Source organism: Pseudomonas sp. H1_G08 (assembly GCF_054681355.1).
Genome location: NZ_CP162822.1, coordinates 1 through 57,671 on the forward strand (window position 1 = coordinate 1; position 57,671 = coordinate 57,671).

General features: G+C 60.3%; 48 protein-coding genes (1 of these 48 running past the window's edge). 26 read left to right on the forward strand and 22 right to left on the reverse strand.

The features are described from left to right. Nucleotides 1–199: 199 nt before the first annotated feature. The 4 genes from AB4N85_RS00005 to AB4N85_RS00020 all read left to right on the forward strand — a co-directional run bounded on the left by AB4N85_RS00005 (nucleotide 200) and on the right by AB4N85_RS00020 (nucleotide 4,362). A complete protein-coding gene (locus tag AB4N85_RS00005; RefSeq protein ID WP_016771583.1) occupies nucleotides 200–1,231 on the forward strand; it encodes an amino acid ABC transporter substrate-binding protein in 1,032 nt (343 codons plus the stop codon). 66 nt (nucleotides 1,232–1,297) lie between these two features. Continuing rightward, nucleotides 1,298–2,479: an amino acid ABC transporter permease gene (locus tag AB4N85_RS00010; RefSeq protein WP_071174462.1), complete on the forward strand. Its 1,182-nt coding sequence runs from the start codon at nucleotides 1,298–1,300 to the stop codon at nucleotides 2,477–2,479. A gap of 10 nt (nucleotides 2,480–2,489) precedes the next feature. Then, a complete protein-coding gene (locus tag AB4N85_RS00015) occupies nucleotides 2,490–3,584 on the forward strand; it encodes an amino acid ABC transporter permease (RefSeq protein WP_016771582.1) in 1,095 nt (364 codons plus the stop codon). Nucleotides 3,585–3,597: 13 nt separating this feature from the next. Continuing rightward, the gene (locus tag AB4N85_RS00020; protein WP_016771581.1) at nucleotides 3,598–4,362 is read left to right on the forward strand and encodes an amino acid ABC transporter ATP-binding protein; all 765 of its coding nucleotides are present in this window, start codon (nucleotides 3,598–3,600) and stop codon (nucleotides 4,360–4,362) included. Nucleotides 4,363–4,419: 57 nt separating this feature from the next. Here the strand turns inward: AB4N85_RS00020 and AB4N85_RS00025 are convergent, their stop codons facing one another. Both AB4N85_RS00025 and AB4N85_RS00030 read right to left on the reverse strand, forming a co-directional pair. Continuing rightward, on the reverse strand, nucleotides 4,420–4,908 hold the full coding sequence (locus AB4N85_RS00025) for a type II toxin-antitoxin system MqsA family antitoxin (protein WP_150636205.1): 489 nt from the start codon (nucleotides 4,906–4,908) through the stop codon (nucleotides 4,420–4,422). Beyond that, the gene (locus AB4N85_RS00030; protein ID WP_071174464.1) at nucleotides 4,905–5,216 is read right to left on the reverse strand and encodes a type II toxin-antitoxin system MqsR family toxin; all 312 of its coding nucleotides are present in this window, start codon (nucleotides 5,214–5,216) and stop codon (nucleotides 4,905–4,907) included. The genes AB4N85_RS00025 and AB4N85_RS00030 overlap by 4 nt, the downstream gene beginning before the upstream one ends. A gap of 166 nt (nucleotides 5,217–5,382) precedes the next feature. Between AB4N85_RS00030 and AB4N85_RS00035 the strand changes: the two genes are divergently transcribed. From AB4N85_RS00035 to AB4N85_RS00055, 5 genes are all read left to right on the forward strand, one after another. Further along, the gene (locus tag AB4N85_RS00035; protein WP_095180430.1) at nucleotides 5,383–6,042 is read left to right on the forward strand and encodes a FadR/GntR family transcriptional regulator; all 660 of its coding nucleotides are present in this window, start codon (nucleotides 5,383–5,385) and stop codon (nucleotides 6,040–6,042) included. Further along, complete coding sequence (locus AB4N85_RS00040; RefSeq protein ID WP_252868836.1) at nucleotides 6,032–7,336, forward strand: CynX/NimT family MFS transporter; 1,305 nt, start codon at nucleotides 6,032–6,034, stop codon at nucleotides 7,334–7,336. The genes AB4N85_RS00035 and AB4N85_RS00040 overlap by 11 nt, the downstream gene beginning before the upstream one ends. A gap of 190 nt (nucleotides 7,337–7,526) precedes the next feature. Then, complete coding sequence (locus AB4N85_RS00045; RefSeq protein WP_252868837.1) at nucleotides 7,527–7,997, forward strand: nuclear transport factor 2 family protein; 471 nt, start codon at nucleotides 7,527–7,529, stop codon at nucleotides 7,995–7,997. 40 nt (nucleotides 7,998–8,037) lie between these two features. Beyond that, nucleotides 8,038–8,340: a GIY-YIG nuclease family protein gene (locus tag AB4N85_RS00050; RefSeq protein WP_095180433.1), complete on the forward strand. Its 303-nt coding sequence runs from the start codon at nucleotides 8,038–8,040 to the stop codon at nucleotides 8,338–8,340. Nucleotides 8,341–8,424: 84 nt separating this feature from the next. Beyond that, nucleotides 8,425–9,360 (forward strand): glutathione S-transferase family protein, encoded by a 936-nt coding sequence (locus AB4N85_RS00055; protein ID WP_252868838.1) that lies wholly within the window; start codon nucleotides 8,425–8,427, stop codon nucleotides 9,358–9,360. Between the two features lie 116 nt (nucleotides 9,361–9,476). Here the strand turns inward: AB4N85_RS00055 and AB4N85_RS00060 are convergent, their stop codons facing one another. Together AB4N85_RS00060 and yejK are read right to left on the reverse strand one after the other, a co-directional pair. Further along, nucleotides 9,477–9,827: a glutaredoxin family protein gene (locus tag AB4N85_RS00060; RefSeq protein ID WP_056783081.1), complete on the reverse strand. Its 351-nt coding sequence runs from the start codon at nucleotides 9,825–9,827 to the stop codon at nucleotides 9,477–9,479. Next, complete coding sequence (yejK, locus tag AB4N85_RS00065; protein WP_039759184.1) at nucleotides 9,827–10,831, reverse strand: nucleoid-associated protein YejK; 1,005 nt, start codon at nucleotides 10,829–10,831, stop codon at nucleotides 9,827–9,829. The genes AB4N85_RS00060 and yejK overlap by 1 nt, the downstream gene beginning before the upstream one ends. 396 nt (nucleotides 10,832–11,227) lie before the next feature. On the opposite strand from yejK, the gene AB4N85_RS00070 reads away from it, so the two are divergent. Further along, nucleotides 11,228–11,509, forward strand: coding sequence for an HU family DNA-binding protein (locus AB4N85_RS00070; RefSeq protein WP_003221909.1), 282 nt, complete (start codon nucleotides 11,228–11,230; stop codon nucleotides 11,507–11,509). 194 nt (nucleotides 11,510–11,703) lie between these two features. On the opposite strand, the gene rlmF is transcribed toward AB4N85_RS00070, so the two are convergent. From rlmF to AB4N85_RS00100, 6 genes are all read right to left on the reverse strand, one after another. Then, on the reverse strand, nucleotides 11,704–12,723 hold the full coding sequence (gene rlmF, locus AB4N85_RS00075; RefSeq protein WP_016771571.1) for a 23S rRNA (adenine(1618)-N(6))-methyltransferase RlmF: 1,020 nt from the start codon (nucleotides 12,721–12,723) through the stop codon (nucleotides 11,704–11,706). Nucleotides 12,724–12,956: 233 nt separating this feature from the next. Next, nucleotides 12,957–15,803: a valine--tRNA ligase gene (locus tag AB4N85_RS00080; protein WP_041479508.1), complete on the reverse strand. Its 2,847-nt coding sequence runs from the start codon at nucleotides 15,801–15,803 to the stop codon at nucleotides 12,957–12,959. Nucleotides 15,804–15,922: 119 nt separating this feature from the next. Continuing rightward, the gene (locus AB4N85_RS00085) at nucleotides 15,923–16,918 is read right to left on the reverse strand and encodes an IS110 family RNA-guided transposase (RefSeq protein WP_252868495.1); all 996 of its coding nucleotides are present in this window, start codon (nucleotides 16,916–16,918) and stop codon (nucleotides 15,923–15,925) included. Nucleotides 16,919–17,279: 361 nt separating this feature from the next. Then, the gene (locus tag AB4N85_RS00090; protein WP_071174472.1) at nucleotides 17,280–17,666 is read right to left on the reverse strand and encodes a DNA polymerase III subunit chi; all 387 of its coding nucleotides are present in this window, start codon (nucleotides 17,664–17,666) and stop codon (nucleotides 17,280–17,282) included. Between the two features lie 8 nt (nucleotides 17,667–17,674). Further along, nucleotides 17,675–18,103 (reverse strand): DNA polymerase III subunit chi, encoded by a 429-nt coding sequence (locus AB4N85_RS00095; RefSeq protein WP_056783088.1) that lies wholly within the window; start codon nucleotides 18,101–18,103, stop codon nucleotides 17,675–17,677. Between the two features lie 60 nt (nucleotides 18,104–18,163). After that, the gene (locus AB4N85_RS00100; RefSeq protein WP_150636214.1) at nucleotides 18,164–19,654 is read right to left on the reverse strand and encodes a leucyl aminopeptidase; all 1,491 of its coding nucleotides are present in this window, start codon (nucleotides 19,652–19,654) and stop codon (nucleotides 18,164–18,166) included. A gap of 296 nt (nucleotides 19,655–19,950) precedes the next feature. On the opposite strand from AB4N85_RS00100, the gene lptF reads away from it, so the two are divergent. The 8 genes from lptF (at nucleotide 19,951) to pdxJ (ending at nucleotide 28,356) form a co-directional block, all read left to right on the forward strand. Beyond that, nucleotides 19,951–21,072: an LPS export ABC transporter permease LptF gene (lptF, locus tag AB4N85_RS00105; RefSeq protein ID WP_252868839.1), complete on the forward strand. Its 1,122-nt coding sequence runs from the start codon at nucleotides 19,951–19,953 to the stop codon at nucleotides 21,070–21,072. Further along, on the forward strand, nucleotides 21,065–22,126 hold the full coding sequence (gene lptG, locus AB4N85_RS00110) for an LPS export ABC transporter permease LptG (RefSeq protein ID WP_236168099.1): 1,062 nt from the start codon (nucleotides 21,065–21,067) through the stop codon (nucleotides 22,124–22,126). The genes lptF and lptG overlap by 8 nt, the downstream gene beginning before the upstream one ends. A gap of 173 nt (nucleotides 22,127–22,299) precedes the next feature. Further along, on the forward strand, nucleotides 22,300–24,096 hold the full coding sequence (lepA, locus tag AB4N85_RS00115; protein WP_016771564.1) for a translation elongation factor 4: 1,797 nt from the start codon (nucleotides 22,300–22,302) through the stop codon (nucleotides 24,094–24,096). A 9-nt stretch (nucleotides 24,097–24,105) separates the two neighbouring features. Then, entirely contained in the window at nucleotides 24,106–24,960 is an 855-nt protein-coding gene (lepB, locus tag AB4N85_RS00120) for a signal peptidase I (RefSeq protein ID WP_056783094.1), read from the forward strand. A gap of 169 nt (nucleotides 24,961–25,129) precedes the next feature. Further along, a complete protein-coding gene (gene rnc, locus AB4N85_RS00125; protein ID WP_024011703.1) occupies nucleotides 25,130–25,819 on the forward strand; it encodes a ribonuclease III in 690 nt (229 codons plus the stop codon). Further along, the gene (gene era, locus AB4N85_RS00130; protein WP_016771562.1) at nucleotides 25,812–26,714 is read left to right on the forward strand and encodes a GTPase Era; all 903 of its coding nucleotides are present in this window, start codon (nucleotides 25,812–25,814) and stop codon (nucleotides 26,712–26,714) included. Before rnc ends, era begins: the two co-directional genes overlap by 8 nt. A gap of 166 nt (nucleotides 26,715–26,880) precedes the next feature. Then, a complete protein-coding gene (gene recO, locus AB4N85_RS00135; RefSeq protein WP_056783095.1) occupies nucleotides 26,881–27,570 on the forward strand; it encodes a DNA repair protein RecO in 690 nt (229 codons plus the stop codon). Between the two features lie 39 nt (nucleotides 27,571–27,609). After that, complete coding sequence (pdxJ, locus tag AB4N85_RS00140) at nucleotides 27,610–28,356, forward strand: pyridoxine 5'-phosphate synthase (protein WP_095180437.1); 747 nt, start codon at nucleotides 27,610–27,612, stop codon at nucleotides 28,354–28,356. 70 nt (nucleotides 28,357–28,426) lie between these two features. Here pdxJ and AB4N85_RS00145 read toward each other — a convergent pair whose 3' ends face one another. Next, nucleotides 28,427–29,422: an IS110 family RNA-guided transposase gene (locus tag AB4N85_RS00145; RefSeq protein ID WP_252868495.1), complete on the reverse strand. Its 996-nt coding sequence runs from the start codon at nucleotides 29,420–29,422 to the stop codon at nucleotides 28,427–28,429. Nucleotides 29,423–29,721: 299 nt separating this feature from the next. Further along, on the reverse strand, nucleotides 29,722–31,182 hold the full coding sequence (gene mltF, locus AB4N85_RS00150) for a membrane-bound lytic murein transglycosylase MltF (RefSeq protein ID WP_081932530.1): 1,461 nt from the start codon (nucleotides 31,180–31,182) through the stop codon (nucleotides 29,722–29,724). Between the two features lie 285 nt (nucleotides 31,183–31,467). Here mltF and purL point away from each other — a divergent pair, with 285 nt between their 5' ends. From purL to AB4N85_RS00165, 3 genes are all read left to right on the forward strand, one after another. After that, nucleotides 31,468–35,364: a phosphoribosylformylglycinamidine synthase gene (purL, locus tag AB4N85_RS00155; protein ID WP_095180438.1), complete on the forward strand. Its 3,897-nt coding sequence runs from the start codon at nucleotides 31,468–31,470 to the stop codon at nucleotides 35,362–35,364. Between the two features lie 5 nt (nucleotides 35,365–35,369). Beyond that, a complete protein-coding gene (locus AB4N85_RS00160; RefSeq protein ID WP_252868840.1) occupies nucleotides 35,370–35,681 on the forward strand; it encodes a YqfO family protein in 312 nt (103 codons plus the stop codon). Nucleotides 35,682–36,609: 928 nt separating this feature from the next. Continuing rightward, the gene (locus AB4N85_RS00165) at nucleotides 36,610–36,969 is read left to right on the forward strand and encodes a DUF6124 family protein (RefSeq protein WP_041478212.1); all 360 of its coding nucleotides are present in this window, start codon (nucleotides 36,610–36,612) and stop codon (nucleotides 36,967–36,969) included. A gap of 57 nt (nucleotides 36,970–37,026) precedes the next feature. On the opposite strand, the gene AB4N85_RS00170 is transcribed toward AB4N85_RS00165, so the two are convergent. The 8 genes from AB4N85_RS00170 to AB4N85_RS00205 form a co-directional block, all read right to left on the reverse strand. Further along, on the reverse strand, nucleotides 37,027–42,750 hold the full coding sequence (locus AB4N85_RS00170) for a membrane-targeted effector domain-containing toxin (protein WP_460066512.1): 5,724 nt from the start codon (nucleotides 42,748–42,750) through the stop codon (nucleotides 37,027–37,029). 129 nt (nucleotides 42,751–42,879) lie between these two features. Continuing rightward, on the reverse strand, nucleotides 42,880–44,595 hold the full coding sequence (nagE, locus tag AB4N85_RS00175) for an N-acetylglucosamine-specific PTS transporter subunit IIBC (protein ID WP_460066515.1): 1,716 nt from the start codon (nucleotides 44,593–44,595) through the stop codon (nucleotides 42,880–42,882). Between the two features lie 23 nt (nucleotides 44,596–44,618). Further along, entirely contained in the window at nucleotides 44,619–47,132 is a 2,514-nt protein-coding gene (ptsP, locus tag AB4N85_RS00180; protein ID WP_460066517.1) for a phosphoenolpyruvate--protein phosphotransferase, read from the reverse strand. 152 nt (nucleotides 47,133–47,284) lie between these two features. Next, nucleotides 47,285–48,307, reverse strand: a complete 1,023-nt coding sequence (locus AB4N85_RS00185) for an SIS domain-containing protein (RefSeq protein WP_252868844.1) — start codon at nucleotides 48,305–48,307, stop codon at nucleotides 47,285–47,287. Continuing rightward, nucleotides 48,288–49,394, reverse strand: coding sequence for an N-acetylglucosamine-6-phosphate deacetylase (gene nagA, locus AB4N85_RS00190; protein WP_150636231.1), 1,107 nt, complete (start codon nucleotides 49,392–49,394; stop codon nucleotides 48,288–48,290). Before nagA ends, AB4N85_RS00185 begins: the two co-directional genes overlap by 20 nt. Nucleotides 49,395–49,434: 40 nt before the next feature. Continuing rightward, a complete protein-coding gene (locus AB4N85_RS00195; RefSeq protein WP_056783114.1) occupies nucleotides 49,435–50,166 on the reverse strand; it encodes a GntR family transcriptional regulator in 732 nt (243 codons plus the stop codon). Nucleotides 50,167–50,448: 282 nt separating this feature from the next. After that, a complete protein-coding gene (locus AB4N85_RS00200; protein WP_024011712.1) occupies nucleotides 50,449–50,964 on the reverse strand; it encodes a L,D-transpeptidase family protein in 516 nt (171 codons plus the stop codon). Between the two features lie 74 nt (nucleotides 50,965–51,038). Then, nucleotides 51,039–51,593 (reverse strand): NUDIX hydrolase, encoded by a 555-nt coding sequence (locus AB4N85_RS00205; RefSeq protein ID WP_056783116.1) that lies wholly within the window; start codon nucleotides 51,591–51,593, stop codon nucleotides 51,039–51,041. A gap of 147 nt (nucleotides 51,594–51,740) precedes the next feature. Here AB4N85_RS00205 and AB4N85_RS00210 point away from each other — a divergent pair, with 147 nt between their 5' ends. The 5 genes from AB4N85_RS00210 (at nucleotide 51,741) to purT (ending at nucleotide 55,019) form a co-directional block, all read left to right on the forward strand. Further along, nucleotides 51,741–52,340: a CoA pyrophosphatase gene (locus tag AB4N85_RS00210; RefSeq protein ID WP_122610740.1), complete on the forward strand. Its 600-nt coding sequence runs from the start codon at nucleotides 51,741–51,743 to the stop codon at nucleotides 52,338–52,340. A gap of 38 nt (nucleotides 52,341–52,378) precedes the next feature. Then, nucleotides 52,379–52,903, forward strand: a complete 525-nt coding sequence (locus AB4N85_RS00215) for a gamma carbonic anhydrase family protein (protein ID WP_016771546.1) — start codon at nucleotides 52,379–52,381, stop codon at nucleotides 52,901–52,903. Then, a complete protein-coding gene (locus AB4N85_RS00220) occupies nucleotides 52,900–53,115 on the forward strand; it encodes a DUF1289 domain-containing protein (protein ID WP_039759143.1) in 216 nt (71 codons plus the stop codon). The genes AB4N85_RS00215 and AB4N85_RS00220 overlap by 4 nt, the downstream gene beginning before the upstream one ends. Before the next feature lie 154 nt (nucleotides 53,116–53,269). Then, complete coding sequence (locus AB4N85_RS00225; RefSeq protein ID WP_110600213.1) at nucleotides 53,270–53,737, forward strand: VUT family protein; 468 nt, start codon at nucleotides 53,270–53,272, stop codon at nucleotides 53,735–53,737. A 100-nt stretch (nucleotides 53,738–53,837) separates the two neighbouring features. Continuing rightward, nucleotides 53,838–55,019, forward strand: a complete 1,182-nt coding sequence (purT, locus tag AB4N85_RS00230) for a formate-dependent phosphoribosylglycinamide formyltransferase (protein WP_024011715.1) — start codon at nucleotides 53,838–53,840, stop codon at nucleotides 55,017–55,019. Between the two features lie 97 nt (nucleotides 55,020–55,116). Here purT and AB4N85_RS00235 read toward each other — a convergent pair whose 3' ends face one another. Both AB4N85_RS00235 and AB4N85_RS00240 read right to left on the reverse strand, forming a co-directional pair. Continuing rightward, complete coding sequence (locus tag AB4N85_RS00235) at nucleotides 55,117–56,433, reverse strand: MFS transporter (RefSeq protein ID WP_041478199.1); 1,317 nt, start codon at nucleotides 56,431–56,433, stop codon at nucleotides 55,117–55,119. A gap of 283 nt (nucleotides 56,434–56,716) precedes the next feature. Beyond that, nucleotides 56,717–57,671, reverse strand: partial view of a CNNM domain-containing protein gene (locus AB4N85_RS00240; protein ID WP_252868845.1) — the 3' portion only. Its footprint extends 287 nt past the window's final position; the window shows 955 of its 1,242 coding nt (coding positions 288–1,242); its start codon lies off the right edge, out of view; its stop codon occupies nucleotides 56,717–56,719.

Consider the following 57,671-nt stretch of genomic DNA (forward strand, 5'->3'; position numbering starts at 1 on the left):
CGAACGTGAAAGGGCTACAGCCCGTTCGGCCGATTGGTGAGAAGTGAGTGATCCATGATGTGGATTTTCTCCTACTAGACTCATAGCGAAGGTCTTACGTCGGTTGACCCCAAAAAAAGCCAACACGGGTCAACAACGCCTCAAAAGGGTGCGACTGGACTCAAGCTCCGACACAACAAGAGCAAAACTGGAGGTTTGAATGAAGATGTTGAAATCCACTCTGGCGGTCGTGACTGCTGCAGCAGTACTCGGCGTCAGCGGGTTCGCTCAGGCGGGTGCAACCCTGGATGCGGTACAGAAAAAAGGTTTCGTGCAGTGTGGCGTGAGCGACGGTCTGCCGGGCTTCTCGGTACCGGATGCGACCGGCAAGATTCTCGGCATCGACGCCGACGTCTGCCGCGCTGTGGCCGCAGCCGTTTTCGGCGACGCCAACAAGGTCAAGTTCAGCCAGTTGAACGCCAAGGAGCGCTTCACCGCGCTGCAGTCCGGCGAGATCGACATCCTGTCGCGCAACACCACCATGACCAGCTCCCGTGACGCGGGCATGGGCCTGAAATTCCCGGGCTTCATCACCTACTACGACGGCATCGGCTTCCTGGTAAACAACAAGCTGGGCGTGAAAAGTGCCAAAGAGCTCGACGGCGCGACCATCTGCATCCAGGCCGGTACCACCACCGAACTGAACGTTTCCGACTACTTCCGTGGCAACGGTCTGAAATACACCCCGATCACCTTCGACACCTCCGATGAAAGCGCCAAGTCGCTGGAATCCGGTCGTTGCGACGTGCTGACCTCCGACAAGTCCCAGCTGTTCGCCCAGCGCAGCAAGCTGGCCTCGCCGAAGGACTACGTGGTTCTGCCGGAAACCATTTCCAAAGAACCATTGGGCCCGGTCGTACGTAACGGCGACGACGAGTGGCTGGCCATCGTGCGTTGGGTCGGCTACGCGCTGCTCAATGCCGAAGAAGCCGGCATCACTTCGAAGAACGTCGAAGCTGAAGCCAAGTCCACCAAGAACCCGGACGTGGCCCGTATGCTCGGTGCTGACGGCGAATACGGCAAAGACCTGAAGCTGCCGAAAGACTGGGTTGTGCAGATCGTCAAGCAGGTCGGCAACTACGGCGAAATCTTCGAGAAAAACCTCGGCAAGAGCACTCCGCTGGAAATCGACCGTGGCCTGAACGCCCTGTGGAACAACGGCGGCATTCAGTACGCACCACCAGTGCGCTAATGGTTCTATCGCCCGGCGGGCCAACCGCCGGGTGATGTTCTTGTTCCATTTCTTCCGGGGCACTTCATGCAAAATTCAATCGGCGCACCAAAGCAGAGGCTCAGCCTCAGCGATCCACGAGTGCGTGCGTGGCTATTCCAGATCATCACCGTTGTGGCGGTGGTCTCGCTTGGCTGGTACCTGTTCGACAACACGCAAACCAACCTTCAGCACCGGGGTATCACTTCCGGTTTCAGCTTTCTGGAGCGTAGTGCCGGGTTCGGCATCGCTCAAACCCTGATCGACTACACCGAAGCGGACAGTTATGCGCGGGTGTTTGTCATCGGCCTGCTCAACACCCTGTTGGTGACATTTATCGGCGTGATCCTGGCGACGATTCTCGGTTTCATCGTCGGTGTAGCGCGGCTGTCGCAGAACTGGATCATTGCCAAACTGGCGACGGTGTATGTGGAAGTATTCCGCAACATTCCGCCGCTGCTGCAGATCCTGTTCTGGTACTTCGCGGTGTTCCTGACCATGCCGGGGCCGCGCAACAGCCACAACTTCGGCGACACCTTTTTCGTCAGCAGCCGTGGCCTGAACATGCCGGCCGCACTCGCCGCTGACGGCTTCTGGGCATTCGTGATCAGCATCGTGCTGGCGATCGTCGGCATCGTGCTGATGTGCCGCTGGGCCAACAAGCGTTTCGAAGAAACCGGCGTACCGTTCCACAAGTTCTGGACCGGCCTGGCAATTGCGCTGGTGATCCCGACCTTGTGCGCGCTGATCTTCGGCGCTCCGTTGCACTGGGAAATGCCCGAGCTCAAGGGCTTCAACTTTGTCGGTGGCTGGGTGTTGATCCCGGAACTGCTGGCGTTGACCCTGGCGCTCACCGTGTATACCGCAGCGTTTATCGCCGAAATCGTGCGTTCAGGGATCAAGTCGGTCAGCCACGGCCAGACCGAAGCAGCGCGTTCCCTCGGCCTGCGCAACGGCCCGACCCTGCGCAAGGTGATCATCCCGCAAGCCCTGCGCGTGATCATTCCGCCGCTGACCAGCCAATACCTCAACCTGGCGAAAAACTCCTCGCTGGCCGCCGGCATCGGTTACCCGGAAATGGTTTCGCTGTTCGCCGGCACCGTGCTCAACCAGACCGGGCAGGCCATCGAAGTGATTGCCATCACCATGAGCGTGTACCTGGCGATCAGTATCAGCATTTCCCTGCTGATGAACTGGTACAACAAGCGCATTGCGCTGATCGAGCGGTAAGGAAAAGCGCATGAGTACTCATACTTTCAAACCCGACATGCCTCCACCGAACAGCAGCATCGGCGTGGTGGCGTGGATGCGCGCGAACATGTTCTCCAGCTGGCTCAACACCCTGCTGACGCTGTTTGCGTTCTACCTGATCTACCTGGTCGTGCCACCGATCCTCAGTTGGGCGATTGTCGATGCCAACTGGGTCGGCACCACGCGCGCCGACTGCACCAAGGAAGGCGCGTGCTGGGTGTTCATTCAGCAGCGGTTCGGCCAGTTCATGTACGGCTACTACCCGACCGAACTGCGCTGGCGCGTCGACCTGACCGTGTGGCTGGCGGTCATTGGCGCGGCACCGCTGTTCATCTCGCGCGTGCCGCGTAAAGCGGTGTACGGCCTGAGCTTCCTGGTGCTGTACCCGATCATTGCCTTCACTTTGCTGCATGGCGGTTTCGGAATGACCACCGTGCCGACCAGCCAGTGGGGCGGCCTGATGCTGACCCTGGTGATCGCCACGGTCGGCATCGCCGGAGCATTGCCGCTGGGCATCGTGCTGGCGCTGGGACGGCGTTCGAACATGCCGGCGATTCGTGTGGTCTGCGTGACCTTCATCGAGTTCTGGCGCGGCGTGCCGTTGATCACGGTGCTGTTCATGTCCTCGGTAATGCTGCCGCTGTTCCTGCCTGAAGGCATGAACTTCGACAAGCTGTTGCGGGCGCTGATCGGCGTGATCCTGTTCCAGTCGGCCTACGTCGCCGAAGTGGTGCGCGGTGGTCTGCAGGCGATTCCCAAAGGGCAGTACGAAGCGGCTGCAGCGATGGGCCTCGGTTACTGGCGTTCGATGGGCCTGGTGATTCTGCCGCAAGCCCTGAAGCTGGTGATCCCGGGCATCGTCAACACGTTCATTGCGCTGTTCAAGGACACCAGCCTGGTGATCATCATCGGCCTGTTCGACCTGCTCAACAGCGTCAAGCAAGCCGCCGCCGACCCGAAATGGCTGGGCATGGCCACCGAAGGCTACGTGTTCGCCGCCCTGGTGTTCTGGATTTTCTGTTTTGGTATGTCGCGCTATTCCATGCATCTGGAACGCAAGCTCGACACTGGCCACAAGCGTTAGGAGTTCTCTGTAAATGAGCGAAGCAATCAAAAAGCCTGTGGGTCCGGAAGGCATCATCCAGATGCAGGGCGTGAACAAGTGGTACGGCCAGTTTCACGTACTCAAGGACATCAACCTCAACGTCAAACAGGGCGAACGCATCGTCCTGTGTGGTCCGTCGGGCTCCGGTAAATCCACGACGATCCGTTGCCTCAATCGTCTGGAAGAACACCAGCAGGGGCGCATCGTCGTCGATGGCGTGGAACTGACCAACGACCTCAAGCAGATCGAAGCGATCCGCCGCGAAGTCGGCATGGTGTTCCAGCACTTCAACCTGTTCCCGCACCTGACCATCCTGCAGAACTGCACGCTGGCGCCGATGTGGGTGCGCAAGATGCCCAAGCGCAAGGCCGAGGAAATCGCCATGCATTACCTGGAGCGCGTACGCATTCCGGAGCAGGCGCACAAATATCCGGGGCAGCTTTCCGGCGGTCAGCAACAGCGTGTGGCGATCGCCCGCGCCTTGTGCATGAAGCCGAAAATCATGCTGTTCGACGAGCCGACTTCAGCGCTTGACCCGGAGATGGTGAAAGAGGTTCTGGACACCATGATCGGTCTGGCCGAAGACGGCATGACCATGCTCTGCGTGACCCACGAAATGGGCTTCGCCCGCACCGTGGCCAACCGCGTGATCTTCATGGACAAGGGCGAAATCGTTGAGCAGGCCGCGCCGAACGACTTCTTCGACAATCCGCAGAATGATCGGACCAAGTTGTTCTTGAGTCAGATTTTGCATTGATGCCCGTCAGGCACTGAAACAAACCCGGACTCAGTTCCGGGTTTGTTTTATCTGGGCTCATCTGGCCAGAACAGGTTCCCGCTCCGGGTAACGAGTTTCCAGAAGTTGTTTGAGACCGTCGTCTGCGTGAAGTGCCTGAATTTCCTCTAGCAGATCGGGATGACGATCCAGAAGCCGCATCAATGTGAACAACGGCTGCGGCGGAGCCAGTTCGCCGCGTTCATATCGTGAAAACGCATTATGCCCACCTCCTGACAGCCACTTCACCGCACTTCTTTGAGTGAGATGGAGCTTTCGGCGAATACGCTTCATTTCGGTACCGATCAGCCGAAGTACGTCTTCGAGTAATTGATCGCCGGCATCTACGTAGCGCTCGGCACTGTCGGTACCACTGTCAAAAATGATTTCGCCACAGACCCTGCACTCCCAGCCGGCGAGAAGGTGTACGGGCCGCGAAAACTGTTTGTAATTGACGTCGAGACTGCGATCTTGAAAGTGGTGCATTGCGTGTTCGGTGCCGCAACTCAGGCATTGCCTCTTGCTCATGTGTTTTTCTCCTTGAAGGAGATCACTGGAGAACCACCGCTCGTGCAGTAGGTCACTTTGATGTAGATCTCCCGATTTCGAAACGATACGTGATAGACGTCGTGCCAGTTACGATGGTTGGAATAAGAGGTCATGGATTTGTAGAGCATCCGCCGCTCAAGCGTTGCCACAACCTGCATCATCACTTTCCAGGACATGCCCATGTCCCGGCCTGTCTCAAGTGCATAACGTGTAAAGGCTTCTTTGCCTCGTCTAATTACTTCGGCCTTCACGACTGCCAAGTCGTAATGGGGTGTGTTCTTTTCCATAAGAAGCCAAAACCCTGTCCCTGAAATTACCCTTAAAGGGTAATTTTGACCAATCGAAAATGCCGCTCCATGTGTCTCCGATTGACCCTAGGTGGTTGCCGTCCTACATGGGTCTGACTAACATGTCGGAAAATTCATCCTATGATTGGATGAAAAGGCGAGGCACATGTCAGATATTTCCCCTTTGATCAAGCGATCCCTGGTCGATCAGGCTTTGGATCAACTGCGTCAGCGCATCAACAGCGGTGCGTGGCAGGTCGGCGAGCGTCTGCCGACCGAACCTGAGCTGTGCGCCGAGCTGGGCATCAGCCGCAACACGGTGCGTGAGGCGATGCGTGTTCTGGCGTTCTCGGGATTGATCGAAATTCGCCAGGGTGACGGCAGTTATCTTCGGGCGGTGGTCGACCCGCTCGACACACTTAAAGCGCTATCCCGCTGTTCGCTGGAGCAGGCTCGGGAGACCCGACACATCCTTGAAGTCGAGGCCATCGGCCTGGCGGCGTTGCGTCGTACCGATGATGATCTGGCGGCGCTGCGTGAAGCGCTCGGCACCAGCGGCAGCCACTACCACGGCGATCTCGACACCTATATCGCCTGCGATCTGGTGTTCCATCGCCGACTGGTCGACGCCGCGCACAACCCGACCCTCAGCGAGTTGTATCGCTACTTTTCCAGCATCGTCGGCGCGCAATTGCGCCAGACCCTGAATATCTCCCCGCGCCGTCAGGAAGTGTTCGATCTGCACATCGACTTGCTCGATGCGGTCGAGCAACGCGACCCGGAACGGGCCAAAGCCTTGTCGAGGCAGTTGATCAATGAACCTTGAAACCGAGAAATCCATGTCCCGCAATGAGTTATCCACAGCGTCGAAACGCTCGCCCGAACTGAAGGAATTGCTGATCGATGCCGAGGCTGATGACGAGCAGGTCCAGCAAAGCCACCCATTGGTAAAACGCCCGTGGCTGTTGCTGCTTGGGTTGATTCTGGTGGCGCTGAACCTGCGCCCGGCGTTGTCGAGCATGGCGCCGTTGCTCAGCGAGGTCTCCAGCAGTCTCGGACTGTCTGCGGCGCAGGCGGGATTGCTGACCACGTTGCCGGTGCTGTGCCTGGGCCTGTTTGCGCCGCTGGCGCCGATTCTGGCGCGGCGTTTCGGTGCTGAGCGGGTGGTGTTGGGGATTCTGCTGACGCTGGCCGGCGGGATTATCCTGCGCAGTAATTTCGGCGAGATCGGCCTGTTTGCCGGCAGCGTGCTTGGGGGCGCCAGCATCGGCATCGTCGGCGTGCTGCTGCCGGGCATCGTCAAGCGCGACTTCGCCAAACACGCCGGGACCATGACCGGCGTCTACACCATGGCGCTGTGCCTGGGCGCAGCGATGGCGGCGGGTTCGACCGTGCCGCTGAGTGAACACTTCGGCAACAGCTGGGCGATGGGCCTGGGGTTCTGGGTGATTCCGGCATTGGTGGCCGCGGTATTCTGGCTGCCACAAGTCGGCTCCAAACATGGCGCACACAACGTCGCCTATCGCGTGCGCGGGTTGCTGCGTGATCCGCTGGCCTGGCAGGTGACCTTGTACATGGGCCTGCAATCGTCGCTGGCCTACATCGTATTTGGCTGGTTGCCGTCAATCCTCATCGGGCGCGGGCTGACACCGACTCAGGCCGGATTGGTGCTGTCCGGTTCGGTGATCATTCAACTGGCCAGTTCGCTGGCCGCGCCGTGGCTGGCGACCCGGGGCAAGGATCAGCGCCTGGCGATTGTCGTGGTCATGGCGCTGACCCTGGCCGGCCTGTTCGGCTGCCTGTACGCACCGATCGAAGGTCTGTGGGGCTGGGCGATTCTGCTCGGACTGGGGCAGGGCGGCACTTTCAGTCTCGCCCTGACCCTGATCGTGCTGCGCTCGCGTGATTCCCATGTCGCGGCGAACCTGTCGAGCATGTCCCAGGGTTTTGGCTACACGCTGGCGTCCATGGGGCCGTTTGCCGTGGGCGTGGTGCATGACTGGACCGGCGGCTGGAATGCTCTGGGCTGGATTTTCGGCATTATCGGCGCCGGTGCAATCCTCGCCGGGCTGGGTGCCGGGCGGGCGCTGTATGTGCAGGTGCAAAGCGAAAAGATCTGAATGCACTGGGTGCAAATGTGGGAGCGAGCCTGCTCGCGAAAGCGGTGTTTCGGTCAACATGGATGTTGAATGTTGAATTGCCTTCGCGAGCAGGGTCGCTCCCACAAAGGTTTTGCGTATTGCCGATAGTGTTTCTGCGCGCGGCAGATTATGGTGCTGGCAATCTGTACCTATTTCTTTGGAGATTGCCTTGAGCGAAGCCCATAGCGCCCTGATCACCCGCTTCTACCAAGCCTTTCAGCGCCTTGACGCAGAAGCCATGGCGGCCTGCTACACCGATGATGTGGTCTTCAGCGATCCGGCCTTCGGCGAGTTGCGCGGGCGCGATGCCGGCGACATGTGGCGCATGCTGACTACCCGCGCCAAGGATTTTTCCCTGACTTTTGACAATGTCCGCGCCGACGAGCGCACCGGCGGCGCACATTGGGTGGCGACCTACCTGTTCAGTCAGACCGGCAACGTCGTGGTCAACGACATCCAGGCGCGCTTCGTCTTCCGGGACGGCAAGATCTGTGAGCACCACGACCACTTCGATCTGTGGCGCTGGTCGCGGCAGGCGCTCGGTTTCAAAGGCCTGCTGCTGGGCTGGACGCCGCTGGTGCGCAACGCCGTACGTGCCCAGGCGCGCAAGGGACTGAAGGCATTTCAGGCCGTGCGCTGATAAGATCGCCGCCTGTTTTCCTACACGTTCAGATCCCGAAGTGACCAGCCTTAGCGAAAAATCCGTCGATGCTGCCGAACCAGTGAGTAAATCCTGGTTCGTCTACCTCGTGCGTGCCGCCAATGGCTCGTTGTATTGCGGAATCAGCGACGACCCCGTACGCCGTTTCGCCAAGCACCAGAGCGGCAAGGGCGCGCGGTTCTTTCTTTCCAGCCCCGCGATGGCCCTGGTCTACACGGAACTGTGCCGCGACAAAAGCGATGCTTTGCGCCAGGAACGGCTGATCAAGAAACTCAAGAAGAGCGCCAAGGAATGCCTGGTCGCGTCTTATCAATCTGACTGATTGGTTCCCATCAGGCAGATCGGTAGGCCTGTCAGGCAATGCGCGCTAAGCTGCGGATTCACTTTTCCAGCGGCGGAGCCGAGCATGTCCGAGTTGATTCTGCACCATTACCCGACCTCTCCATTTGCCGAGAAGGCGCGCCTGCTGCTGGGCTTCAAAGGCCTGTCCTGGCGTTCGGTGCATATTTCCCCGGTGATGCCCAAGCCTGATCTGACGGCATTGACCGGTGGCTACCGCAAGACCCCAGTGTTGCAGATCGGTGCTGACATCTATTGCGACACCGCACTGATCGCTCGACGCCTGGAGAAGGAAAAAGCCCTGCCGGCGTTCTTTCCCGAAGGCCAGGAAATGACCAGCGCCAGTTTCGCGGCGTGGGCCGATTCGGTGGTGTTCCAGCACGCGGTGAGCCTGGTGTTCCAGCCAGAATCGGTAGCCGTGCGTTTTGGCAAATTGCCGCCGGAAGCGATCAAGGCCTTCCTGGCCGACCGCGCCGGGTTGTTCAGCGGTGGCAGCGCCACGCGTCTGTCCGCCGAGCAGGCCAAACATCAGTGGCCGACGATCATGGCGCGTCTGGAGCAGCAGTTGCAGCGCGAGCAGGGCGACTTCCTCTTCGGCGAGCCATCGATTGCCGACTTCGCCCTGGCGCATCCGATGTGGTTCCTCAAGGCGACCCACGTCACGGCGCCGCTGGTGGATGAATATCCGGCGGTTGCGGCGTGGCTGGGTCGGGTGCTGGGGTTCGGCCATGGCGCAGCGAGCGAGATGTCCTCTGCCGAGGCATTGGAGGTCGCGCGTAACGCGACGCCAGCGGCATTGCCGGATGAGCGGTTCGTCGATCCGAACGGCTTCAAGACGGGACAGCAAGTGGCAATTGCCGCTGTCGATTACGGCGTTGATCCGGTGGCAGGCGAGTTGCTGTTTGCTGGCAGTGAAGAGCTGATCATTCGCCGTGAAGACGAACGTGGCGGCGTGGTGCATGTGCACTTTCCGCGTTTTGGTTTCCGTATCGAAGCGCGCTGATTTATCAAGCAGCTGCAAAACCTGTGGGAGCGAGCCTGCTCGCGAAGACGATGGATCATTCAACATGGTTGTTGGCTGATGCAGCGCTTTCGCGAGCAGGCTCGCTCCCACATTGGTTATTTCAGGGCTGCAAGGATTTCGTCCGGATCGAACCCGCGAATCAAGGTGCCGTTCACATCGATCAGCGGAATCCCGCGTCCACCCAGTGCCTCATACGCCTTGCGCGCATCGGCATCCTTCTCGATGTCGAACTCCTTGAACGGTATGCCCTTGCTGTCGAGAAAGCGTTTGGTCTGTTTGCAGTAGCCGCACCAGTCGGTGGCATAGAGCACGACATTGGCTTGCGCCCGGGTCTGCGGCGAGACCATTTGCGCGGGATTGAATACCCGCTCGATCTTGCCCCAGTTCTGATAGACCACGACCACCAGCAGCACCAGGGCGACCTTTTTCAGCACATTGCCGAGCATCAGTTACGCCGCTTCAACTGATCGGTCAGCGAAGTCGGCAGGCCTTTGATGATCAGGGTGCCGTTCTCTTCGTCGTACTCGATCTTCGAGCCCAGCAGGTGCGCTTCGAAGCTGATCGACAAACCTTCGGCGCGGCCGGTGAAACGACGGAATTGATTGAGGGTGCGCTTGTCTGCCGGAATCTCTGGCGACAGGCCATAGTCCTTGTTGCGGATGTGATCGTAGAAGGCTTTCGGGCGTTCTTCGTCGATCAGCTCCGACAGCTCCTCAAGACCCATCGGTTCGCCGAGCTTGGCCTGGCTGCTGGCATAGTCAACCAGGGTCTTGGTTTTCTCGCGGGCCGAGTCTTCCGGCAGGTCTTCGCTCTCGACAAAGTCACTGAAGGCCTTGAGCAGCGTGCGCGTCTCGCCGGGGCCGTCGACGCCTTCCTGGCAACCGATGAAGTCGCGGAAATACTCCGAGACCTTCTTGCCATTCTTGCCCTTGATGAACGAGATGTACTGCTTGGACTGCTTGTTGTTCTGCCACTCGGAAACGTTGATCCGCGCGGCCAGATGCAACTGGCCAAGGTCGAGATGGCGCGAGGGCGTCACGTCGAGCTCGTCGGTCACCGCCACGCCTTCGCTGTGGTGCAGCAGGGCGATCGCCAGGTAGTCAGTCATGCCTTGCTGATAGTGGGCGAACAGCACGTGGCCACCCACCGACAGGTTGGATTCTTCCATCAGTTTCTGCAGATGCTCGACCGCCACTTTACTGAACGCGGTGAAGTCACGGCCGCCTTCCATATACTCCTTCAGCCAACCGCTGAAGGGGAATGCGCCGGATTCCGGATGGAACAGGCCCCAGGCTTTGCCCTGTTTGGCGTTGTAGCTTTCGTTGAGGTCGGCGAGCATGTTTTCGATGGCTGCGGACTCGGCCAGTTCAGAGTCACGGGCGTGCAGAACTGCGGGCGTGCCGTCGGGTTTTTTGTCGATCAGGTGGACGATGCAATGACGGATCGGCATGGGCTTCTCGGCTGTTGGAAGGGAGGAGGGCAGGCTCCCCCGAAAAAGCGCTCAGTGTACCGCAACCACTGGTTTTGGCGCGGGTTGCAGGGCAAAACCGGGGCGCGCGCCCGGCCTTAAGCGGTTTTTTACCGATTTAGCGCAATAAAGCTGACCAAATGGGTAGCTAGAGGCGGATATTTCCTTGTCGCTGTGCTAGTTTTGCCCGGTCTTACGCGAAGTCACTGCGTTAAGCGTGCATTCAGCATTTGTCAGGTCGAACCAAACCCTGATTTCGGCATCTATAACCCGACTCGTCGTGGTTAATCGCCGAGGGTGCCAGATCCAGAAGATCGGGCTCGATGGCTGACACTGCACTCTGCAATCCATATGAATTTGATAGGGAAGGAACACTACATGGCTCTTACTAAAGACCAACTGATCGCCGACATCGCTGAAGCTATCGACGCGCCGAAAACCACCGCGCGTAACGCTCTGGACCAACTGGGCCAAATCGTTGCCGATCAGCTGGAAAACGGCGGCGAAATCACCTTGCCAGGTATCGGCAAGCTGAAAGTGACCGAGCGTCCTGCCCGCACCGGCCGTAACCCTTCGACTGGCGCTGCCATCGAAATCCCTGCAAAGAAAGTGATCAAGCTGGTTGTGGCCAAAGGCCTGACCGACGCTGTGAACAAGTAAGACGCAGCGATAAAAAAACCGTGCTTCGGAGTGATCCGGGGCACGGTTTTTTTGTGTCTGTGATTTAGCGACTGAATCGCAGTGCCAATGTGGGAGCGAGCCTGCTCGCGAAAGCGGTAGGTCAGTCGATATTGAAGCTGACTGACACGCCGCCTTCGCGAGCAGGCTCGCTCCCACAGGGGATCTGCTGTGTGTTAGCGAACCCAGCGCTCGCGTCGCCAGATCTGCTGCTCGGACTTGGTCTGGAAGGTCCAGGCAACAAAGCGGCTCTGCTTCTGGCCCTGCGACATCTCCACGACCTGGCTCTCCAGCACGCCAGCCTTCTTCAGTGCGGTCTCGATGGCCGGCAGGTTCGAGGCCTTCGATACCAGGGTGCTGAACCACAACACTTTGTGCTGGAAGTTCGCACTTTCGGCAATCAACTGCGTCACGAAGCGCGCTTCACCGCCTTCACACCACAGCTCCGCCGATTGCCCGCCGAAGTTCAGCACCGGCAGCTTGCGTTTCGGGTCGGCCTTGCCCAAGGCGCGCCACTTGCGCTCGCTGCCCTTGGTCGCTTCTTCCATCGAAGCGTGGAACGGCGGGTTGCACATGGTCAGGTCGAAACGCTCGCCCGGCTCCAGCAAGCCAATGAGGATGTGCTTGCGGTTTTCCTGCTGGCGCAGCTGGATCACTTTGCTCAGATCATTGGACTGCACGATGGCTCGCGCCGCCGCCACGGCTGTCGGGTCGATCTCCGAGCCGAGGAAGTGCCAGCGATATTCGCTGTTGCCGATCAGCGGATACACGCAGTTGGCGCCCATGCCGATATCCAGCACATTGACGATCGCGCCGCGCGGGACCTTGCCGTCGTTCATGCTCGCCAGCAGGTCAGCGAGAAAGTGCACATAGTCGGCACGCCCCGGAACCGGAGGGCAAAGATAGTCCGCCGGAATGTCCCAATGCTGGATGCCGTAGAACGCCTTGAGCAGCGCCCGATTGAACACACGTACCGCGTCGGGGCTGGCGAAGTCGATGCTTTCCTTGCCGTACGGGTTGGTGATCACGTACTTGGCCAGTTCCGGCGTGGTCTTGATCAGTGCCGGAAAGTCGTAACGACCCTGATGGCGATTGCGCGGATGCAGGCTGGCCTTCTCGCGCGGCTCGACGGCTTTGCTAGGGGACGCGGCGTCAGGCTTCTTGCGCGCAGGTTTGGGTGTGCGGGGGGCGGTCATGGGCGTGGTCGATTCGGGTATGGCTGAAAGTGGCGGGCATTGTCCCACATCTGAAGGCAACACCGTTCAAACTGTGGGAGCGAGCCTGCTCGCGAAGGCGGTTTCACATCCGGCAGATTTGTCGGCTGACACAGCGCTTTCGCGAGCAGGCTCGCTCCCACAGGGGACTCAAGGTTTTTCAGGAATAAAAAAGGGAGGCCACTTGGGCCTCCCTTTTTCAGTGCGGTTTGCCGTTACAGGCTGGCAATCCGCGCATGCTGCTCGGCCAGCTTGCCCAGGGCTTGTTCGGCCTCGGCCAGTTTGGCGCGTTCCTTCTCGATGACTTCGGCCGGGGCCTTGTCGACGAATCCTGCGTTGGAAAGCTTGCCGCCAACCCGCTGGACTTCGCCCTGCAGACGCAGGATTTCCTTGTCCAGACGCGCCAGTTCGGCGCCCTTGTCGATCAGACCGGCCATCGGCACCAGCACTTCCATCTCGCCCACCAGTGCGGTGGCGGACAACGGTGCTTCTTCGCCAGCGGCGAGTACGGTGATCGATTCCAGGCGCGCCAGCTTCTTCAGCAGCGCTTCGTTCTCGGTCAGGCGGCGCTGGTCGTCAGCGCTGACGTTCTTCAGGAAGATCGGCAGTGGCTTGCCCGGGCCGATGTTCATCTCGCCACGAATGTTGCGCGTGCCGAGCATCAGTTCCTTGAGCCATTCGATGTCGTTTTCCGCCGCCGGATCGATGCGCTCTTCGTTGGCCACCGGCCAAGGCTGCAGCATGATCGTCTTGCCCTGGATGCCGGCCAGCGGCGCGATGCGCTGCCAGATTTCTTCAGTGATGAAGGGCATGAACGGATGCGCCAGACGCAGCGCCACTTCCAGCACGCGTACCAGCGTCCGGCGAGTGCCGCGCTGACGTTCGACCGGCGCGTTCTCGTCCCACAGCACAGGCTTGGACAGCTCCAGATACCAGTCGCAGTATTGGTTCCAGATGAACTCGTACAGCGCTTGCGCGGCGAGGTCGAAACGGAACTGATCCAGTTGGCGGGTCACTTCGGCTTCGGTGCGTTGCAGCTGCGAGATGATCCAGCGATCGGCCAGCGACAGCTCGTAGGCTTCGCCGTTCTGGCCGCAATCTTCGCCCTTGTCCAGAACGTAACGCGCGGCGTTCCAGATCTTGTTGCAGAAGTTGCGATAGCCTTCGACGCGACCCATGTCGAACTTGATGTCGCGTCCGGTCGAGGCCAGCGAGCAGAAGGTGAAGCGCAGGGCGTCGGTGCCGTAGCTTTCGATGCCATTGGCGAATTCTTCGCGGGTGGCTTTCTCGATCTTCTTCGCCAGTTTCGGTTGCATCAGGCCCGAGGTGCGCTTCTGCACCAGGGTTTCCAAATCGATGCCGTCGATGATGTCCAGCGGGTCAAGGACGTTGCCCTTGGACTTGGACATCTTCTGGCCCTGGCCGTCGCGTACCAGACCGTGTACGTAAACGGTCTTGAACGGAACCTGCGGCGTGCCGTCTTCGTTCTTCATCAGGTGCATGGTCATCATGATCATCCGGGCAACCCAGAAGAAAATGATGTCGAAACCGGTGACCAGCACGTCGGTGGAGTGGAATTTCTTCAGGAACTCGGTCTGCTCAGGCCAGCCCAGGGTCGAGAAGGTCCACAGGCCGGAACTGAACCAGGTGTCGAGTACGTCGTTGTCCTGTTGCAGCGCAACGTCCGGGCCGAGGTTGTGCTTGGCACGCACTTCGGCTTCGTCGCGACCGACGTAGACCTTGCCCGACTCGTCGTACCAGGCCGGAATCCGGTGGCCCCACCAAAGCTGACGGCTGATGCACCAGTCCTGGATGTCGCGCATCCACGAGAAGTACATGTTTTCGTACTGCTTGGGCACGAACTGGATGCGACCGTCTTCAACGGCAGCAATCGCCGGCTCGGCCAGCGGCTTGGTCGATACGTACCACTGGTCGGTCAGCCACGGCTCGATGACCGTGCCGGAGCGATCGCCTTTCGGCGTTTTCAGATTGTGATCGTTGACACTCACCAGCAGGCCGGCGGCGTCGAACGCGGCAACGATTTGCTTGCGCGCTTCGAAACGTTCCAGGCCAGCGAACTCGGCCGGAATCTTGCCGTCGATGCTCTCGTTCAGCGTGCCGTCGAGGTTGAACACCTGAGCGGCAGGCAGCACGTTGGCGTTCTTGTCGAAGATGTTCAGCAGCGGCAGGTTGTGGCGCTTGCCGACTTCGTAGTCGTTGAAATCGTGGGCCGGGGTGATTTTCACGCAGCCGGTGCCGAATTCAGGGTCGCAATAATCGTCGGCGATGATCGGGATGCGCCGGCCAACCAGTGGCAGCTCGACGAATTTGCCGATCAGCGCTTTGTAGCGTTCGTCGTTCGGGTTAACCGCGACGGCGGAGTCACCGAGCATGGTTTCCGGACGGGTGGTGGCGACGATCAGGAAGTCATCGCCCTCGGCGGTTTTTACACCGTCGGCCAATGGGTATTTCAGGTTCCACAGGAAACCTTTCTCTTCGTGGTTTTCCACTTCGAGGTCGGAAATCGCCGTGTGCAGTTTGGTGTCCCAGTTGACCAGACGCTTGCCGCGATAGATCAGGCCGTCTTCATGCAGACGCACGAAGGCTTCCTTGACCGCTTCCGAGAGGCCGTCGTCCATGGTAAAGCGCTCGCGGCTCCAGTCGACGGACGAGCCGAGGCGACGGATCTGCCGGCTGATGTTGCCGCCGGACTGATCTTTCCATTCCCAGACTTTTTCGAGGAATTTTTCCCGGCCCAGATCGTGACGATTCTGGCCCTGGGCTTCGAGTTGGCGCTCCACCAGCATCTGCGTGGCGATACCGGCATGGTCGGTGCCCGGCTGCCACAGGGTGTCGCGACCCTGCATGCGGCGGAAACGGATCAACGCGTCCATGATCGCGTTGTTGAAGCCGTGACCCATGTGCAGGCTGCCGGTGACGTTCGGCGGCGGGATCATGATGGTGTAGGACTCGCCCGCGCCTTGCGGGGCGAAGTAGTTCTCGGACTCCCAGGTCTTGTACCAGGAAGTTTCAATGGCGTGCGGCTGGTAGGTCTTATCCATGCGCGGCGGGACCCTATTGGCATTTATTCAGGAAAAGCCGGGAAGTATAGCGGGGCATGGTGCCGAGGGCGAGCGGGGGAGGTCGGGCGGAGATCTAAATGTAGATACTCTGTTCACGGTCAAGCTTTTTGGGTGTGTTTATCGCTAAAAAGCTTGGCTGTACTGAAGTCTTCGCCTGCCCGCATGCAGGCCCATAGTCCGGTCAGGTATTTGCGCATGACTGCGACAATAGCCTGCATCTTCCTCTTTCCTCGAGCCACCAAGGCTTCGTAAAACGCTTTAACGTTCGGGTCGCAACGTATGGCAGTCAGCGCAGGCATGTACATCGCTGATCGCAAATAGGCATTGCCGCCCTTACTTATCCGGCCGGGTTTATCAATGCTGGTGCCTGATTGCGTGAGTCGGACATCGAGTCCGGCATGGCGGCTGACCTGCGCTGACTTGAGCGTTACCGGTAAGGTCGTCAGTTCAGCCAGCGCCGCAAATACTGAGATCTCACCCATGCCAGGGGCGGCGATCATGTGGGCGAACTGGGCGCTCAACGTTGGGCAGTTGTCGATCAATGCACGACCCGCTAGTCGGAAACGCTCGATTCGTTTGTCAAAGGCTTTGATGGCTTCTTCTTCGTCCTCAATCAGCATCAGAAGAGTTGTTTGAGTGGCTTTTAGTGCATGCAGCTCGTTTTTGGCGCGGGTGCGATGACCCGTCAAACGATTGATGTGGCGACCGATAGCGCGCAGCTCAAGCTGTATTGAAGTGGGCGGCGTCCACAACCTTGGGCTCATGCGTTCGCCGTACTCAGCTAATAACTGGGCATCGATTGCGTCCGTTTTGCTGTTTTTCAGCATCAGCTTTGCAAAGTTGTGAAAACTCTTCGGATTGATAACCGAGACTGGCAAACCCGCCGCAGCTAGCTCCATGGCCAAGTCCAGATAGTAGATTCCTGTGGCTTCCATCACCACAGACATAGGCTTGAGCTCAAGCAATTTGCCGACAGCAGCTTTGCGCCCCGCCGGTGTCTGGTCGATATTGCACTGACCTGCAAAGCGGCCGCCATTGCGCCAGCCCATCGCTGTAGTGCGAGATCCCACATCCAAGCCGACGTGCATGTTCATGCTTTCAACTCCAAGAGAACTGAGTTAAAAATGCTTCCTGGTTCCCCTGACCTCGAACTTCATGCCACTGCAACCTTGTAATGCGAAGTCCGACTCGTCGGCTTCTCGATACTCTTCGTGGTGGGCAATGAGGCGGGGGGACCTCTCTACATGCAAGGTCAGGAGCAAGTCCTGCCTTAAGGAGCGATCGGTCTCCCCCAGAAACACATCTTCGTATGTCGCACCAGCGAGCTTAGATCTCATTCATGCTGGTGTGTGGGGAACATACAAGGAGCTGCCGAAGGCTGCGATCTTTTGATCTTGTTTTTTGTGAAAGCAAAGTCAAAAGATCGCAGCCTTCGGCAGCTCCTACACCAGCGGCTTATTCGTACTGGCTGAGCAGCCGCTCCATCCGCGCATCCAGGCGACGTTTGATTTCGGTTTCGATGTGCGGAGCGAAGTCGTCGATCACGTCTTGCATGATCAATTGCGCGGCGGCGCGCAGTTCGCTGTCCAGGTGCAGCAAGGCGTCCGGGCCTTTATCGACCGGTGCGGCAGCCGGGGCAGCCGGCGGCGCTGGTGGCGGCTCGACGGCCGCCGGCTGATTGCCGACGGAGTCGAACAGCATCGGAATCTGTTCCTGTTCGCTGTCATCGACCGTATCGGTCAACAGCGGCGGTTGCAGGTTGTCATCGCCGAGCAACTGGCGGATCGATTCGAGATCGTCCAGCAGGTGTGCGGATTTCTGTTGCGGTTTCGGAGTGTCCATTGGAATGCTCAGAGTCGCTGTAAACGGTGGTCTTGCAGAGAATAGCCCTGTTCGCGGTAGAAACGGAAACTCTCCCGCGCCGCTGCGCGGATGGTCGGATCTTCCACCACCACTTCCGCCACGCGGGCGAATTTGCTGGCGAAGGCCGGGACTTTCAGATCGAGATTGACCAGCAGATCCTGGTGCTCACCGCAGTCTGCCCCGTGTCCCAGCACGATCAAACCGTCGGGCTCACTGTCGGCAGGGCCGTGAGGCACGAAACTTTCGCCCTTGAATGCCCACAGACGCGCATCGAGATCGTCACGTTGGGCCGCATCGCTGCAATGCAGGTAGATGCGATGGCCCATGCGCCAGGCTTTCTCGGTGAGCTTGCAGGCGAAATCCAGACGCGCTGAAGGATCGGCGCTGGGCAGGATATAGAAGTCGACTTTGGTCATTGCGGTTCCAGAGCGGCAAGCGGCGTCACCCGAAAGTGGCGCCGCCGCCCATCAGCGGTGTCAGGCTTTGGCGCGATCGAGCAGGTACTGGGTCAGCAGCGGAACCGGACGGCCAGTGGCGCCCTTGTCCTTGCCGCCGCTGGTCCATGCCGTGCCGGCGATGTCCAGGTGCGCCCAGTTGAGGTTCTTGGTGAAGCGCGACAGGAAGCAGGCGGCAGTGATGGTGCCGGCCTTCGGCCCGCCAATGTTGGCGATGTCGGCGAACGGGCTGTCCAGCTGCTCTTGATACTCGTCGAACAGCGGCAGTTGCCAGGCGCGGTCGTCGGCAGCCTTGCCGGCGCTGAGCAGTTGGTCGATCAGTTCGTCGTTGTTGCCCAGCAGGCCGGACGTGTGTGCGCCCAGGGCCACCACGCAAGCACCGGTCAGGGTGGCGATGTCGATCACCGCTTGTGGCTTGAAGCGCTCGGCGTAGGTCAGCGCATCGCACAGCACCAGACGGCCTTCGGCGTCGGTGTTGAGGATTTCCACGGTCTGGCCGCTCATGGTGGTGACGATGTCGCCCGGACGGGTCGCATTGCCGCTCGGCATGTTTTCGGCGCAGGCGAGGATGCACACCAGATTGATCGGCAGTTTCAGCTCAAGCACGGCGCGCAATGTGCCGAACACGGAGGCAGCGCCGCCCATGTCGTACTTCATCTCGTCCATGCCGGCGCCCGGCTTCAGGCTGATGCCGCCGGTGTCGAAGGTGATGCCCTTGCCGACCAGCGCGTATGGCTTCTCGGATTTCTTGCCACCGTTGTATTGCATGACGATCAGGCGCGGCGGCTGGGCGCTGCCCTGGCCCACGGCGTAGAACGAGCCCATGCCGAGGGATTTGATCTTCTTCTCGTCGAGGACTTCGACTTTCAGATCCTTGAACTCTTTGCCCAGATTCTTGGCCTGTTCGCCCATGAACGTCGGGTGGCAGATGTTCGGCGGCAGGTTGCCCAGATCGCGGGTGAAGGCCATGCCGTTGGCGATGGCGGTGGCGTGGTTCACGGCGCGCTGCACTTCGGCTTGCGCAGCCTTGATGGTCAGCAGGGTGATTTTCTTCAGCGCGCGCGGTTCGGCTTTCTGGCTCTTGAACTGGTCGAAGGTGTAGCCGCCGTCGACCAGGGTTTCCGCCAGCAGGCGGGTCTTGCCGTAGCTGTCGCGACCTTTGACGATGACTTCATCCAGCGCCAGCACGGCATCACCGCCGCCCAGGCCTTTGAGGGTGTTGAGGATGCCGGCAACGATTTTGCGGAACGGACGGTCGCCCAGTTCCTCGTCCTTGCCCACGCCGACCAGCAACACGCGCTCGGCTTTGAGATTCGGCAGGCTGTGCAGCAGCAAGCTTTGACCGACCTTGCCGGCCAGGTCGCCACGCTTGAGCACGGCGCTGATGGCACCACCGCTCGACTCGTCGACCAGTCTGGCGGCGACACCGAGTTTGCGGCCTTCGCCGACGGCAACCACTAGGGTGGCGGTTTTCAACGTTTCTGGGCTAACGCTTTTTACAACCAGTTCCATGTCCGGATCCCTGAATGAATGGTCAACACGCAGGCGTTCGACGCTGTCCGCAGTCGCCTGCTTATAGATAGAAGAGGCGCAGGCCAAAGCCTGCGACAAGGGCCGCAGTTTGAACCTCGCTCCCCGCGCCTGACAACCCTCAGCAAAGGATTACAGCGATGGATGAGTGTGCGCAGTGACAGGCGCACCCAATCACAGGATAATGCCGCATCTTTTTTCGACCGCTCTGCATGGCGGGCCGGTCGATGTGTTTGCTTGTTTGGCCGCCTTAGCCTGACAACCCTGGAGTGTCTGGTTTGATCGTCTTCCGTTATCTGTCCCGCGAAGTCCTGTTGACCCTTAGCGCCGTAAGTGCCGTGCTGCTGGTCATCATCATGAGCGGTCGCTTCATCAAATACCTGGCGCAGGCTGCGGCCGGTCAGCTCGATCCGGGCTCGCTGTTCCTGATCATGGGCTTTCGTCTGCCGGGTTTCCTGCAACTGATTCTGCCGCTGGGCCTGTTCCTCGGGATCCTGCTGGCCTACGGTCGCCTGTACCTTGAAAGCGAAATGACCGTGCTCTCGGCCACCGGCATGAGCCAGCAGAAGCTGTTTCGCATGACCCTGTTTCCGGCGACGCTGGTGGCACTGGTGGTCGCGTGGCTGAGCCTCGGCCTGGCTCCGCAGGGCGCCAACCAGTTCCAGCTGCTGCTGAACAAGCAGGACGCACTGACCGAGTTCGATACCCTCGAGCCGGGCCGCTTCCAGGCCCTGCGTGATGGCACTCGGGTGACCTACACCGAAACCCTGAGCGACGATCGCGTCAATCTCGGCAGCGTGTTCATCTCGCAGAAGAACCTCGGTGCCGATAAGAAGGACCGCGGGATTTCCGTACTGGTGGCCGAGTCGGGCCGTCAGGAAATCCGCCCCGATGGCAATCGCTATCTGATTCTCGACAACGGCTATCGCTATGACGGCAGCCCCGGGCAGGCCGATTACCGCGCCATTCATTACGAAACCTACGGCGTGCTGCTGCCCAAGCCGGACGTAAGCGAAGAAGTCACCGACCGTGACGCGATGCCGACCTCGTCCCTGTGGGGCAGCGACGACATTCGTTCGAAAACCGAACTGCAATGGCGTATGTCGCTGCCGTTGCTGGTGTTCATCGTGACCCTGATGGCGGTGCCGCTGTCGCGGGTGAATCCGCGCCAAGGGCGTTTTCTCAAGCTGCTGCCGTCGATTCTTCTTTATATGGCTTACCTGACCATCCTGATTGCCGCTCGCGGCGCCCTTGAAAAAGGCAAGATCCCGCCGGCCCTTGGCCTGTGGTGGGTGCACGCGATCTTCCTGGTGATCGGCCTCGGCCTGCTGTATTGGGAGCCGCTGCGCCTGAAACTGGCCAGCCGTCGCAGCGCCGCGCTGGAGGTGGCCCGTGGTTAAACTCGACCGCTACATCGGCAGCAGCGTGTTCATGGCGATCATCGCCGTGCTGGCGATCATCCTCGGCCTGGCGACGCTGTTTGCCTTCATCGATGAAATGGGCGACGTCAGCGACACCTACACCCTGGTCGACGTGCTCGGTTTTGTATTGCTGACCGCACCGCGCCGGCTGTATGAAATGTTGCCGATGGCCGCATTGATCGGCTGCCTCATCGGTCTCGGCAGTCTGGCCAGCAGCAGTGAGCTGACGGTCATGCGCGCTGCTGGCGTGTCGATCGGCCGCATTGTCTGGGCTGTGATGAAGCCGATGCTGGTGCTGATGCTCGCCGGCGTGCTGATTGGCGAATACGTCGCCCCGGCCACCGAAAGCATGGCCCAGGCCAATCGCTCGCTGGCCCAGGGCAGCGGCGACGCGCAAAGCGCCAAGCACGGTATGTGGCACCGTCAGGGTGAGGAATTCATCCACATCAACGCGGTTCAGCCGAACGGTCTGTTGTACGGCGTGACGCGCTATCACTTCGACAAGGAGCGCCATCTGCTCAGCTCCAGCTTCGCCAAGAAGGCCGAGTTCGACGGCACCAAGTGGCAGCTCACCGACGTTGCCACCACGCTCTTCCGCGAGCGCAGCACTGAGGTCGTCAATGCCCCGAGTGAGGAATGGGACGTGGCGTTGAGCCCGCAACTGCTCAGCACCGTGGTCATGGCGCCGGAATCGCTGTCGATCAGCGGTCTGTGGGGCTACATCCACTATCTGGCCGAGCAAGGCCTGAGCAACGGCCGTTACTGGCTGGCATTTTGGGTCAAGGTGTTGCAGCCGCTGGTGACCGCCGCGCTGGTGTTGATGGCGATCTCGTTCATCTTCGGCCCGCTGCGTTCGGTGACCCTCGGTCAGCGGGTTTTCACCGGCGTGCTGGTGGGCTTCACCTTCCGCATCGTCCAGGATCTGCTGGGGCCATCGAGTCTGGTGTTCGGTTTCTCGCCGCTGTTTGCGGTGCTGGTGCCGGCCGGCGTGTGTGCGCTGGCGGGTGTCTGGCTGCTCAGGCGAGCGGGCTGATGAACAAGCTTTCATTCAGCGCTTGAACCCTGAAAACGCCTCGGTCGCCAGACCGGGGCGTTTTTGCATGCGATCCGGGTGACAGGCGAACGTGACGCTTGCGCCGTGTATCAGGTACAATTCCCGGCTATTTTTCGGCGGGCCAAGCCTGCAGCCTTTTTGAGTGTTGATCCGTGAGTGATTTGAGTCATATCCGCAATTTCTCCATCATCGCCCACATTGACCATGGCAAGTCGACGCTGGCTGACCGTTTCATCCAGATGTGCGGCGGCCTGGCCGAGCGTGAAATGGAAGCCCAGGTACTGGATTCCATGGATCTTGAGCGTGAACGCGGGATCACCATCAAGGCCCACAGCGTTACCCTCTATTACAAAGCCAAAGACGGCATCACCTACCAGCTGAACTTCATTGACACCCCGGGCCACGTCGACTTCACCTATGAAGTCAGCCGTTCCCTGGCGGCGTGCGAAGGCGCCTTGCTGGTGGTCGATGCGGGGCAGGGCGTAGAAGCCCAGTCCGTGGCCAACTGCTACACCGCCATCGAGCAGGGCCTGGAGGTCATGCCGGTACTGAACAAGATCGACCTGCCACAGGCCGAGCCGGATCGCGTCAAGGACGAGATCGAGAAAATCATCGGCATCGACGCTACCGACGCCGTCACCTGCAGCGCCAAGACCGGCCTGGGTGTCGACGAAGTGCTCGAGCGTCTGGTGCACACCATTCCTGCGCCGACCGGCAACATCGAAGATCCGCTGCAAGCGTTGATCATCGACTCCTGGTTCGACAACTACCTGGGCGTTGTTTCCCTGGTACGCGTGCGCCACGGCCGTGTGAAGAAGGGCGACAAGATTCTGGTCAAGTCCACCGGCAAGGTGCACCTGGTCGACAGCGTCGGCGTGTTCAACCCTAAACACACCGCCACCGTTGATCTGAAGGCCGGCGAAGTGGGCTTCATCATCGCCAGCATCAAGGATATTCACGGTGCGCCGGTCGGTGACACCCTGACCTTGAGCTCCACGCCGGACGTGCCGGTGCTGCCGGGCTTCAAACGCATTCAGCCACAGGTTTACGCCGGTCTGTTCCCGGTCAGCTCCGACGACTTCGAGGATTTCCGCGAAGCGCTGCAGAAGCTGACTCTGAACGACTCCTCGTTGCAGTACACCCCGGAAAGCTCCGACGCCCTGGGCTTCGGCTTCCGTTGCGGCTTCCTCGGCATGCTGCACATGGAAATCATCCAGGAGCGCCTCGAGCGCGAATACGACCTGGACCTGATCACCACCGCGCCGACGGTAATTTTCGAGCTGGTGCTGAAAACCGGTGAAACGATTTACGTCGACAACCCGTCGAAGCTTCCGGATGTGTCGGCGATCGAGGACATGCGCGAGCCAATCGTGCGCGCCAATATCCTCGTGCCGCAGGAACACCTTGGCAACGTCATCACCCTGTGCATCGAGAAACGCGGTGTTCAGGTCGACATGCTGTTCCTCGGCAATCAGGTGCAAGTGACCTACGACCTGCCGATGAACGAAGTGGTCCTGGACTTCTTCGACCGTCTCAAATCCACCAGCCGCGGCTATGCTTCGCTGGACTACCATTTCGATCGTTACCAATCGGCTAATCTGGTGAAACTGGACGTGCTGATCAACGGCGACAAGGTCGATGCCCTGGCATTGATCGTGCACCGTGACAATTCGCACTTCAAAGGTCGCCAGTTGACCGAGAAGATGAAAGAACTGATTCCTCGTCAGATGTTCGACGTGGCGATCCAGGCCGCCATCGGTGGTCAGATCGTGGCCCGGACAACCGTCAAGGCACTCAGAAAGAACGTATTGGCCAAATGCTACGGCGGTGACGTCAGTCGTAAGAAGAAACTGCTCGAGAAGCAGAAGGCCGGTAAGAAACGCATGAAACAGGTCGGCAACGTGGAAATTCCACAGGAAGCCTTCCTCGCCGTGCTCAGGTTGGAATAATCAGGTCCTATGTCGCTAAATTTCCCGCTGTTGCTGGTCATCGCCGTGTTCGTCTGCGGCCTGTTGGCGTTGATTGATCTGCTGTTCCTGGCACCGCGTCGGCGGGCTGCCATTGCCTCTTATCAAGGCAGTGTCAGCCAACCCGAGCCTGTGGTGGTCGAGAAGCTGAACAAAGAGCCGCTGCTGGTTGAATACGGCAAGTCGTTCTTTCCGGTGCTGTTCATCGTCCTGGTGCTGCGTTCGTTCCTGGTGGAGCCGTTCCAGATTCCGTCCGGCTCGATGAAACCGACGCTGGACGTCGGCGACTTCATTCTGGTGAACAAGTTTTCCTACGGCATCCGTCTGCCGGTGATCGACAAGAAGATCATCGAAGTCGGTGACCCGCAGCGCGGCGATGTGATGGTGTTCCGCTACCCGAGCGACCCGAACGTCAACTACATCAAGCGTGTGGTGGGCCTGCCGGGTGACACGGTGCGTTACACCGCCGACAAGCGTCTGTTCGTCAACGGTGAGTCGATCGCCGAGAAGATGGCCGGCGCCGAAGCAGGTTCGCTGGGCAGCGCGGAGCTCTATCAGGAAAAACTCGGCGCAGCCGAGCACCTGATCCGCAAGGAAATGAGCCGTTACCGCGCCACTCCGGATCGTTCGTGGACGGTGCCTGCCGGGCACTACTTCATGATGGGCGACAACCGCGACAATTCGAACGACAGCCGCTACTGGGATGATCCGAACATTCCCAAGGATCTGCTGGGCATGGTTCCCGACAAGAATATTGTCGGCAAGGCCTTCGCGGTCTGGATGAGCTGGCCAGAGCCGAAACTCAGCCACCTGCCGAATTTCTCGCGGGTCGGCCTGATCAAGTAATCAAACACGGCGCTGTTGACCACAGCGCCGAATGCATTTCTGGAGCCGGCACAATCGGCTTCGCAATCGCCAGGATCTATTTTTTGAACACAGCGTTAATTGTCCCAGGCCTGCGCCGTACCCCGGCGATGGCAGTGGAAACCAGCCACGAACTCAGCGTGGGTAAACCGTGAGCGTTTCTCTAAGCCGTCTCGAGCGCCAGCTCGGCTACACCTTCAAGGACCAGGAGCTGATGCTGCTGGCCCTCACGCACCGCAGTTTTGCCGGGCGCAACAACGAGCGTCTGGAATTCCTCGGTGATGCCATCCTCAACTTTGTCGCTGGCGAGGCGCTGTTCGATCGCTTCCCGCTGGCCCGCGAAGGCCAGTTGTCGCGTTTGCGCGCACGGCTGGTAAAAGGTGAGACCCTGGCCGTACTGGCTCGCGGTTTCGACCTCGGTGATTATCTGCGCCTGGGTTCGGGTGAACTGAAGAGCGGTGGTTTCCGCCGTGAATCGATTCTCGCCGATGCCCTCGAAGCTCTGATCGGTGCGATCTACCTCGATGCCGGCATGGACGTCGCCCGCGAGCGCGTACTGGCGTGGCTAGCCGGCGAATTCGAAGGCCTGACGCTGGTCGACACCAACAAGGATCCGAAAACCCGCTTGCAGGAACACCTGCAATCGCGCGGTTGCGAACTGCCACGCTACGAAGTGGTGGATATCCAGGGCGAACCGCACTGCCGTACCTTCTTCGTCGAATGCGAAGTGGTCTTACTGAATGAAAAAAGCCGAGGTCAGGGTGTGAGCCGTCGTATTGCCGAACAGGTAGCGGCCGCCGCAGCACTGATTGCCCTGGGCGTGGAGAATGGCAATGACTGATACAAACGCAACTCGCTGTGGCTACGTTGCCATCGTCGGCCGTCCCAACGTCGGCAAGTCGACGCTGCTCAACCACATCCTCGGGCAGAAGCTCGCGATCACCTCGCGCAAGCCGCAGACTACCCGCCACAACATGCTCGGGATCAAGACCGAGGGCGACGTCCAGGCGATCTACGTCGACACTCCGGGCATGCACAAGGGTGGCGAAAAGGCCCTGAACCGTTACATGAACAAAACCGCTTCGGCGGCGTTGAAAGACGTCGACGTGGTGATCTTCGTTGTCGACCGCACCAAGTGGACCGACGAAGACCAGATGGTGCTCGAGCGTGTGCAATACGTGACCGGCCCGCTGATCGTCGCGCTGAACAAGACCGATCGCATCGAAGACAAAGCCGAGCTGATGCCGCACCTGAGCTGGTTGCAGGAACAGCTGCCAAACGCCCAGATCATTCCGATTTCCGCGCAGCACGGGCACAACCTCGAAGCGCTGGAAAAGGTCATCGCCGATCACCTGCCGGAGAATGATCACTTCTTCCCGGAAGACCAGATCACTGACCGCAGCAGCCGTTTCCTTGCCGCCGAACTGGTGCGCGAGAAAATCATGCGCCAGATGGGTGCCGAGCTGCCGTACCAGATCACCGTCGAAATCGAAGAATTCAAGCAGCAGGGCAAGACCCTGCACATCCACGCGCTGATTCTCGTCGAGCGTGACGGCCAGAAGAAAATCATCATTGGCGACAAGGGCGAGCGCATCAAGCGCATCGGCACCGAAGCGCGCAAGGACATGGAGCTGCTGTTCGACTCCAAGATCATGCTCAACCTGTGGGTCAAGGTGAAGGGCGGCTGGTCCGATGACGAGCGCGCGCTGCGTTCGCTGGGTTATGGCGATCTGTAAGTAGCGACCTCGAAAACACCGCTACTCACTGTGGGAGCGAGCCTGCTCGCGAAGAGGATGTAACACTCAGCATTGATGTTGACTGTCACTCCGCTTTCGCGAGCAGGCTCGCTCCCACAGTGGTTTTGGGTTGTATGTAAAACCGCGTTTCTTCATCGAGAACTCAATGTCGCAAAACCCGCCTCCCGCCCAACCCGCCTATGTCCTGCATTCGCGCGCCTATCGCGAAACCAGCGCACTGGTCGATTTCCTCACGCCGCAAGGTCGGCTGCGGGCGGTGTTGCGCAGTGCGCGGGGCAAGGCCGGGACGCTGGCGCGGCCGTTCGTGGCGCTGGAGGTCGAGTTCCGTGGCAAGGGCGAGCTGAAGAATGTCGGGCGCATGGAGAGTTCTGGTACCTCTGCGTGGCTCAACGGCGAGGCGCTGTTCAGCGGCCTCTATCTCAACGAACTGTTGATTCGGCTGTTGCCTGCCGAAGATCCGCATCCTGCAGTATTTGATCATTACGCCGCGACCTTGCTGGCGCTGGCCGAAGGTCGACCGCTGGAGCCATTGTTGCGCTCCTTCGAATGGCGATTGCTGGATGATCTCGGCTACGGCTTTTCCATGAACACCGATATGCACGGTGAGCCCGTCGCTGCTGACGGCCTCTACCGTTTGCAAGTGGACGCCGGACTCGAGCGGGTGTATCTGCTGCAACCCGGCCTGTTCAACGGTACCGAGCTGCTGGCCATGGCCGAAGCCGACTGGTCGGCGCCCGGTGCGCTGTCGGCGGCCAAGCGTCTGATGCGCCAGGCGCTGGCGGTGCATTTGGGCGGGCGTCCGCTTGTCAGTCGCGAGCTGTTTCGCAAGCCCTGATATGCTGTGCGCCGAACCTTTCAATTCAGGAGCGCATCCGTGACCAGCAGCAATCGCATTCTTCTCGGCGTGAACATCGACCACGTCGCCACCTTGCGTCAGGCCCGTGGCACGCGCTACCCGGATCCGGTCAAGGCGGCGCTGGATGCAGAAGAGGCGGGCGCCGATGGCATCACCGTGCACCTGCGTGAAGACCGTCGGCACATCCAGGAGCGCGACGTACTTCTGCTCAAGGATGTGCTGCAAACCCGCATGAACTTCGAAATGGGCGTCACCGAAGAAATGATGGCTTTCGCCGAGCGCATTCGCCCGGCGCACATTTGCCTGGTCCCGGAAACCCGTCAGGAACTGACCACCGAGGGTGGCCTGGATGTAGCGGGGCAGGAGGAGCGAATCAGGGCTGCGGTCGAGCGCTTGTCGAAAATCGGCAGCGAAGTGTCGCTGTTCATCGACGCCGACGAGCGCCAGATCGCCGCCTCCAAGCGCATCGGTGCACCGGCCATCGAGCTGCACACCGGGCGTTACGCCGATGCCGAAACCCCGACTGAAGTGGCAGAAGAGCTCAAGCGCGTCGCTGATGGCGTGGCGTTTGGACTGGCGCAGGGCCTGATCGTCAATGCCGGGCATGGCCTGCATTACCACAACGTCGAGGCCGTGGCGGCAATCAAAGGCATCAACGAACTGAACATCGGCCACGCGCTGGTGGCGCATGCGTTGTTCGTGGGCTTCAAGTCCGCCGTATCGGAAATGAAAGCGCTGATTCTGGCTGCTGCTCTCAAGGGCTAAGATCAAAAGATCGCAGCCTTCGGCAGCTCCTACAGGTGTACACATAACCCTGTAGATACTCTGTTCACGGTCAAGCTTTTTGGGTGTGTTTATCGCTAAAAAGCTTGGCTGTACTGAAGTCTTCGCCTGCCCGCATGCAGGCCCATAGTCCGGTCAGGTATTTGCGCATGACTGCGACAATAGCCTGCATCTTCCTCTTTCCTCGAGCCACCAAGGCTTCGTAAAACGCTTTAACGTTCGGGTCGCAACGTATGGCAGTCAGCGCAGGCATGTACATCGCTGATCGCAAATAGGCATTGCCGCCCTTACTTATCCGGCCGGGTTTATCAATGCTGGTGCCTGATTGCGTGAGTCGGACATCGAGTCCGGCATGGCGGCTGACCTGCGCTGACTTGAGCGTTACCGGTAAGGTCGTCAGTTCAGCCAGCGCCGCAAATACTGAGATCTCACCCATGCCAGGGGCGGCGATCATGTGGGCGAACTGGGCGCTCAACGTTGGGCAGTTGTCGATCAATGCACGACCCGCTAGTCGGAAACGCTCGATTCGTTTGTCAAAGGCTTTGATGGCTTCTTCTTCGTCCTCAATCAGCATCAGAAGAGTTGTTTGAGTGGCTTTTAGTGCATGCAGCTCGTTTTTGGCGCGGGTGCGATGACCCGTCAAACGATTGATGTGGCGACCGATAGCGCGCAGCTCAAGCTGTATTGAAGTGGGCGGCGTCCACAACCTTGGGCTCATGCGTTCGCCGTACTCAGCTAATAACTGGGCATCGATTGCGTCCGTTTTGCTGTTTTTCAGCATCAGCTTTGCAAAGTTGTGAAAACTCTTCGGATTGATAACCGAGACTGGCAAACCCGCCGCAGCTAGCTCCATGGCCAAGTCCAGATAGTAGATTCCTGTGGCTTCCATCACCACAGACATAGGCTTGAGCTCAAGCAATTTGCCGACAGCAGCTTTGCGCCCCGCCGGTGTCTGGTCGATATTGCACTGACCTGCAAAGCGGCCGCCATTGCGCCAGCCCATCGCTGTAGTGCGAGATCCCACATCCAAGCCGACGTGCATGTTCATGCTTTCAACTCCAAGAGAACTGAGTTAAAAATGCTTCCTGGTTCCCCTGACCTCGAACTTCATGCCACTGCAACCTTGTAATGCGAAGTCCGACTCGTCGGCTTCTCGATACTCTTCGTGGTGGGCAATGAGGCGGGGGGACCTCTCTACATGCAAGGTCAGGAGCAAGTCCTGCCTTAAGGAGCGATCGGTCTCCCCCAGAAACACATCTTCGTATGTCGCACCAGCGAGCTTAGATCTCATTCATGCTGGTGTGTGGGGAACATACAAGGAGCTGCCGAAGGCTGCGATCTTTTGCTTTAAAGAGGGGCGGGCTCTTGCGCCGGTTTCGACTTGTCGATCGCCGGCACATGCAGGTTGCCCTCGGCCACCTGATCGCCCTCAAGCTGCGGCTGGGTCACCCAAGTCAGGATGTCGTAGTAGCGACGGATGTTCGCCACGAAGTGCACCGGTTCGCCACCCCGGGCGTAACCGTAGCGGGTCTTGCTGTACCACTGCTTCTGCGAGAGGCGCGGCAGGATCTTTTTCACGTCCAGCCACTTGTCCGGATTCAAGCCTTCCTTCGCCGCCAGTTTGCGCGCGTCATCCAGATGACCGCTGCCGACGTTGTACGCCGCCAGGGCGAACCAGGTGCGATCCGGTTCCTGGATCGAATCGTCGAGCTGATCTTTCATATAAGCCAGGTACTTGGCACCGCCCATAATGCTCTGCTTGGGATCGAGGCGGTTCGACACGCCCATCGCCTGCGCGGTGTTCTGGGTCAGCATCATCAGACCGCGCACGCCGGTTTTCGAGGTCACCGTCGGCTGCCACAGGGATTCCTGATAGCCGATGGCGGCCAGCAGGCGCCAGTCGACTTTCTCTTTCTTCGCGTAGTTCTTGAAGTGCTGTTCGTATTTCGGCAGACGCTGCTGCAAGTGCTGGGCGAAGGTGGTGGCGCCCATGTAGCCAAGCACATCGACATGGCCGTAGTAGCGGTCTTTCAGGCGTTGCAGGGTGCCGTTCTTTTGCACCTTGTCCAGATACGCATTGATTTCATTGAGCAGGCTGTTGTCTTCGCCCGGGCCCACCGCCCAGCTCTGGCTGCGCGCGTCGCCGAGGTCGAAGGCCACGCGGATGTTGGTGAAGTACACCTGATTCATCGCCACTTCGTTGGAGTCGACCAGTGTCAGGTCAATCTGGCCTTCATCGACCATGCGCAGCAGATCGACCACTTCAACGGCGTCGGATTCTTCGTATTCGATGCCGGGATATTTCTGTTTCAGCGCGGCCAGTTGTTCGGCGTGGGTGCTGCCCTTGAGCACGGTGATCTTCTTGCCGACCAGATCCGCCGGATCGGTGGGGCGCGACTGGCCGTTGCGGTAGATGATCTGCGGGGTGACTTCGAGGTAGGAGTGGGAGAACCGCACCTGCTTCTTGCGTTCATCGCTGCTGACCAGACCGGCGGCCGCGAGTACCGGGCCGTTCGGCTTGCCGACCTGGTTGAACAGGTCATCGAGATTGTCGGCCGTCTCGATCTTCAGCTCGACGCCCAAATCGTCGGCGAAGCGCTTCACCAGCTCGTATTCGAAGCCGGTTTCACCGCTGCGATCCTGAAAGTAGGTGGCGGGGCTGTTGCGGGTAACCACGCGCAGCACACCATCCTCCTTTACGCGCTCGAGTGTGTTGGGTTTATCAACACAGCCACCGAGCATCAGGAAGAGTCCGGTTGCGATCAGCCATTTGGCGTATCGCGGACGCAAAGCCGTTGGGAAAAACATCTGCGCAGTATACGCAAACGGCCACGAGCGCCATATCTCGACAGCGTAGGACTAGTCTGCTAGCGATCACAAATCCGAGCGAAATCCCTTGAATACGGGCCTTCAGGGCATTTTGTTACAGTAAAAATAAGCCATGCTGAAACGCTCGATTTACCTGACCCCGAAGGCAGAAACACAGATTGCTACCCGAGTGCAACCGTGCGTAGCGTTTCGGGTGATGTTGAGGTCGGTTTAGGCTAGAATGCACGGCCTCAAAGCACACCCCTTCCCGAGGCTGTCCCGAAGATGTTGATCCTGCGCGGCGCTCCTGCCCTTTCTGCCTTTCGCCACAGCAAACTCCTTGAGCAACTGAGCCAGAAGGTTCCAGCTGTCAGTGGCCTGTATGCTGAATTCGCTCACTTCGCCGAAGTCACCGGCGTCCTGACCGGCGACGAACAGCAGGTGCTAGCGCGCCTTCTGAAGTACGGCCCAAGTGTTCCGGTTCAAGAGCCGACCGGTCGTCTGTTTCTGGTGTTGCCGCGTTTCGGCACCATCTCGCCGTGGTCGAGCAAGGCCAGCGACATCGCCCGCAACTGCGGCCTGAGCAAGATCCAGCGCCTGGAACGCGGTATCGCCTTCTATGTTGCAGGGCAGTTCAGCGAAGCCGAAGCCCAGCTGATTTCGGACGCGCTGCATGACCGCATGACCCAGATCGTGCTGGCCAACCTCGAGCAGGCTGCCGGTCTGTTCAGCCACGCCGAGCCGAAGCCGCTGACCGCCATCGACATCCTCGGTGGCGGCCGCGCCGCGCTGGAAAAGGCCAACACCGAGCTGGGCCTGGCCCTGGCCGAAGACGAGATCGACTATCTGGTCAACGCCTTCAACGGTCTGAAGCGCAACCCGCACGACATCGAACTGATGATGTTTGCCCAGGCCAACTCCGAGCACTGCCGCCACAAGATCTTCAACGCCAGTTGGGACATTGACGGCCAGAGCCAGGAAAAAAGCCTGTTCGGCATGATCAAGAACACCTATCAGATGCACAGCGAAGGCGTGCTGTCCGCTTACAAGGACAACGCTTCGGTGATCGTCGGCAACGTTGCCGGCCGCTTCTTCCCGAACCCTGAAACCCGCCAGTACGGCGCGGTGCAGGAGCCGGTGCACATCCTGATGAAGGTTGAAACCCATAACCACCCGACCGCGATTGCGCCATTCCCGGGCGCATCCACCGGTTCCGGTGGCGAGATCCGTGACGAAGGTGCAACCGGTCGTGGCGCCAAGCCCAAGGCCGGCCTCACCGGTTTTACCGTCTCCAACCTGCAGATCCCAGGCTTCGAACAGCCGTGGGAAGTGCCGTACGGCAAGCCTGAGCGCATCGTCACCGCGCTGGACATCATGATCGAAGGCCCGCTCGGCGGCGCTGCGTTCAACAACGAATTCGGCCGTCCGGCCCTGACCGGCTACTTCCGTACCTTCGAGCAGTCGATCACCACCCCGCACGGCGACGAAGTGCGCGGTTACCACAAGCCGATCATGCTGGCTGGCGGCATGGGCAACATCCGTGAAGAGCACGTCAAGAAAGGCGAGATCGTGGTCGGCTCCAAGCTGATCGTGCTCGGCGGCCCGGCAATGCTGATCGGCCTGGGCGGCGGCGCGGCTTCCTCCATGGCCACCGGCACCAGCTCGGCAGACCTGGATTTCGCTTCGGTACAGCGTGAAAACCCTGAAATGGAGCGTCGTTGCCAGGAAGTCATCGACCGTTGCTGGCAGTTGGGCGACAAGAACCCGATCAGCTTCATTCACGACGTTGGCGCGGGCGGTCTGTCCAACGCCTTCCCGGAACTGGTCAACGACGGCGATCGCGGTGGCCGTTTCGAACTGCGCAACATTCCAAACGACGAGCCGGGTATGGCCCCGCACGAAATCTGGTCCAACGAATCCCAGGAACGTTACGTGCTGGCGGTCGGCCCGGAAGATTTCGAGCGCTTTCAGGCGATCTGCGAACGCGAGCGTTGCCCGTTTGCCGTGGTCGGGGAAGCCACTGCCGAACCGCAATTGACCGTCACCGACAGCCACTTCGGCAACAACCCGGTGGACATGCCGCTGGAAGTGTTGCTGGGCAAGGCGCCGCGCATGCACCGTTCGGTGGTTCGTGAAGCCGAGCTGGGCGATGACTTCGATCCGTCGAACCTCGACATCAGCGAGTCCATCGAACGCGTTCTGCATCATCCGGCCGTGGCCAGCAAAAGCTTCCTGATCACCATCGGCGACCGCACCATCACCGGTCTCGTCGCCCGTGACCAGATGGTCGGCCCATGGCAAGTGCCGGTGGCCGACGTTGCCGTCACCGCCACCAGTTTCGACGTCTACACCGGTGAAGCCATGGCGATGGGCGAGCGTACTCCGCTGGCTCTGCTGGACGCGCCGGCATCGGGCCGCATGGCCATCGGCGAAACCATCACCAACATTGCTGCCTCGCGCATCAACAAGCTCTCCGACATCAAACTGTCGGCGAACTGGATGTCCGCTGCCGGCCACCCGGGCGAAGACGCGCGTTTGTACGACACCGTGAAAGCGGTCGGCATGGAGCTGTGCCCTGAGCTGGGCATCACCATTCCGGTGGGCAAGGACTCGATGTCCATGGCCACGCGCTGGAATGACAACGGCGAAGACAAGACCGTCACCTCGCCGATGTCGCTGATCGTGACCGGTTTCGCGCCAGTGGCTGACATCCGTCAGACCCTGACCCCGGAACTGCGCATGGACAAGGGCACCACCGACCTGATCCTGATCGACCTCGGTCGCGGCCAGAACCGCATGGGTGCATCGATCCTCGCGCAGGTCCACGGCAAACTCGGCAAACACGCGCCGGACGTCGATGACGCCGAAGACCTGAAGGCCTTCTTCGCGGTGATCCAGGGCCTCAATGCCGACGGTCACCTGCTGGCCTACCACGACCGTTCCGACGGTGGTCTGCTGACCTCCGTGGTGGAAATGGCCTTCGCCGGCCACTGCGGTCTGAGCCTGAACCTGGACAGCGTTGCCGAATCCGCTTCGGAAATCGCCGCGATCCTGTTCAACGAAGAACTCGGCGCAGTGATCCAGGTTCGCCAGGACGCCACCCCGGACATCCTCGCGCAGTTCAGCGCCGCCGGTCTGGGCGACTGCGTGTCGGTGATCGGTCAGCCGATCAACAATGGCCAGATCAACATCACCTTCAACGGTGACACCGTGTTTGAAGGCCAGCGTCGTCTGCTGCAGCGTCAGTGGGCCGAAACCAGCTACCAGATCCAGCGTCTGCGCGACAACGCCGACTGCGCCGAGCAGGAATTCGACGCGCTTCTGGAAGAAGACAATCCGGGCCTGAGCGTCAAGCTCAGCTACGACGTCAATCAGGACATCGCCGCACCTTACATCAAAAAAGGCATCCGCCCACAGGTTGCCGTGCTGCGTGAGCAGGGCGTCAACGGTCAGGTGGAAATGGCTGCCGCGTTCGACCGCGCCGGTTTCAGCGCGATCGACGTGCACATGAGTGACATCCTCGCCGGTCGTGTCGACCTCAACGAGTTCAAAGGCCTGGTGGCCTGCGGCGGTTTCTCCTACGGCGACGTGCTCGGCGCCGGTGAAGGCTGGGCCAAGTCGGCGCTGTTCAACAGCCGCGCCCGCGATGCGTTCCAGGGCTTCTTCGAACGTAACGACAGCTTCACGCTGGGCGTGTGCAACGGTTGCCAGATGATGTCCAACCTGCACGAGCTGATCCCGGGCAGCGAGTTCTGGCCGCACTTCGTGCGCAACCGCTCCGAGCAGTTCGAAGCGCGGGTAGCGATGGTGCAGATCCAGGAATCGAACTCGATCTTCCTGCAGGGCATGGCCGGTTCGCGCATGCCGATCGCCATCGCCCACGGTGAAGGGCATGCCGAGTTCGCCAGCGAAGAAGCACTGCTGGAAGCCGATCTGTCCGGTTGCGTGGCGATGCGTTTTGTCGACAACCACGGCAAGGTCACCGAAGCCTACCCGGCCAACCCGAACGGCTCGCCGCGCGGGATCACCGGTCTGACCAGCCGTGACGGTCGCGTGACGATCATGATGCCGCACCCGGAGCGTGTGTTCCGTGCGGTGCAGAACTCGTGGCGTTCGGAAGACTGGACCGAGGATGCTCCTTGGATGCGCATGTTCCGTAATGCGCGCGTCTGGGTGAACTAAGGCCTGTGTACAAGCTGGCGTTTTTTGTTCCTGACAGTCATGTCGAGGTGGTCAAAGGGGCTGTGTTCGCTGCCGGTGGTGGGCGGATCGGTGACTATGACCACTGTGCGTGGCAGGTGCTTGGCTCTGGTCAGTTTCGACCGTTGGACGGCAGTCAGCCGTTTGTCGGTCAGGCGGGGCAGGTTGAGCGGGTTGAGGAATGGAAGGTTGAGCTTGTTGTTGCGGATGATTTGGTTGTGGCTGTTGTGGCGGCGTTGAAGCTCAGTCATCCGTATGAGACGCCGGCTTATGAGGTGTGGCGGCTGGAGGATTTCTGATCTTCTTTGCTGCTGGAACGGGAAACCCGCAGATGAGGGATTGTCTGCGGGTTTTTTGTTGGCCTTGGTTTTATTTGGATTTGGGTGAATATCCGTTGCTTCGGGTGTGGCGGCTGGCGGTTTCGCCCTTACGGCGACTTACTTTTTTACAAGCGCCTAAAAAAGTAAGCAAAAAACGCTTGCTCCTGCGTTCGGCCCTCGCAGGCTCGGGTTCCTTCGCTCCGGGACTGATCCGGGCGCAGCGGCTCCGGTTTGCTTCGCTGTACCTCCTTCCGCTGTGTTCGACTTCGTCGAACGGTCGCTGCGCTCCCACGCCCGGATCAATCCCTCCACTCAGCCTTCCGACGTCGCCGGTGGATCAAGATCAAGAGCAGGCGAGCTGACACTCGGCCTATTGAGTGGTGAAAAGCGTGTGTGTCCGGCTTTTGATTTGTGTTGTTGCTGCCCCTCACCCCAGCCCTCTCCCGAGGGAGAGGGGGCCGATTTTGTGTGGTTTGCAAATCCTGAGTTCAACTCGGACTTTCACGTCGGCGTACCTCGCCTGAACAACTCGGTCAGTCCCCTCTCCCTCTGGGAGAGGGCTAGGGTGAGGGTGGCGATCTGGAGTGTGTTTAAAGCGGTATCTGAGTTCGCAGAACCTTCCCACAAGGTTTTCAGGTTGTCCGTCGGACGCGCGATCTCTAGTCTTTTGGTGTCGCCGAAACTTCGGCGATCGGGTGTGAGAACCCTTAGGAACTGTTAATCCACAATCAGTACCACCATAATCGCCGCCGGCACTCCTGCTGTCTGCATTGTTATGGCGGCTGTGTGCGGGCGGACTTCGGTCCGGCCGGGCTTGTTCCTACCGGTTTCTCACCCCGCACACTGCTGCCACCACTCCGCCGCGTGAGAAACGGCAAGTGATTGGCTATTGATTAGGAACGTATCAATGTCAAAACCTGTGCCTGATCCACCATACGAACCCACCCCCCTCGAACAAACCATCCGCGCCGACGACCTCGCGAAAAACCGCGAAGCGATCAAGCGGGCTCTGGATTTTTACCTGTGCCCGCAACCTGGCAAGGCGCACCCGCCCAGCACCATGTTCCTCATCCAGCCGGAAATCGATACCGAAACCCTGCTCGCCCATGCCTGTGAATCCCTCGCTTCAGCCAACACCCTGGCCAGTGATTTCGCCGATCAGTTGGGGCGACCGCAGCGCAATACGGCGCTGGCGATTCAGCAGATCATCATGCTCGCTGAGCTGGCGGTGAACCGCGCGCTGGATCGGGTGGATCCTCAGGCATGAAAAAACCACTGGGCCGTCAAGCCCAGTGGTTTTCCACAACGTGCAATCGCCCGGGCGTCACGTCACCTGTTTCAGCTTCACGTCTGTGACGAGCATGTCGATCAACGTTCGCAGGTAGGTGAAGGTTTGATCTTTTTTCTCCCAGCGATCAACGAAGAACAGACCCTTGTCATTGATCTGAATCGGCGTCTCAACGATCTCGCCGGACCTGGATTTATGCACCACGCTGGCGTTGCGGGTGTCTGCATTTTCTATAAGGAAGTTTCCGGGTTCGGTCAGTTTGCTGCGACTGACAGAAGGCGTCGCAGCAGGCTTTTTCGTTCCGGGGACGGCCACCTCCATCACAAAATCGCTGCTCAAAGCCCTGACGTTGGCCTCGTGCTTGCCGCTGACAAATTCCCACGACCCACGGTGAATATCCCGGGCCAGTTCAGGGGCTGTGTCGCGCACGTGCAGGCTGACGGCGGACAGTGTATCGGCCAGACCTGGCACACCGAGGTTGTAATTGGTATGCGCACTGCCGATGAAGGCCACCCATTTATGCGGCCCGTTGGCCAATTGATCAGCCTCGATCACTTGGGTTGCAAAATAGCTGAACATCTCGTTTCGCGAGACGTGTTCGTCATACACGCCCTTGAGGTGATAGGACGCCGTGCAATCGAGGGCTCTGATGCGAATGTTGTATTTGGCCGCCGCCTGACAGACCGCCGTGTACGTATCGTTCCCTGTGTAATTCGGCATCTGCCCTTGATCCTGACGATGCAGATAAGCCTTGAGCCTGTCGGGCATGCGCTGGGTACGCAGAAAAGTGTCGAGATCGGCCTGGTGCAGGTCGGTGAGCAGGTGCTCGACGTACAACGTGTCATAACCGGCTTGCTTAAGGGCTTTCATGTGCTTTTTCAGCAGCGCTTTGCTCGCTACATCGACGTGGGCTTCGCCGATCAGCAGATTCAGACGTCCGTCGGTCAATTGCCGTAAAAAAGCTTCGAATGTGCAGTCGGAGGCGAGCACCGGCAGGATCGGCGCATCGGGTGGGACGTAGTCGGTAAAAGCGTCCCTGGCGGTTTTTTCCAGACGGTTGCGCTGGGCAATGAAAGCCTCGTAGGCCGTTCTTTCACGGGGTATTGTCGGGGTGTAACTCGAGTGCATGGAGTTGGGATGATGCAACATTTCAGCAATATCGTCGCGCAGTGGCGAAGCAATATCGAACTCGCTGAAATGGTCAACCGCGCTAGCTGCGGCGGGCGGCTTGGAGACAGGTAGAGGTGCCTTGTAGGCACTCGGCATCTGTACGAGGTAATCACCTTGCGCTGTCGCGTCTCCCGCGATGGCACCGGGCGCGTCCCTGCTTATGCGTGCGGGTTGGTACAAGTCGATGTCTTCAATACGCACGGCAACGGCCTCGTGGAGGTCGGCCAGGCCCGGGGTGTTGTCGAACGTGGTCATGCGCGACTGCTCGGTCAGGGCAATCCAGCGCTCTTCGCCGATCTCGGCCATATCGGTGGCAAGCGCCTTGTGCGAATAAAAGTTTCTGATGCGGTTGTTTCGCGGGGTCAAAGGCGAGAGCCTGGACATCACCATGATCCCTTCGAGTTGATAACTGGTCGAGCCGTCCAGCGCATGAATGCTCATGCCTTTTTCCCGTGCCTTGCGCACCAGCGCCAGGTAAGAGAAAGGCGCGTCTGGCTCATGACCCATGGCTTTATCGAGCGCTTTCAGATGTTTCTTGATATGGCGCCAGGATTCTCCCTTGTTGAATTTTTCCAGTTTGAGATGAAATACGTCTCCCGGCAGGTATTCGAGGAAGAGGTGCTTGTAGCCGTTCTCCAAAAGCACGTCGAGATTTTCGATCAGTGCCTGTTTGCTGGCGATGGAGCCGGGCTGTGCACCGATGACCAGATTCTTTGCGGCGAATGCATCGCTGGCAATCAACTGTGCGAATGAGGTGTTGGCGGCAACCGCCGGCACTTCGGCGCGAGCGGGCAGCGGTGCGAGTTGGGCAAAATGGCGCGTGGCGTCCGTGGTGAGTTTTTCCACCTGTTGCAGATAGGCTTGGCGCATGCTGGCCATTTTGTCGACCACGTTGACCAGGATGACCTGGGGTGAGAAGCCCATGTAATGCTCGCCCTCCTGGAGCATTCGTCGTCGCGATTGCGGGTCCAGCAACTCTTCAACGAGATCCCGGTACTTGATCGCGACTCCATAGTCCTTATGCGGGCCGGGTGTATCGGGCACTGCTTCGTATTTTGGTGCACCGCCGGACAGGCCGCTGCGCACCATCACTCCGTCGGAGTTGCGCACGGTCAGAATGCCGGTCGAAAGCAGTCCGGAGCCATTCGGATCCGGGCGGTAGAGCAAATAACGGCCGAGTGCGTCCGGGGTCGTGCTGGCGTAATACGACTGCCCTCTGAAAACGACGGCATGCATATCGTCGCGGACCGGTTCGGTCGCCATTTGGTCGATCAATGGCAGAAGATCCTCTTGCTCGTCGCCAACGGTGGTGACAGCCCGACGCAACGGGCGCCGGACGGGCTTGAGTGAACGCAGCGCCGGACGCAGATCCGTCAGCACCGCGCCAGCACTGTTGAACAGATAACCGAGCAAGTGCCGGAACGCTTCGTTGTTATTACCCTGACGATAGGCATGCAGGGCGAGCATCGCGTCCTTGAAGGCCAGCAACAGGCCGGTGCTCAGGCTCAACAGCGGGAACGGCGCGGTGGCGATGGCAGCGACCCATTCGACGCTCGTCCAGATCAGGCCAGCGATCATTTCGGCGCGACTGGTGGTCGTGGCATGGACGTTGTCGATCCGCCGTTGCAACTTCATGTCGTAGAGCGCGGTACGCAGGTCGCTGACGGCGTCGGCCGGGCGCATCGAGTCATAACGGGCGGGGCTGGGGCTGGTTCTGTTGAGGTCTTTGGGCATTTTCTTGCGGATGTTTTCCAGGTACGTGCGCACCCGGGTCTGGGCACTGACACCCACCCGCTGGGTCAGGTATTCGATCATGCCGGACTGCAGCAGCAGGTAATTGAACAGGCGCGCTTCGCGAAAACGCACGCCGTCCGGTGCGTCCGGCGTATACAGCAGGACCGGATCGCCGCCATGGCTGAACAACCAGGCATCGATCACCCATTCGCCGTCGATCATCAACCGGTGGATCGGGTATTTCGTCCGGGTCTGCCCCGACGTTTGATCCATGCTGCTGATGCTTTGCTGCAGCCATTGCAGGTCGCTGCTGGCGATATGTCCTTGCAGCTGGCATTCCAGCGCGGCGCTTTGCATCTGGCGCTGAGTGATGGCCAGCGTCGCGTTGCGTCGGAACGCGTAGCCTTCGCTTTTCGAATCCTGCAGCTCGTTTTTGACTTTGTCGGTATAGCGTTTGCCGATCCAGACCCCCGTGACCGAGCGGGCTACGTTCTGCGCGGTCAGGCTACTGATATCGACGCCTGGCGGACCTTTGAAGCGCGCCGAGCGTGAGAATTTCTGGTCGAGAAAACCGACGCCGTCGGCATAGCCGTCGCGATACAGCCGGGTATAGGTCAGCGGTTTCGGCGTCCATGAGGGCACGATCGACTTTGGCGAATAGGCCCAGACGGTGTCGGGATCGACGTCATTGGCAGGGCGCCTGAGCAAGCGGTTCAGGCTGATCTTCGCTTGCGCATGCACGTAATCGTCAAACGCCTGAAAACGTCCGCCCGACAGCGGATGCTGATTGAACGCGCGCAAAGCCCCCTCGGCGTCGTCGCTCAGGGTCGAGAGTTTTCGGCGATTGGCCGCAGTGGTCGAGCGATACCACACCGGGGTGCTGAAATCGTAGTCGTCGATGCGTGTGGCGAGCATGTGTTCAGCCATCGCTTTGAGGCAATCGAGATGGTTGCCCAGGTGGTCGAACGTGACTTTCTGGTGCTCTGCTGCTTCCGGCTTGAGGCTCAGCCCCGACAACACCTTGCGCAGGGTCGAACGAAAGCGCATCGGCGCGCGGCTGATCAGATAGCCGGCCATGCTTTCGGCGGCGTCATTCTGCTTGGCCCAACCCAAGAGATGGGTCTGCAATTGGCGCTCGCTGTCGAACGCCTCGAACTGGCGTTCACGGGGCGCCTGCGGTGTGCAGAGCAGCAGGCGGCGGATCGCACCGGATTCGTCGGTCTGACGCAGCACCCAAAGATCCTGCAGCTGGGCGCCGTGCAAAGACAGGGTGGCGGCGCGCAGCTGTGGATCGCTGCCGTTACGCAGGCGCTGGAGCATTTGCAGATCGCTGTCGAGCAGATGCCCTTGCAGCGCTGCGGCATGGGCGAGCGCGACGATGCGCTGATCGAGCATCTGCTCGATCGCAGGTTTGATCGCGGATCTCGCCTGCATCTGCGTTTGCAAGCGTGCGAAGTCGACGCGCGGTTCCAGCTCCAGTGCCTGCTTGATCACCCAGGCGGGCGTTACGTCCGCGTACTCGTCGGATAACGGCAGGTCGTTGTAAGTCAGCCGGGTGTGGCTGAGAAACGCCGAGCCTGGTAACTCATCGCCGGTGTGCGGGCCGCGCAAGGTCAGCTCGAGCAGATTGCTCTTGTGCACATAAGCGCCGAATCCGGGGACCTGCCGATCCGTAATGATCTGCAGCTTGGCCGGTTCCAGGTCGTCGATTTGCAGATCATCACTCAGCCGTTCCAGCCATTGGTGGCGGGCCACGGCCATCAGGCTGACCGCCGGACCCATCAGGTCAAGCAGGTTTTGCCGGGCCTGATTGTAGTTGCCCAGGTGCAACGCCAGCTCGGCCCGCTTGGCGGCGTCGGCGCTGCGGTACCAGTCCGGGGCGCTGTTGCGCAAATGCCGCTCGAACAGGGTTTGTGCCTGAAGTGCCAGGCGCGGGGTGAGATCCGGCAGCGCAGCGCCGATGGCGCGCTCCAGCTCGGCGATCAGTACAGCGGCATCCTGCTGCGGATTGGCGGCGAAACTCAATGCATGTTCGATATCCTGAGTGCGCTTTTCGATCAAGGCATCGTAGATGTGTTCGAACAGCGGTTTGCTGTCGATGGGCGCCAGCTGCAATGGCCAGATTCCCGCTGTACCGACATCGTGGTAGCGGCTGGGCAGCAGCTGCATCAATTCGCCACGGCTAATGCTGTGCTGCATGGTCTTGAGCAGATGGGCATCGAGATCAGCCAAGGAATTGAACAACTCCAGGCCCCTGGCCGGTGTGAACAACACGACGAAGCCCGCGCTCTGGTCGGTCAACAGATCGCTGACTTTCGGGGTGTCTTTTTGCGTCACAACAAAGGCCCCGGCCAGCTCGACAGTGGTTTGCTGATAAGTGAACTGCAACGCATACATGGCCGGACGCAACAGCGGGCCAAGTGCCAGTTTCTGCATCAGCTCGCCGGCCTGTGGGTGCAGCAGGCGATCGGTGACGGCCTGTTGCGCTTCGTACTCAAGCGCAGTGAAGCCGGCGTCGTATTTGAGGAAGGTTTTTGCCGCTTTGCCGTTGATCTCGTCACGCAGATCCATGTTGATCAGTTGCGTGTTGAGGCGCACCTTCAGCGTGGCGATCAGTTGCTTGCCTGCCTCGCTCTGCAGGTCGGTGGTTGCCAGCGCCTGATAGAGCGCGCGGCTGCGTTGCAGATAGCCGTCGCGATAGGTTTTCAGCTGCTCCTCGAGGCGTTTGAGATGAGCCTGCTCGGTGCTCGGTTTGTGCTCGGGCAACAGCGGGGTTTCGGTGTTGAAGAGAAGACGACCGATCTGGTTGAGATCGTTTTTGAGCTCATCGGGTGTGGGTGCGTTGGGGGTGCTCATGGGCACGATTTCCATGCTGGGGATGAAGGGCCAGCATGGCGAGCAGGGCGTGGAGGAGGGTGGTATTCATGTATCGTGCGCGTGCCGGATTTTCGGCGCCCGCTCCAGCCCTCCCGCCACCCGCGCAGATCAAACCTGCGCGCTGACCTCCCCGCGACTCAGCAACGCCTCGATCGCGCCACTCAAACTCGCGGCCTTGTCCCCCACCAGCAAATGCCAGACGCCACCGTCCAACCGGCTGACACCCAGGCAGCCGAGCGCTTTGAGCTGCGCCTCGGACGGCGCCTTGGCATCGGCCAGTTGCAGGCGAATACGGGTCATGGCGATGCAGTCGAGTTGCAGCACATTGTCGCGACCGCCCAGCGCATTCAGCCATTGCTGCGCCTCGTTGCGGGTAAGCGCGACAGTCGTCGGCTCATCGGCAACTACTACGGTTTCTGCCAAAGTTGTACGGCCCAGCGCAGGCATGGCCAAGCGAATCTCATCGGCAATGCTGTCAGCCAACGGCCCGACCACGACCTGCAAGCTGCCGCCCTTGCCCGGGCGCACCACCGCCATCGCGCCCAGCGCTTTCAGCTCGGCATCCGAGGCCTTGTTGCGATCGACCATCTCAAGGCGCAGTCGGGTCGTGCAGGCGCCGACGGTGAGCAGATTCTCGGCGCCGCCCAAGGCTTTGATATACGCACTGGCGCGTTCGGTTTCCGAGAGCACGGCTTTTTCGGCGCTGGCGACGTCTTCGCGCCCCGGCGTCTTCAGGTTGAAACGACGGATACAGAAGTCGAAAACCAGGTAATAAATAACCGCGTAAGCCAGCCCGACCGGCACCACCAGCCAACCATTGGTCGACTTGCCCCAGCCGAGAATCATGTCGATGAAACCACCGGAAAAGGTGAAGCCCAGATGAATGTTCAGGGCGTTGGTGATCGCCATCGACAGCCCGGTCAGCAGCGCGTGCAGAAGGAACAGCAACGGCGCGAGAAACATGAAGGCGAATTCGATCGGCTCGGTCACACCGGTCAGAAACGAGGTCAGCGCCATCGACAGGAAGATCCCGCCCATCACCTTGCGCCGCTCCGGCAACGCGTTGCGATACATCGCCAGGCACGCGGCGGGCAGGCCGAAGATCATCATCGGGAACATGCCGGTCATGAACTGCCCACCCTTCGGATCGCCGGCGAAATAACGCGACAGATCGCCGGTCACCAATGCCCCAGTGGTCGGGTCGGTGAAGTTGCCGAAGACGAACCACGCCATGTTGTTAAGGATGTGGTGCAGGCCAGTGACGATCAGCAGGCGGTTGAACACGCCGAAGACGAAGGCGCCGATGCTGCCGCTTTCCATCATCAGCGCGCCGAACGCGTTGATGCCCTGCTGGATCGGCGGCCAGATATAGCCGAACAGCACGCCCAGCGCCACCGCTGCAAAACCGGTGACAATCGGCACGAAACGCCGGCCACCGAAGAACGCCAGATACTCCGGCAGCTTGATGTCCTTGAAGCGGTTGTACAGCGCACCGGCCATCAGGCCGCTGACGATCCCGGCGAGCATGCCCATGTTGATGCTCGCATCGAGCACCTTGAGCGTGGAGATCATCACCAGATAACCGATCACTCCGGCCAGGCCGGCGGTGCCGTTGTTGTCCCGGGCGAAACCGACGGCGATGCCGATGGCAAAAATCATCGCCAGATTGGCGAAAATCACTTGCCCGGCATCGTGAATGATCGCGATGTTCAACAGGTCCGTATCGCCCAGGCGCAGCAGCAGGCCGGCAATCGGCAGGATCGCGATCGGCAGCATCAGCGCGCGGCCGAGGCGTTGCAGGCCTTCGATGAAGAGTTGGTACATGGCGTTTGTCCTTTTTGTTTTTGTTAGCGCAGAGGCCAATGTTGATGACAGGCGTGGCGAACGGCGGCGGCGCTGGACAGCTTGAGCAAGTCGCGGCTCAGGCGCTGACATTCGGCTTCATGCAGCTGACGCACGCGTTCCTTGATTTCACCGATCTGCACCGGGCTCACCGACAGTTCAGTGACGCCCAGGCCGATCAGCACCGGCGTCGCCAGCGGGTCGGAGGCGAGGGCGCCGCAGACGCCGACCCAGCGCTTGTGTACCGCCGCACCCTCGCAGGTCATGGCGATCAGGCGCAGCAACGCCGGGTGCAGGGCATCGACCCGCGCCGCCAGCCCGGCGTGGTCGCGGTCCATGGCCAGGGTGTATTGCGACAGATCGTTGGTGCCGATCGAGAGGAAGTCGGCGTGTTCGGCCAGTTGCTCGGCTTGCAGCGCGGCGGCGGGGACTTCGATCATCACGCCGATCTCCGGGCGCTCGGTAATCCCCTGCTCAAGGCACAAGGCATCAACGCGCTGGCGGATGTGCAGCAGCTCGTCGACCTCGGTGACCATCGGCAACAGAATCCGGCAACGCGGCAATGGCTTGACCTGCAACAGCGCGCGCAGTTGCTGATCGAGAATTTCCGGGCGCGCCTGGGCCAGACGAATCCCGCGCAAACCGAGCACCGGGTTGGCCTCGGCGGGCAGTGGCAGGTAGTCGAGTTGCTTGTCGCCACCGACGTCGATGGTGCGGATGATCACCGACTTGTCGCCCATGGCATCGATGACCGCTTGATAGGCGCTGCGCTGTTCTTCGACGTCCGGTGCAGTCTGGCGATCTACGAAGAGAAACTCGGTGCGCAACAGGCCTACACCATCAGCACCGTTGGCAAATGCGTCTGCCGCTTCGTTGCTTGAGGCGACATTGGCTACCACTTCGATGTGCACGCCATTGCGCGTTTCAGCGGGCAAATGGGCTTTGGCCTGTTGGCTGTCGCGACGCTGCCGGCGCTCGATTTGTGCCTGTTGCACTTCGCTCAGGCGCTCGGCGTTTGGCGTCAATTCGAGGCGCCCGCCGTCAGCGTCGAGCACCACGGCCTGATCTTGCGGTTGCTCTAGCAATTGCGCGCCCAAAGCGACGAGGCACGGCAGACCTTTGCCGCGCGCCAGAATCGCTACGTGGGAGGTCGCGCCGCCCTCGGCCATGCACAACCCGGCGACACCTTGCGCGCTGAGTTGCAGCAGATCCGACGGCGTCAGTTCATGGGCGGCGACGATGGCGCCGGCCGGAACCTGGTATCCCCAGGCCTCGCCAAGCAGAGCGCGCAGGACGCGTTGCTTGAGGTCGCGCAAATCGTTGGCACGTTCGGCCAGCAGCGGACTGCCGGTGCCTTGGAGCATGTCGCACTGGGTGTCGATCGACTGACTCCAGGCGTGCGTCGCAGCGGTGCCTTGCGCGATGAATTGCTGCGCGGCGTCGAGCAGGGCCGGGTCTTCGAGCAGCGCCATGTGTGCGGCGAAGATCGCTTCTTCGTCGGCGTTCCTGTGCTTTTTCGCCTGGGCGAGGGTGGCGGCGATTTCGCTGCGCACCGCGTTCAATGCCGTTTCAAGAATCGGCTGCTGTTGCACCGGATCGTGATGGCCCGTATCCGTCGGCAAGGTGATCGCGTTCAAGCGAAACAACGGCCCGGCCACCAGCCCCGGCGCCGCGCAAACACCGTGCAACACACCTGCCTCGGCAGGGCGTTTCGGCGCCGCAGTGCTGACCGGCGCTTGCGCGTGAAGATCGTCCGGCAGCGCCGTGGCCAATGCGCTGAGCAGAGCTTGCAATGCGGCATCGGCGTCCGGTCCCTGACAACTGACCTGCACCTCATCCTGCTCGCCAATGGCCAGACCCATCAAACCGATCAGGCTGTTGCACGGCGCCGATTTACCGTTGAAGTGCAGCTGTGAATGGCTGCTGAAACCCTGGGCGGTCTGACGGATCAGCGCAGCCGGGCGCGCATGCAAGCCGCCGCGATGAGCGACCCGCACTTGGCCACGAACCTCAGGCCCGCCGCTTGTATCGGTATTCGCCGCCACCACATTGCGCGCGATGATGTGCAGCAGCGGCTCGCCGACTTTCACTGTTTTGAGGGTGATCGGCCGCACCTGAAAATCCGCGCTGTTGGTCAGGATCAACAGGCTGACCAGGCTTTTGCAGTGCTGGCCGACCTTGTCCAGGTCATAGCGCAGCAGCGGCTGACCGAGGCTGACGCGATCGCTTTCCTTGACCAGCATGGCGAAACCTTCGCCGTTCAATTCAACGGTATCGAGGCCCAGATGCAGGAGGATTTCCGCGCCGTTGTCGGCGCGCACGGTCACCGCATGGCTGCTGCGCGCGACGTGGATGACCACGCCGGCGCAGGGCGAATACAGCGTGTCGTTGAGCGGGTCGATGGCGATGCCGTCGCCCATCGCGCCACTGGCGAACACCGCGTCCGGGACGTTGGCGAGCGTCAGCACCGGTCCGCTGAGCGGGGCGCTGAGGGTCAGCTCTTTATTGTTGTCGGGCATGGCTGGGTCTCATCAGTTGAATCTCGGTTCGATGCCCCCTGTAGGAGCTGCCGAAGGCTGCGATCTTTTGATCTTGTTTTTTCGCTACGTGAAAAAAACAAAAGATCGCAGCCTTCGGCAGCTCCTACACGGAGTACATCCGTCAACGGCTATCAGTGCGTGCGGGTCACTTTGCTCAAATGGCGCGGCTGATCCGGGTCCATGCCCCGCGCCACGGCCAGGCCTGCGGCCATTACGTAGAAACTCTGGATCGCCAGAATCGGGTCGAGGGCCGGGTGTTCGGCGCGTGTCAAGGTCAGGTCGCGTTCGCTGACGTCATCTGGCGCGGCGAGCAAGACCCGGGCGCCGCGTTGACGCATCTCTGCCGCGAGGCTGAGCAGGCCGGCCTGCTCGGCGCCGCGTGGGGCGAATACCAGCAGCGGATAGTGTTCGTCGATCAATGCCATCGGGCCGTGACGGACTTCGGCGCTGCTGAACGCTTCGGCCTGAATCGCCGAGGTTTCCTTGAACTTCAGCGCCGCTTCCTGGGCAATGGCGAAACCGGCTCCGCGGCCGATCACCATCAGGCGCTCGCAATCGCGCAGGGCTTCGATGGCCAAGCTCCAGTCCTGTTTAGCCGCTTCGCGCAGGCCTTCTGGCAGCGCATCGTGGGCTTGCAGCAATTCGCTGTCCTCTTTCCAGTGCGCGATCAAACGCGCGCTGGCGCTGAGGGTGGCGATAAAGCTTTTGGTCGCAGCGACGCTGCTTTCAGTCCCGGCAAGCAGCGGCAGGCTGAATTCACAAGCTGCCTCCAGGGGCGAATCGGCGGCATTGACCATCGACACGCTCAGCGCGCCACGTTTGCGCAACAGGCGCAGGCTGTTGACCAGATCCGGGCTCTGCCCCGACTGCGAAAACGCAAAGGCGACCTGACCGCTGACTTTCAGCGGCGCCTGCTGCATGGTCACCACCGACATCGGCAGCGAGGCCACCGGCACGCCCAGTTGCTGCATGGTCAGGTAGGCGAAGTAGCTCGCTGCGTGGTCGGAGCTGCCACGGGCGACGGTCATCGCCACTTGCGGCGGCTGGCGGCGCAGGCGCCCGGCGATCTCGATCATCGGCGCGTCGAGCTGTTGCAGTTGGGCTTGCACGGCCTCGAACGAGGACAGCGCCTCTTCAAGCATTTTTGAAGTCAATGTCTTCTCCTTCGACCATGACGGCGGTCAGTGTGAGTGAGCGATCGAGCCGCACGCAGTCGGCCCAGGCGCCGGGGGCAAGGCGCCCGCGTTCGGTGATGCCGAGGTAGTCGGCGGGAAATTGCGACAGACGCTGCGAGGCTTCGGCGATCGGCAAACCGATCTTCACCAGATTGCGCAGGGCCTGATCCATGGTCAGGGTGCTGCCGGCCAGCGTGCCGTCGGGCAGACGCACGCCGCCCAGGCATTTGGTCACGGTGTGGCTGCCAAGCTTGTATTCACCGTCGGGCATGCCGGCGGCGGCGGTCGAATCGGTGACGCAGTACAGGCACGGAATCGAGCGCAGGGCCACGCGGATGGCGCCGGGGTGCACGTGCAGCAGATCGGGAATCAGCTCGGCGTATTTGGCGTGGGCCAGTGCTGCGCCGACGATGCCCGGCTCGCGGTGATGCAGCGGGCTCATAGCGTTATAGAGGTGAGTGAAACTGCTGGCACCGGCAGCCAATGCGGCGACGCCTTCCTCGTAGCTGCCGAGGGTGTGGCCGATCTGCATGCGGATGCCACGGCTGCTGAGTTCGCGAATCAACCCGTCGTGACCGGCGATTTCCGGGGCAATGGTGATGACGCGGATCGGCGCCAGCGCCAGATATTCTTCGACTTCTGCCATCAACGCGGTGTGGGCGAAGTTCGGTTGAGCGCCGAGTTTTCCCGGGTTGATGTACGGGCCTTCAAGGTGCACGCCGAGGACACGCGCGGCGCCTTTCGGACGCTGTTCACAGAATTTTCCTACCTCTTTCAGGACATTTGAGATCTCCGCACTCGGCGCGGTCATGGTGGTGGCCAACAGCGAGGTGGTGCCGAAACGCACGTGGGTTTTGCTGATGGTTTCGAAGGCTTCTGCGCCTTCCATGATGTCTTTGCCGCCGCCGCCATGCACATGCAGGTCGATGAAACCCGGCAGCAGATAGGGCAGATCGTTAGCGGCCGGATCGCAGGGCACGCCTTCGATCGACACGACCTTGCCGTGTTCGTGAATCAGCCGGCCGCGAACCCAGCCGCTGGCGGTGAGGATGTTGTCTTCGGACATTTTCGTTCTCGCTTGGGGCCGCGCTCAGCGACGCGGCTCTTTATCTACGAAGCTCTGCAACAAAGTCGTAGTAGTCGTTGCGGCAATAGGTGTCGGTGACTTCGATCGGCGTGTTGTCTTCCAGATAACCGACCCGGGTCATCAGCAGCATGGCGGTGCCGGGGGCGATGCCGACCAGTGCGGCGAATTCGTCAGAGGCGTTGATTGCCTGGATGTGCTGAAGGGCGCGGACGATCGGTTTGCCGATGCCGTCGAGGTATTCGTAAAGCGAATCGCCCACCGCTTGCGGCCTGGGCATGATCGACGCGGGCAGGGTGCTCATCTCGATCGCCATGACCGTGTCATCGGCTTTGCGCAGGCGCTTCATGCGCGCCACCTTGTCATTCGGCGACAGGCTGAGGCGGATCAGTTCTTCGTGGGTTGGGAGGGTGATCTCCCGCTCCAGCCATTTCGAACTCGGCACGAAACCTTTCAGGCGCAGCATCTCGCTGAAGCCGGAAAGACGCGACAGTGGTTGTTCCAGGCGTGGGGTGATGAACGTGCCCGAGCCTTGCAGGCGGCGGATCAGGCCTTGCTCGAGCAAGACTTCCAGCGCCTTGCGTGCGGTGACCCGGGAGATGCCGAGCTGGTCGCTGAGATTGCGCTCGGACGGCATCGCCTGTTCGGCCTTCCACTGCCCGGCATGAATCGCCGCTTCCAGATTGCGCGCCAGTTGCAAGTACAGCGGCGTCGGCTGGGAATCGTCAGGACGTAGGGGCTGGAGGTCGTTCATGTAGGTCGTTTCCGTCGCGAGTATAGGATTGTTGTGGCTCGCTTGTGCGACGGAAGCTAATACCACTTGAATACCATGTCAACGCGATGAACCGGCGTATGACCCAATGGATTGGCGGTTTTCAGGGGGCAGTGTTTAAAGTGGTATTAGTGATGGCCTATAAAAAGCAAAAGATCGCAGCCTGCGACAGCTTCTACAGTTGAGAGTGGTATCACCCCTGTAGGCGCCGTCGCTGGCTGCGATCTTTTGATTTATTTTTTTTGCGGTGACCAGCGGTCGAGGTTACGGACGAATCTCGATCATCGTGCCGTCCGGTACCAGATTCCACACTTCACGCATGTCGACGTTGCGCATGGCGATGCAGCCGTCGGTCCAGTCGAGGGTATGGAACAACTGCTCCGGGTTGTCTGCCGAGTCCGGGGTGCCGTGGATCATGATCATCCCGCCAGGCTCGACGCCTTCACGACGTGCGCGGGCGGCATCGCTGATGTTCGGGTAGGAGATGTGCATCGACAGGTTGAATTTGTCGCTGGTCTTGCGCCAGTCGATCCAATAGAAACCTTCGGGTGTGCGTTTGTCACCCTCGATCAGTTTCGGGCCTTTCTTCGCGCCCTTGCCCAAGGAAATGCGATAGGTCTTCAGCGGCTTGCCGTCGGCAATCAGCTGCAGTTGATGGGCTGATTTGAGTACCAGGACTTTTTCGATCAGTGGAGTGTTCGAGGGCGTCACGGTGGTCACGAATGACGCTTGTGAAACGCTGACGAACGACAGGCACAGCAGGGCAAGCAACCAGCGCATTGAAACGATTCCCCAGGGAGTGACGCAATCAGGTTTTAGGTAGGAGCTGCCGAAGGCTGCGATCTTTTGATCTTCTAGCCAACAATCACCGGCTGAACCAATGGCGGAATCGATTCCGAACGAACCGGATACTTCTCGACGCGCCGATCAGCGAAGAAGCATTCTAAGGTACGCCCGACCGTGCGGAAAGCCAGCTCGTCCCAGGGAATGTCGGCTTCTTCGAACAGCTGCACTTCAAGGCTTTCCGGCCCGGCCGCATACTGCAGATCAGCCAGTTCGGCGCGAAAGAACACATGCACCTGGCTGATGTGCGGCACATCGATCAGCGTGTAGATGCTCAGGTTGCGTACCCGGGCGCAGGCTTCCTCGGCGGTTTCGCGGATGGCGGCCTGCTCGATGGTCTCGCCGTTTTCCATGAAACCGGCAGGCAGCGTCCAGTAACCGAGACGCGGCTCGATGGCGCGGCGGCAGAGCAGCACTTTCGTCCCCCAGGTCGGTACGCACCCGGCGACGATATTGGGATTCTGGTAGTGAATGGTCTGACAGCTGTCGCAGACAAATCGCAGCCGCGAGTCGCCTTCGGGAATGCGCTGGGTGACCGGGTTACCGCAGTGGCTGCAAAATTTCATGCTCGGGTTCCTGAATGCTGCGCCTATCTTGGCGTGCAGCGGGGCCGGTCGGCAAGTTGTCGTTTCGCGACACGACGGGTTTCGGGGGCTTGGGCGCTCGCTTTGATTGGTGCATGATGCGGAGCAAGGCACCGATCGAGAACACTCATGCTGGACGAGCTACTGCATAGGGTAAGCAACCACACACCGCGCACGCTGGAGACCGACGCACGTTTTCCCGAAGCCGCCGTGCTGGTGCCGATCACCCGCAGTGACGAACCGGAACTGGTCCTGACCCTGCGCGCCAGCGGGCTTTCGACCCACGGCGGCGAGGTCGCCTTCCCTGGTGGACGCCGCGACCCGGAAGACCCGGACCTGATCTTCACCGCGCTGCGCGAAGCCGAAGAAGAAATCGGCCTGCCACCGGGTCTGGTCGAAGTCATCGGCCCGCTGAGTCCGCTGATTTCCCTGCACGGCATCAAGGTAACGCCGTATGTCGGGGTGATTCCCGACTTTGTCGAATACCAGCCCAACGATGCCGAGATCGCCGCCGTCTTCAGCGTACCGCTGGAATTCTTCCGCAAGGACCCGCGCGAGCATACCCATCGCATCGACTATCAGGGCCGCAGCTGGTACGTGCCGAGCTATCGCTACGGCGAGTACAAGATCTGGGGCCTGACGGCGATCATGATCGTCGAGTTGATCAACCTGCTCTATGACGCCAAAATCAGCCTGCACCGACCGCCGAAAAGTTTTATCGATACCTGAGCCGTCGTTCGAACGGCCGTGAGCCCGAGGAAAACAAAATGAAATACCGCCTGGGCGACGCCCGTGTCGAAACCCATCCACAGAGCTGGGTCGCGCCCAATGCCGTACTGGTGGGCAAGGTCCGCCTGGAAGAGGGCGCCAACGTCTGGTTCAACGCTGTGTTGCGCGGCGACAACGAACTGATCCTCATCGGCAAGAACAGCAATGTGCAGGACGGCACGGTGATGCACACCGACATGGGCTATCCACTGACCATCGGTACCGGCGTGACCATCGGCCACAACGCCATGCTCCACGGCTGCACGGTCGGCGATTACAGCCTGATCGGTATCAACGCGGTGATTCTCAACGGCGCGAAGATCGGCAAGAACTGCATCATCGGCGCCAATTCGCTGATCGGCGAAGGCAAGGAAATTCCCGACGGCTCGCTGGTGATGGGCTCGCCGGGCAAGGTAGTGCGTGAACTGACCGAGGCGCAGAAAAAGATGCTCGAAGCCAGCGCCGCGCACTATGTGCATAACTCGCAGCGTTACGCCCGCGATCTGGTCGAGCAGGAACAATGACGACTGTTGAACGACCCGTTGCCTCGCCGTGTGTGAATATCTGCGCGCTGGACGAAGATGACGTTTGTACCGGGTGCCAGCGCACGGTCGCGGAGATCACCCGCTGGGGCCGCATGAACAATGACGAGCGCCGCGTGGTGCTGGGGTTGTGTCATGAACGGGCGAAGGCGAGTGGATTGGTCTGGATGATTCCCGCGAAGTCAGGCGTCTGAACCACCGCTTTCGCGAGCAGGCTCGCTCCCACCTTGAAAATGCGTTCCACTGTGGGAGCGAGCCTGCTCGCGAAGACGTCGGTCCTGTCACCGCACCTATTGGCGCAATACCGGCGCTCAAGTAACCTGTGCGCCAAATCGACAGGCCGCCACCATGATCTTTCTCATCGCCTACATCAGCAGCGTCGTGCTGATCAACTTCGCCTTTTCCACCGCACCGCACCTGGACATCATCTGGTCGGCCTGGGGCGGGCTGGTGTTCGTGCTGCGCGACATGGTGCAAACGCGCTTCGGTCACGGCGCGATCGTGGCGATGCTGGCGGCGCTGGTGCTTTCCTACATCACCTCCGACCCTTCCATCGCGCTGGCCAGCGCCACGGCGTTCGCGATCTCCGAGTGCATCGACTGGCTGGTGTTCAGCATCACCAAGCGGCCATTGCGCGACCGTCTATGGATCAGTTCGGCGCTGAGCATTCCGCTGGATACCTTCATCTTTTTCGGCATGATCGACGCCTTGACGCCGCCGGTGATCATCACCGCGCTGGCCTCGAAGTTCGCCGGCGTTACCGCCGTCTGGCTGATCATGGCCTGGCGTGATCGCAAACAGGCTGTCGCCAGCTGAAGCCAAACCCTCGGGTTCATGTAAAATGCCGCGCTTTCTCCCCATGGAAAGCGCACCTGCGTGGCTTTCCTCGATGATCCGCTTCCTTTGAGGACCTGAGATGACCCGTATCGGAACTCCATTGTCGCCAACCGCGACCCGCGTATTGCTGTGTGGCTGTGGTGAGTTGGGCAAGGAAGTGGTAATCGAACTGCAGCGCCTGGGCGTTGAAGTGATTGCCGTCGACCGCTACGCAAACGCGCCGGCCATGCAAGTCGCCCATCGCAGCCACGTGATCAACATGCTCGACGGCGCCGCCCTGCGTGCAGTCATCGAAGCCGAGAAGCCGCACTTCATCGTGCCGGAAATCGAAGCCATCGCCACCGCCACGCTGGTCGAGCTGGAAGCCGAAGGCTTCACCGTGATTCCGACCGCGCGTGCGGCGCAACTGACCATGAACCGCGAAGGTATCCGTCGTCTGGCTGCCGAAGAGCTGGATCTGCCGACCTCGCCGTACCACTTTGCCGACACCTTCGAGGACTACAGCAAAGCCGTTCAGGACCTGGGTTTCCCCTGCGTGGTCAAGCCGGTAATGAGTTCGTCGGGCAAGGGTCAGAGCCTGCTGCGCAGCGCCGATGATGTGCAAAAAGCCTGGGATTACGCGCAAGAGGGCGGTCGCGCCGGCAAAGGTCGGGTGATCATCGAAGGCTTCATCGATTTCGATTACGAAATCACCCTGCTGACCGTGCGCCACATTGGCGGCACCACCTTCTGCGCACCGGTCGGTCATCGTCAGGAGAAGGGCGACTATCAGGAATCCTGGCAGCCGCAGGCCATGAGCCCGATTGCTCTGGCTGAATCCGAGCGCGTTGCCAAAGCAGTCACTGAAGCACTGGGTGGCCGTGGTCTGTTCGGCGTCGAGCTGTTCATCAAAGGTGATCAGGTGTGGTTCAGCGAAGTCTCGCCACGGCCGCATGACACCGGTCTGGTGACGCTGATTTCCCAGGACCTGTCGCAGTTCGCCCTGCATGCCCGCGCCATTCTCGGTCTGCCGGTACCACTGATCCGTCAGTTCGGCCCGTCGGCGTCGGCAGTGATTCTGGTTGAAGGCCAGTCGACCCAGACCGCATTCGCCAATCTGGGCGCTGCGTTGAGCGAGCCGGATACCGCGCTGCGTCTGTTCGGCAAGCCGGAAGTGAACGGTCAGCGCCGCATGGGCGTAGCGCTGGCGCGGGATGAGTCGATCGAGGCTGCTCGCGCCAAGGCGACCCGTGCGTCGCAGGCGGTTGTTGTCGAGCTGTAAACCGGGTCGCGGCATCCATTCGCGAGCAGGTCGCTCCCACATTTGGAATGCATTTCCCTGTGGGTGCGAGCCTGCTCGCGAAGCTCTTGATCTTCCGTCAGGCAACCTGATTCAGATCGTTGTTGCGCGTCTCCTTCAAGCACAACACCGCAATCAGGCTCAACACCGCCGCCGCCGACACATACCCGCCGACATAGCTCAACCCGCCCATCGCCACCAGTTTCTGCGCAAAGAACGGCGCCGCCGAGGCCCCGACGATGCCGCCCAGGTTGTACGCCGCTGAAGCGCCGGTATAACGCACGTGGGTCGGAAACAGCTCAGGCAACAGCGCGCCCATCGGTGCGAATGTCACGCCCATCAAAAACAACTCGATGCACAGAAACAGCGCCACGCCCCAGGTCGAGCCCTGCGTCAGCAATGGCTCCATCAGGAACCCGGACAGAATCGCCAGCACGCCACCGATAATCAGCACCGGTTTGCGCCCGTAACGGTCGCTGGCCCAAGCGGATAATGGTGTCGCTGCAGCCATGAACAACACGGCAAAGCACAGCAGGCCGAGGAACGTTTCGCGGCTATAACCCAGCGTGGCCACGCCGTAGCTCAGGGAAAACACCGTCGAGATATAGAACAGCGCATAGCACACCACCATCGCCGCCGCACCGAGCAGGGTCGGCGCCCAGTATTGGCTGAACAACTCGACCAGCGGCACTTTCACTCGCTCCTGACGGGCGATCGCATTGGCGAACACTGGCGTTTCATGCAATTTGAGGCGCACATACAGACCGACCATCACCAGCGCCGCGCTGAGCAGAAACGGAATACGCCAGCCCCAACTGCGGAACTGTTCGTCATCCAGGGTCATGGCCAAGGTCAGGAACAGGCCGTTGGCCGCAAGAAAACCAATCGATGGCCCGAGCTGCGGGAACATGCCGAACCACGCGCGTTTGCCCTTCGGCGCGTTCTCCGTAGCCAGTAGCGCCGCACCGCCCCATTCGCCGCCAAGGCCCAGGCCCTGACCGAAACGCAGCACGCACAGCAGAATCGGCGCCCAGGCACCAATGCTGTCGTAGCCCGGCAACACGCCAATCAAGGTGGTGCACACGCCCATCAATAGCAGCGAGGCGACCAGCGTCGACTTGCGCCCGATGCGGTCGCCGAAGTGGCCAAACAGTGCCGAACCCAGTGGTCGGGCGAGGAAGGCAATGCCGAAAGTGAGAAAAGCGGAAAGCATCTGCGCCGTGCCGGAGGTCTGCGGAAAGAACACCGGACCGATCACCAGCGCCGCAGCAGTGGCATAAACGTAGAAGTCGTAGAACTCGATGGCGGTGCCGATGAAGCTTGCCGTGGCCACGCGGGTGGCGGAATTGGTCGGCTGGGCAGGCGCGGTTTCGCTGTAAGCGGTATGGGTCGTCATGCGGTGATCCCTGACAGTCATGAGCTCCAGTGGAGCGAATTATTATGGTCGAACACCCAGGGATGTGGGGTAGGGCGCGAGCGCTGTTTCGAGTAGGAACAGTCGTCGGTTTGCAGCGGAAACAGTCAGGATCCGGGCAGTGCCGGGTAAGCACAGGGATCGACGGCGCTTGGGTAAGCGCCTCGATTATAGGAAGGGGGCTAACGATCAAACAAGCGCAAAAGATCGCAGGGTAGGAGCTGCCGAAGGCTGCGATCTTTTGATCTTTTGATCTTTTGATCTTTTATCTGGCGGGCACCAAAGCAGGAGCAGAAGAGGTATGCCAGATCAGCACCTTGCTCACCCGGTTCTCCTCGGTCTCGAGGATTTCCAGTCGATAACGCCCGATCTTCAGGCACACCGCGCTTTCCGGAATGGTTTCCAGCGCTTCGGTGACCAGGCCGTTCAGGGTCTTCGGCCCGTCGCTCGGCAGGTGCCAGCCCAGGCACTTGTTCAGGTCGCGGATTGACGCGGCGCCATCGATCACCATGCGACCGTCGGCCTGGGGATGAATGTGCGGATTGTCGAGGCTGTGCTCGCTTTCGAATTCGCCGACGATTTCTTCGAGAATGTCTTCAAGGGTGACGATACCCAGCACTTCACCGTACTCGTCCACGACCATGCCGAGGCGGCGTTGCTGTTTGTGGAAGTTCAGCAATTGCAATTGCAGCGGCGTGCTTTCCGGGACGAAGTAGGGCTCGTAGCTGGCGGCCAGCAGCGCCTCGCGGGTCAATCCGCCGTTGCTCAGCAAATGGCCGATCTGGCGGGTGTTGAGCACCGCTTCGACCTGATTGATGTCACTGTGAAACACCGGCAGACGCGTGCGCTTGTTCTCGCGCAGTTGCTCGATGATCTCTTCGATCGGATCGTCGAGGTTGATGCCGTCGACGTCACTGCGCGGCACCAGAATGTCGTTGACCGTGATGTTGTCCAGCGCATGAATGCCCGACACCGGGTGGGCGCGGACCGGATGTTCGGGATCATCATCGTGATCGGCCGGCAACTCGTCCTCGCTCTGTTGCACCACCTGAGCCTTGCGCGTGAACGGGGTCAGCAGCAAAGCGCTGACCCGGCTGAACAGCCACGCGAACGGGTAGACGATTTTCATCGGTACGGCCAGCAGGGCATTGCCGAACGCCAGCACGGCGTCGGGATAGCGCCGGGCCAAAGTGCGCGGGAAATAATCGGCGAACACCAGC

Bases quoted from the DNA above. Each gene is read 5' to 3' on its own strand.
- AB4N85_RS00055 (WP_252868838.1), top strand. From the start codon at position 8,425: ATGTCCGAGTTGATTCTGCACCATTACCCGACCTCTCCATTTGCCGAG.
- purL (WP_095180438.1), top strand. From the start codon at position 31,468: ATGTTGATCCTGCGCGGCGCTCCTGCCCTTTCTGCCTTTCGCCACAGC.
- AB4N85_RS00090 (WP_071174472.1), bottom strand. From the start codon at position 17,666: ATGGACACTCCGAAACCGCAACAGAAATCCGCACACCTGCTGGACGAT.
- AB4N85_RS00070 (WP_003221909.1), top strand. From the start codon at position 11,228: ATGGCTCTTACTAAAGACCAACTGATCGCCGACATCGCTGAAGCTATC.
- AB4N85_RS00205 (WP_056783116.1), bottom strand. From the start codon at position 51,593: ATGAAATTTTGCAGCCACTGCGGTAACCCGGTCACCCAGCGCATTCCC.
- AB4N85_RS00030 (WP_071174464.1), bottom strand. From the start codon at position 5,216: ATGGAAAAGAACACACCCCATTACGACTTGGCAGTCGTGAAGGCCGAA.
- mltF (WP_081932530.1), bottom strand. From the start codon at position 31,182: ATGTTTTTCCCAACGGCTTTGCGTCCGCGATACGCCAAATGGCTGATC.
- AB4N85_RS00225 (WP_110600213.1), top strand. From the start codon at position 53,270: ATGATCTTTCTCATCGCCTACATCAGCAGCGTCGTGCTGATCAACTTC.
- AB4N85_RS00095 (WP_056783088.1), bottom strand. From the start codon at position 18,103: ATGACCAAAGTCGACTTCTATATCCTGCCCAGCGCCGATCCTTCAGCG.
- yejK (WP_039759184.1), bottom strand. From the start codon at position 10,831: ATGCCGATCCGTCATTGCATCGTCCACCTGATCGACAAAAAACCCGAC.
- AB4N85_RS00170 (WP_460066512.1), bottom strand. From the start codon at position 42,750: ATGAGCACCCCCAACGCACCCACACCCGATGAGCTCAAAAACGATCTC.
- AB4N85_RS00005 (WP_016771583.1), top strand. From the start codon at position 200: ATGAAGATGTTGAAATCCACTCTGGCGGTCGTGACTGCTGCAGCAGTA.
- AB4N85_RS00015 (WP_016771582.1), top strand. From the start codon at position 2,490: ATGAGTACTCATACTTTCAAACCCGACATGCCTCCACCGAACAGCAGC.
- AB4N85_RS00145 (WP_252868495.1), bottom strand. From the start codon at position 29,422: ATGAACATGCACGTCGGCTTGGATGTGGGATCTCGCACTACAGCGATG.
- AB4N85_RS00100 (WP_150636214.1), bottom strand. From the start codon at position 19,654: ATGGAACTGGTTGTAAAAAGCGTTAGCCCAGAAACGTTGAAAACCGCC.
- AB4N85_RS00195 (WP_056783114.1), bottom strand. From the start codon at position 50,166: ATGAACGACCTCCAGCCCCTACGTCCTGACGATTCCCAGCCGACGCCG.
- AB4N85_RS00200 (WP_024011712.1), bottom strand. From the start codon at position 50,964: ATGCGCTGGTTGCTTGCCCTGCTGTGCCTGTCGTTCGTCAGCGTTTCA.
- recO (WP_056783095.1), top strand. From the start codon at position 26,881: ATGTCGCAAAACCCGCCTCCCGCCCAACCCGCCTATGTCCTGCATTCG.
- AB4N85_RS00025 (WP_150636205.1), bottom strand. From the start codon at position 4,908: ATGAGCAAGAGGCAATGCCTGAGTTGCGGCACCGAACACGCAATGCAC.
- nagA (WP_150636231.1), bottom strand. From the start codon at position 49,394: ATGTCCGAAGACAACATCCTCACCGCCAGCGGCTGGGTTCGCGGCCGG.
- AB4N85_RS00035 (WP_095180430.1), top strand. From the start codon at position 5,383: ATGTCAGATATTTCCCCTTTGATCAAGCGATCCCTGGTCGATCAGGCT.
- purT (WP_024011715.1), top strand. From the start codon at position 53,838: ATGACCCGTATCGGAACTCCATTGTCGCCAACCGCGACCCGCGTATTG.
- rlmF (WP_016771571.1), bottom strand. From the start codon at position 12,723: ATGACCGCCCCCCGCACACCCAAACCTGCGCGCAAGAAGCCTGACGCC.
- AB4N85_RS00010 (WP_071174462.1), top strand. From the start codon at position 1,298: ATGCAAAATTCAATCGGCGCACCAAAGCAGAGGCTCAGCCTCAGCGAT.
- era (WP_016771562.1), top strand. From the start codon at position 25,812: ATGACTGATACAAACGCAACTCGCTGTGGCTACGTTGCCATCGTCGGC.
- AB4N85_RS00210 (WP_122610740.1), top strand. From the start codon at position 51,741: ATGCTGGACGAGCTACTGCATAGGGTAAGCAACCACACACCGCGCACG.
- AB4N85_RS00020 (WP_016771581.1), top strand. From the start codon at position 3,598: ATGAGCGAAGCAATCAAAAAGCCTGTGGGTCCGGAAGGCATCATCCAG.
- nagE (WP_460066515.1), bottom strand. From the start codon at position 44,595: ATGTACCAACTCTTCATCGAAGGCCTGCAACGCCTCGGCCGCGCGCTG.
- AB4N85_RS00085 (WP_252868495.1), bottom strand. From the start codon at position 16,918: ATGAACATGCACGTCGGCTTGGATGTGGGATCTCGCACTACAGCGATG.
- AB4N85_RS00215 (WP_016771546.1), top strand. From the start codon at position 52,379: ATGAAATACCGCCTGGGCGACGCCCGTGTCGAAACCCATCCACAGAGC.
- AB4N85_RS00235 (WP_041478199.1), bottom strand. From the start codon at position 56,433: ATGACGACCCATACCGCTTACAGCGAAACCGCGCCTGCCCAGCCGACC.
- lepB (WP_056783094.1), top strand. From the start codon at position 24,106: ATGTCGCTAAATTTCCCGCTGTTGCTGGTCATCGCCGTGTTCGTCTGC.
- AB4N85_RS00060 (WP_056783081.1), bottom strand. From the start codon at position 9,827: ATGCTCGGCAATGTGCTGAAAAAGGTCGCCCTGGTGCTGCTGGTGGTC.
- AB4N85_RS00040 (WP_252868836.1), top strand. From the start codon at position 6,032: ATGAACCTTGAAACCGAGAAATCCATGTCCCGCAATGAGTTATCCACA.
- AB4N85_RS00080 (WP_041479508.1), bottom strand. From the start codon at position 15,803: ATGGATAAGACCTACCAGCCGCACGCCATTGAAACTTCCTGGTACAAG.
- AB4N85_RS00220 (WP_039759143.1), top strand. From the start codon at position 52,900: ATGACGACTGTTGAACGACCCGTTGCCTCGCCGTGTGTGAATATCTGC.
- ptsP (WP_460066517.1), bottom strand. From the start codon at position 47,132: ATGCCCGACAACAATAAAGAGCTGACCCTCAGCGCCCCGCTCAGCGGA.
- AB4N85_RS00165 (WP_041478212.1), top strand. From the start codon at position 36,610: ATGTCAAAACCTGTGCCTGATCCACCATACGAACCCACCCCCCTCGAA.